This is a genomic window from Mesorhizobium sp. P2_E6 (genome assembly GCF_056403835.1).
The window spans coordinates 1-55,277 of sequence record NZ_JBFUEQ010000018.1 but is presented as its reverse complement, the minus strand read 5'-3'; the positions used below and the strand labels follow the sequence as shown (position 1 = coordinate 55,277).

General features: G+C 61.7%; 58 protein-coding genes. 44 read left to right on the top strand and 14 right to left on the bottom strand.

All coding sequences use genetic code 11. The features are described from left to right. Positions 1-113: 113 nt before the first annotated feature. The 10 genes from rplR to rplQ all read left to right on the top strand — a co-directional run bounded on the left by rplR (position 114) and on the right by rplQ (position 6,619). Positions 114-473 (top strand): 50S ribosomal protein L18, encoded by a 360-nt coding sequence (gene rplR, locus AC1D08_RS31725; protein WP_023757972.1) that lies wholly within the window; start codon positions 114-116, stop codon positions 471-473. 87 nt (positions 474-560) lie between these two features. Beyond that, positions 561-1,124, top strand: coding sequence for a 30S ribosomal protein S5 (rpsE, locus tag AC1D08_RS31720; protein WP_006333394.1), 564 nt, complete (start codon positions 561-563; stop codon positions 1,122-1,124). A gap of 24 nt (positions 1,125-1,148) precedes the next feature. Beyond that, positions 1,149-1,346, top strand: coding sequence for a 50S ribosomal protein L30 (gene rpmD, locus AC1D08_RS31715; RefSeq protein WP_023736690.1), 198 nt, complete (start codon positions 1,149-1,151; stop codon positions 1,344-1,346). 22 nt (positions 1,347-1,368) lie between these two features. Continuing rightward, positions 1,369-1,842, top strand: coding sequence for a 50S ribosomal protein L15 (rplO, locus tag AC1D08_RS31710; protein ID WP_027028844.1), 474 nt, complete (start codon positions 1,369-1,371; stop codon positions 1,840-1,842). A 183-nt stretch (positions 1,843-2,025) separates the two neighbouring features. Further along, positions 2,026-3,366 (top strand): preprotein translocase subunit SecY, encoded by a 1,341-nt coding sequence (gene secY / locus AC1D08_RS31705; RefSeq protein ID WP_379097713.1) that lies wholly within the window; start codon positions 2,026-2,028, stop codon positions 3,364-3,366. Continuing rightward, positions 3,363-3,959 carry an adenylate kinase gene (locus AC1D08_RS31700; protein ID WP_457155064.1) on the top strand — a complete coding sequence of 199 codons (597 nt, stop codon included), beginning with the start codon at positions 3,363-3,365 and terminating at the stop codon, positions 3,957-3,959. Before secY ends, AC1D08_RS31700 begins: the two co-directional genes overlap by 4 nt. A 192-nt stretch (positions 3,960-4,151) precedes the next feature. Beyond that, positions 4,152-4,520, top strand: a complete 369-nt coding sequence (rpsM, locus tag AC1D08_RS31695; protein ID WP_006205445.1) for a 30S ribosomal protein S13 — start codon at positions 4,152-4,154, stop codon at positions 4,518-4,520. A 125-nt stretch (positions 4,521-4,645) separates the two neighbouring features. After that, positions 4,646-5,035 carry a 30S ribosomal protein S11 gene (gene rpsK, locus AC1D08_RS31690; protein WP_006205444.1) on the top strand — a complete coding sequence of 130 codons (390 nt, stop codon included), beginning with the start codon at positions 4,646-4,648 and terminating at the stop codon, positions 5,033-5,035. 104 nt (positions 5,036-5,139) lie between these two features. Beyond that, on the top strand, positions 5,140-6,150 hold the full coding sequence (locus tag AC1D08_RS31685) for a DNA-directed RNA polymerase subunit alpha (RefSeq protein ID WP_013531438.1): 1,011 nt from the start codon (positions 5,140-5,142) through the stop codon (positions 6,148-6,150). 37 nt (positions 6,151-6,187) lie between these two features. Beyond that, positions 6,188-6,619: a 50S ribosomal protein L17 gene (gene rplQ, locus AC1D08_RS31680; RefSeq protein ID WP_477307623.1), complete on the top strand. Its 432-nt coding sequence runs from the start codon at positions 6,188-6,190 to the stop codon at positions 6,617-6,619. A 70-nt stretch (positions 6,620-6,689) separates the two neighbouring features. Here rplQ and AC1D08_RS31675 read toward each other — a convergent pair whose 3' ends face one another. Continuing rightward, a complete protein-coding gene (locus AC1D08_RS31675; RefSeq protein ID WP_477424997.1) occupies positions 6,690-7,226 on the bottom strand; it encodes a hypothetical protein in 537 nt (178 codons plus the stop codon). A 209-nt stretch (positions 7,227-7,435) separates the two neighbouring features. On the opposite strand from AC1D08_RS31675, the gene AC1D08_RS31670 reads away from it, so the two are divergent. The 10 genes from AC1D08_RS31670 to AC1D08_RS31625 all read left to right on the top strand — a co-directional run bounded on the left by AC1D08_RS31670 (position 7,436) and on the right by AC1D08_RS31625 (position 19,251). Further along, a complete protein-coding gene (locus AC1D08_RS31670; RefSeq protein ID WP_457153434.1) occupies positions 7,436-8,923 on the top strand; it encodes a DegQ family serine endoprotease in 1,488 nt (495 codons plus the stop codon). A gap of 42 nt (positions 8,924-8,965) precedes the next feature. Beyond that, the gene (locus AC1D08_RS31665) at positions 8,966-10,273 is read left to right on the top strand and encodes a replication-associated recombination protein A (protein ID WP_457153433.1); all 1,308 of its coding nucleotides are present in this window, start codon (positions 8,966-8,968) and stop codon (positions 10,271-10,273) included. 5 nt (positions 10,274-10,278) lie between these two features. After that, a complete protein-coding gene (locus tag AC1D08_RS31660) occupies positions 10,279-10,956 on the top strand; it encodes a DUF930 domain-containing protein (protein WP_457153432.1) in 678 nt (225 codons plus the stop codon). A 160-nt stretch (positions 10,957-11,116) separates the two neighbouring features. Next, the gene (locus AC1D08_RS31655; RefSeq protein ID WP_457153431.1) at positions 11,117-11,947 is read left to right on the top strand and encodes an aspartyl/asparaginyl beta-hydroxylase domain-containing protein; all 831 of its coding nucleotides are present in this window, start codon (positions 11,117-11,119) and stop codon (positions 11,945-11,947) included. Positions 11,948-12,230: 283 nt separating this feature from the next. Further along, a complete protein-coding gene (locus AC1D08_RS31650; protein ID WP_477424994.1) occupies positions 12,231-13,889 on the top strand; it encodes a hypothetical protein in 1,659 nt (552 codons plus the stop codon). 140 nt (positions 13,890-14,029) lie between these two features. Then, positions 14,030-14,404: a fluoride efflux transporter CrcB gene (crcB, locus tag AC1D08_RS31645; RefSeq protein ID WP_457155537.1), complete on the top strand. Its 375-nt coding sequence runs from the start codon at positions 14,030-14,032 to the stop codon at positions 14,402-14,404. A gap of 60 nt (positions 14,405-14,464) precedes the next feature. Beyond that, positions 14,465-15,445 (top strand): RluA family pseudouridine synthase, encoded by a 981-nt coding sequence (locus tag AC1D08_RS31640; RefSeq protein ID WP_256753646.1) that lies wholly within the window; start codon positions 14,465-14,467, stop codon positions 15,443-15,445. 47 nt (positions 15,446-15,492) lie between these two features. Then, entirely contained in the window at positions 15,493-16,365 is an 873-nt protein-coding gene (locus AC1D08_RS31635; protein ID WP_457154793.1) for a DMT family transporter, read from the top strand. 12 nt (positions 16,366-16,377) lie between these two features. Further along, positions 16,378-17,169: an ATP12 family chaperone protein gene (locus tag AC1D08_RS31630; RefSeq protein ID WP_457154791.1), complete on the top strand. Its 792-nt coding sequence runs from the start codon at positions 16,378-16,380 to the stop codon at positions 17,167-17,169. Between the two features lie 192 nt (positions 17,170-17,361). Next, entirely contained in the window at positions 17,362-19,251 is a 1,890-nt protein-coding gene (locus AC1D08_RS31625; protein ID WP_477227540.1) for an MFS transporter, read from the top strand. A 76-nt stretch (positions 19,252-19,327) separates the two neighbouring features. Here AC1D08_RS31625 and AC1D08_RS31620 read toward each other — a convergent pair whose 3' ends face one another. After that, positions 19,328-19,525 carry a DUF2735 domain-containing protein gene (locus AC1D08_RS31620; RefSeq protein ID WP_457155357.1) on the bottom strand — a complete coding sequence of 66 codons (198 nt, stop codon included), beginning with the start codon at positions 19,523-19,525 and terminating at the stop codon, positions 19,328-19,330. A gap of 316 nt (positions 19,526-19,841) precedes the next feature. Here AC1D08_RS31620 and AC1D08_RS31615 point away from each other — a divergent pair, with 316 nt between their 5' ends. Further along, on the top strand, positions 19,842-20,882 hold the full coding sequence (locus AC1D08_RS31615; RefSeq protein WP_477227099.1) for a glutamine synthetase beta-grasp domain-containing protein: 1,041 nt from the start codon (positions 19,842-19,844) through the stop codon (positions 20,880-20,882). 691 nt (positions 20,883-21,573) lie between these two features. On the opposite strand, the gene glnA is transcribed toward AC1D08_RS31615, so the two are convergent. Both glnA and AC1D08_RS31605 read right to left on the bottom strand, forming a co-directional pair. Then, positions 21,574-22,983 (bottom strand): type I glutamate--ammonia ligase, encoded by a 1,410-nt coding sequence (glnA, locus tag AC1D08_RS31610; protein ID WP_095091650.1) that lies wholly within the window; start codon positions 22,981-22,983, stop codon positions 21,574-21,576. 66 nt (positions 22,984-23,049) lie between these two features. After that, the gene (locus AC1D08_RS31605; RefSeq protein WP_006205430.1) at positions 23,050-23,388 is read right to left on the bottom strand and encodes a P-II family nitrogen regulator; all 339 of its coding nucleotides are present in this window, start codon (positions 23,386-23,388) and stop codon (positions 23,050-23,052) included. 358 nt (positions 23,389-23,746) lie between these two features. Between AC1D08_RS31605 and AC1D08_RS31600 the strand changes: the two genes are divergently transcribed. Next, entirely contained in the window at positions 23,747-25,279 is a 1,533-nt protein-coding gene (locus AC1D08_RS31600) for an NAD(P)H-hydrate dehydratase (protein WP_457153795.1), read from the top strand. After that, complete coding sequence (locus tag AC1D08_RS31595) at positions 25,276-27,279, top strand: hypothetical protein (protein ID WP_457153796.1); 2,004 nt, start codon at positions 25,276-25,278, stop codon at positions 27,277-27,279. The genes AC1D08_RS31600 and AC1D08_RS31595 overlap by 4 nt, the downstream gene beginning before the upstream one ends. A gap of 29 nt (positions 27,280-27,308) precedes the next feature. Here the strand turns inward: AC1D08_RS31595 and AC1D08_RS31590 are convergent, their stop codons facing one another. Both AC1D08_RS31590 and AC1D08_RS31585 read right to left on the bottom strand, forming a co-directional pair. After that, positions 27,309-28,379, bottom strand: coding sequence for a M48 family metallopeptidase (locus tag AC1D08_RS31590; RefSeq protein ID WP_477424991.1), 1,071 nt, complete (start codon positions 28,377-28,379; stop codon positions 27,309-27,311). Positions 28,380-28,386: 7 nt separating this feature from the next. Beyond that, positions 28,387-29,919, bottom strand: a complete 1,533-nt coding sequence (locus tag AC1D08_RS31585) for an acyl-CoA carboxylase subunit beta (protein ID WP_095091646.1) — start codon at positions 29,917-29,919, stop codon at positions 28,387-28,389. A gap of 409 nt (positions 29,920-30,328) precedes the next feature. Here AC1D08_RS31585 and AC1D08_RS31580 point away from each other — a divergent pair, with 409 nt between their 5' ends. Further along, positions 30,329-31,750, top strand: a complete 1,422-nt coding sequence (locus AC1D08_RS31580; RefSeq protein WP_457153882.1) for a DEAD/DEAH box helicase — start codon at positions 30,329-30,331, stop codon at positions 31,748-31,750. 106 nt (positions 31,751-31,856) lie between these two features. Here the strand turns inward: AC1D08_RS31580 and AC1D08_RS31575 are convergent, their stop codons facing one another. Beyond that, positions 31,857-32,831, bottom strand: a complete 975-nt coding sequence (locus tag AC1D08_RS31575; RefSeq protein WP_457153881.1) for an alpha/beta hydrolase — start codon at positions 32,829-32,831, stop codon at positions 31,857-31,859. A 96-nt stretch (positions 32,832-32,927) separates the two neighbouring features. Then, positions 32,928-33,749, bottom strand: coding sequence for an SDR family oxidoreductase (locus tag AC1D08_RS31570; RefSeq protein WP_095091643.1), 822 nt, complete (start codon positions 33,747-33,749; stop codon positions 32,928-32,930). Positions 33,750-33,976: 227 nt separating this feature from the next. Here AC1D08_RS31570 and AC1D08_RS31565 point away from each other — a divergent pair, with 227 nt between their 5' ends. The 6 genes from AC1D08_RS31565 (at position 33,977) to AC1D08_RS31540 (ending at position 38,101) form a co-directional block, all read left to right on the top strand. Continuing rightward, entirely contained in the window at positions 33,977-35,011 is a 1,035-nt protein-coding gene (locus tag AC1D08_RS31565) for a cysteine synthase A (protein WP_457153867.1), read from the top strand. Next, positions 35,011-35,754, top strand: a complete 744-nt coding sequence (locus AC1D08_RS31560; RefSeq protein WP_457153866.1) for an alanyl-tRNA editing protein — start codon at positions 35,011-35,013, stop codon at positions 35,752-35,754. The genes AC1D08_RS31565 and AC1D08_RS31560 overlap by 1 nt, the downstream gene beginning before the upstream one ends. A 142-nt stretch (positions 35,755-35,896) precedes the next feature. Beyond that, positions 35,897-36,748: a 3-mercaptopyruvate sulfurtransferase gene (gene sseA / locus AC1D08_RS31555; protein WP_457153865.1), complete on the top strand. Its 852-nt coding sequence runs from the start codon at positions 35,897-35,899 to the stop codon at positions 36,746-36,748. Between the two features lie 5 nt (positions 36,749-36,753). After that, the gene (locus AC1D08_RS31550; RefSeq protein ID WP_095091816.1) at positions 36,754-37,317 is read left to right on the top strand and encodes a GNAT family N-acetyltransferase; all 564 of its coding nucleotides are present in this window, start codon (positions 36,754-36,756) and stop codon (positions 37,315-37,317) included. A gap of 101 nt (positions 37,318-37,418) precedes the next feature. Then, positions 37,419-37,886, top strand: a complete 468-nt coding sequence (locus tag AC1D08_RS31545; RefSeq protein WP_457153864.1) for a DUF1203 domain-containing protein — start codon at positions 37,419-37,421, stop codon at positions 37,884-37,886. Between the two features lie 62 nt (positions 37,887-37,948). After that, the gene (locus tag AC1D08_RS31540; RefSeq protein WP_457153863.1) at positions 37,949-38,101 is read left to right on the top strand and encodes a hypothetical protein; all 153 of its coding nucleotides are present in this window, start codon (positions 37,949-37,951) and stop codon (positions 38,099-38,101) included. 21 nt (positions 38,102-38,122) lie between these two features. Here the strand turns inward: AC1D08_RS31540 and ald are convergent, their stop codons facing one another. After that, positions 38,123-39,238 (bottom strand): alanine dehydrogenase, encoded by a 1,116-nt coding sequence (gene ald / locus AC1D08_RS31535; RefSeq protein ID WP_457153862.1) that lies wholly within the window; start codon positions 39,236-39,238, stop codon positions 38,123-38,125. Positions 39,239-39,394: 156 nt separating this feature from the next. Here ald and AC1D08_RS31530 point away from each other — a divergent pair, with 156 nt between their 5' ends. After that, the gene (locus AC1D08_RS31530) at positions 39,395-39,868 is read left to right on the top strand and encodes an Lrp/AsnC family transcriptional regulator (protein ID WP_010909317.1); all 474 of its coding nucleotides are present in this window, start codon (positions 39,395-39,397) and stop codon (positions 39,866-39,868) included. On the opposite strand, the gene AC1D08_RS31525 is transcribed toward AC1D08_RS31530, so the two are convergent. Together AC1D08_RS31525 and AC1D08_RS31520 are read right to left on the bottom strand one after the other, a co-directional pair. Next, positions 39,865-40,278, bottom strand: coding sequence for a hypothetical protein (locus AC1D08_RS31525; RefSeq protein ID WP_143748960.1), 414 nt, complete (start codon positions 40,276-40,278; stop codon positions 39,865-39,867). The two genes, AC1D08_RS31530 and AC1D08_RS31525, sit on opposite strands and share 4 nt — an antisense overlap. A gap of 201 nt (positions 40,279-40,479) precedes the next feature. After that, on the bottom strand, positions 40,480-41,130 hold the full coding sequence (locus AC1D08_RS31520; protein ID WP_457154487.1) for a 5-formyltetrahydrofolate cyclo-ligase: 651 nt from the start codon (positions 41,128-41,130) through the stop codon (positions 40,480-40,482). Between the two features lie 165 nt (positions 41,131-41,295). Between AC1D08_RS31520 and AC1D08_RS31515 the strand changes: the two genes are divergently transcribed. Both AC1D08_RS31515 and AC1D08_RS31510 read left to right on the top strand, forming a co-directional pair. Continuing rightward, complete coding sequence (locus AC1D08_RS31515) at positions 41,296-42,561, top strand: NAD(P)/FAD-dependent oxidoreductase (protein ID WP_457154488.1); 1,266 nt, start codon at positions 41,296-41,298, stop codon at positions 42,559-42,561. A gap of 149 nt (positions 42,562-42,710) precedes the next feature. Continuing rightward, the gene (locus AC1D08_RS31510) at positions 42,711-44,690 is read left to right on the top strand and encodes a bifunctional 2',3'-cyclic-nucleotide 2'-phosphodiesterase/3'-nucleotidase (RefSeq protein ID WP_477227104.1); all 1,980 of its coding nucleotides are present in this window, start codon (positions 42,711-42,713) and stop codon (positions 44,688-44,690) included. 38 nt (positions 44,691-44,728) lie between these two features. Here AC1D08_RS31510 and AC1D08_RS31505 read toward each other — a convergent pair whose 3' ends face one another. After that, the gene (locus AC1D08_RS31505) at positions 44,729-45,985 is read right to left on the bottom strand and encodes a class I SAM-dependent methyltransferase (RefSeq protein ID WP_477424988.1); all 1,257 of its coding nucleotides are present in this window, start codon (positions 45,983-45,985) and stop codon (positions 44,729-44,731) included. 59 nt (positions 45,986-46,044) lie between these two features. Then, positions 46,045-46,218 carry a DUF1365 family protein gene (locus tag AC1D08_RS31500; RefSeq protein WP_457153999.1) on the bottom strand — a complete coding sequence of 58 codons (174 nt, stop codon included), beginning with the start codon at positions 46,216-46,218 and terminating at the stop codon, positions 46,045-46,047. Positions 46,219-46,309: 91 nt separating this feature from the next. Between AC1D08_RS31500 and AC1D08_RS31495 the strand changes: the two genes are divergently transcribed. The 6 genes from AC1D08_RS31495 to AC1D08_RS31470 all read left to right on the top strand — a co-directional run bounded on the left by AC1D08_RS31495 (position 46,310) and on the right by AC1D08_RS31470 (position 49,469). Next, complete coding sequence (locus AC1D08_RS31495; RefSeq protein ID WP_457153998.1) at positions 46,310-46,444, top strand: hypothetical protein; 135 nt, start codon at positions 46,310-46,312, stop codon at positions 46,442-46,444. 184 nt (positions 46,445-46,628) lie between these two features. Beyond that, on the top strand, positions 46,629-46,919 hold the full coding sequence (locus tag AC1D08_RS31490) for a Dabb family protein (protein WP_457153997.1): 291 nt from the start codon (positions 46,629-46,631) through the stop codon (positions 46,917-46,919). Positions 46,920-46,963: 44 nt separating this feature from the next. Next, a complete protein-coding gene (locus AC1D08_RS31485) occupies positions 46,964-47,854 on the top strand; it encodes a VOC family protein (protein WP_457153996.1) in 891 nt (296 codons plus the stop codon). Then, positions 47,851-48,696 (top strand): 3-deoxy-8-phosphooctulonate synthase, encoded by an 846-nt coding sequence (kdsA, locus tag AC1D08_RS31480; RefSeq protein ID WP_457153995.1) that lies wholly within the window; start codon positions 47,851-47,853, stop codon positions 48,694-48,696. Before AC1D08_RS31485 ends, kdsA begins: the two co-directional genes overlap by 4 nt. 120 nt (positions 48,697-48,816) lie before the next feature. Further along, positions 48,817-49,020: a dodecin family protein gene (locus tag AC1D08_RS31475; protein ID WP_019858016.1), complete on the top strand. Its 204-nt coding sequence runs from the start codon at positions 48,817-48,819 to the stop codon at positions 49,018-49,020. Positions 49,021-49,103: 83 nt separating this feature from the next. Further along, positions 49,104-49,469 (top strand): PRC-barrel domain-containing protein, encoded by a 366-nt coding sequence (locus tag AC1D08_RS31470; RefSeq protein ID WP_095091630.1) that lies wholly within the window; start codon positions 49,104-49,106, stop codon positions 49,467-49,469. A 54-nt stretch (positions 49,470-49,523) separates the two neighbouring features. Here the strand turns inward: AC1D08_RS31470 and AC1D08_RS31465 are convergent, their stop codons facing one another. Next, on the bottom strand, positions 49,524-49,649 hold the full coding sequence (locus tag AC1D08_RS31465) for a hypothetical protein (protein ID WP_095091814.1): 126 nt from the start codon (positions 49,647-49,649) through the stop codon (positions 49,524-49,526). Positions 49,650-49,936: 287 nt separating this feature from the next. Between AC1D08_RS31465 and eno the strand changes: the two genes are divergently transcribed. From eno to AC1D08_RS31440, 5 genes are all read left to right on the top strand, one after another. After that, positions 49,937-51,211 (top strand): phosphopyruvate hydratase, encoded by a 1,275-nt coding sequence (gene eno, locus AC1D08_RS31460; protein ID WP_184874324.1) that lies wholly within the window; start codon positions 49,937-49,939, stop codon positions 51,209-51,211. Positions 51,212-51,373: 162 nt separating this feature from the next. After that, entirely contained in the window at positions 51,374-51,697 is a 324-nt protein-coding gene (locus tag AC1D08_RS31455) for an FtsB family cell division protein (RefSeq protein WP_477424986.1), read from the top strand. A 194-nt stretch (positions 51,698-51,891) separates the two neighbouring features. Next, complete coding sequence (pdhA, locus tag AC1D08_RS31450) at positions 51,892-52,929, top strand: pyruvate dehydrogenase (acetyl-transferring) E1 component subunit alpha (RefSeq protein WP_477227108.1); 1,038 nt, start codon at positions 51,892-51,894, stop codon at positions 52,927-52,929. 15 nt (positions 52,930-52,944) lie between these two features. Continuing rightward, positions 52,945-54,330 carry a pyruvate dehydrogenase complex E1 component subunit beta gene (locus AC1D08_RS31445; RefSeq protein ID WP_457155030.1) on the top strand — a complete coding sequence of 462 codons (1,386 nt, stop codon included), beginning with the start codon at positions 52,945-52,947 and terminating at the stop codon, positions 54,328-54,330. Between the two features lie 18 nt (positions 54,331-54,348). After that, positions 54,349-55,277: biotin/lipoyl-containing protein (locus tag AC1D08_RS31440; protein ID WP_477424984.1), on the top strand; the 929-nt coding region annotated here is incomplete at its 3' end.

Here is a 55,277-nt window from a genome sequence, read left to right as displayed (position 1 = left end):
TTTTCGGAAAGGGCCAAGCCAAAGAAGTGTAACGCCGCGGGGAGCGGTCGCGGGAGGCGCTTTCGCCTACCGCATATGGCGGCCCCCGTTTTTTGAAGGCAAGGAAGACTATCATGGGTACCAAGGAATCCACGCAGCGCCGTGCGCAGCGCGTCCGTCGCCAGATCAAGAAGGTCGCCGGCGAGCGTCCGCGTCTGTCGGTTCACCGCACGTCGAAGAACATCTATGTGCAGGTCATCGACGACGCCAAGGGCCACACCATCGTCGCTGCCTCGACGCTTGAGAAGGACCTCAAGGGTTCGCTCAAGACCGGCGCCGACACTGCCGCTGCCGCCGCGATCGGCAAGCTGATCGCCGAGCGCGCCACCAAGGCCGGTGTCAAGGAAGTCGTCTTCGACCGCGGCGCCTACATCTATCACGGCCGCGTCAAGGCGCTCGCCGAGGCCGCCCGTGAAGGTGGTCTGAGCTTCTAAATCTAAGGAATTTCGCCCCCGGTGACTCCACAGCGGCGCCGGATCTTATCAGCAACCGTGCTTCCGGAAAAAAACAAGGAACAGGATATGGCACAGGAACGTAGGGATGGCGGCCGCGGCCGCGATCGTGAAGAACGCGATGACGGCATGGTGGACAAGCTCGTCCACATCAACCGCGTCGCGAAGGTCGTCAAGGGCGGCCGTCGCTTTGGTTTTGCAGCACTCGTCGTCGTCGGCGACCAGAAGGGCCGTGTCGGCTTTGGTCACGGCAAGGCGCGCGAAGTGCCGGAAGCTATCCGCAAGGCAACTGAATCGGCCAAGCGCGACATGATCTTCGTGCCGCTGCGCTCGGGTCGTACGCTGCACCACGACGTCGAAGGCCGCTGGGGCGCTGGACGCGTTCTGCTGCGCGCTGCCAAGCAAGGTACCGGCATCATCGCCGGTGGCCCGATGCGCGCCGTCTTCGAGACGCTCGGCATGCATGACGTGGTCGCCAAGTCGATGGGTTCGTCGAACCCCTACAACATGGTTCGCGCCACCTTCGACGCGCTGAAGAGCCAGATGCATCCCAAGGATGTAGCTGCTGCTCGTGGCATCAAGTATTCGACCCTTCAGGCCCGCCGCGGCACCGCCGTTGCGGCTGAAGAATAGTCGATCTGACCAGGGATTTTGACCATGGCCAAGAAAGCAACAAAGACCGTCACCGTTGAGCAGATCGGCTCGCCGATCCGCCGCCCGAAGGAACAGCGCGCGACGCTGGTCGGGCTCGGCCTCAACAAGATGCACAAGCAGCGCACGCTGGAAGATACACCCTCCGTGCGCGGCATGATCGCTGCCGTCCAGCATCTCGTCCGCGTCGTGGACGAGGGCTGAGCCAGAGCGCAGGAGAACCCAGATGAAACTCAACGATCTGCGTGACAAGGACGGCGCGACGCACTCCAAGAAGCGTCTCGGCCGTGGCATCGGCTCCGGCTCCGGCAAGACCGGCGGTCGCGGCGTCAAGGGCCAGAAGGCGCGCTCCGGTGTCGCCATCAACGGCTTCGAGGGTGGCCAGATGCCGCTCTACAGGCGTCTGCCGAAGCGTGGCTTCAACAACATCTTCGCCAAGAGCTTCACCGTCGTCTCGCTGGCCCGTATCCAGGTGGCCATCGACGCCAAGAAGCTCGACGCCAAGGCAACCGTGACGGCTGAATCGCTGGTCGCTGCCGGCGTAATCCGCCGCGTCAAGGACGGCGTGCGCATCCTCTCGGACGGCGAGATCAAGGCGAAGCTCGCCTTTGACGTCGCCGGCGCCTCCAAGGCCGCGATCGAGAAGATCGAGAAGGCCGGCGGCTCGGTCAAGTTGCCGGAAAAGGCAGCTGCCGAGTAACGGCAATTTGAAGCGCGAGCGGGATCCGTTTTGCTCACGATCGTGCTTTGATCTGCTCAATTAGGCGGCCGCGTCAACGCGGCCGCTTGCATGTTTAGAGCCCGGAGCTTATCTCGTGAGCTTCGGTGAAACGCGCCGCCTGAGCTCAAGGGCCATCAAGCGTTACCAAGCGGAGAATCAGGCATGGCTTCGGCTGCTGAACAACTAGCCTCGAATCTGAATTTCTCGGCCTTCGCCAAAGCGGAGGACCTGAAGAAACGCATCTGGTTCACCATCGGCGCGTTGCTTGTCTATCGCCTCGGCACCTATATTCCGCTTCCCGGCATCAATCCCGACGCCTTCGCTCAGGCCTTCTCATCGCAGAGCAAGGGCGTGCTCGGCATGTTCAACATGTTCGCCGGCGGCGCCGTGCAGCGCATGGCGATCTTTGCGCTCGGCATCATGCCTTACATCTCCGCCTCCATCATCATGCAGCTGATGACGTCGGTTATCCCGTCGCTGGAAGCGCTGAAGAAGGAAGGCGAACAGGGCCGCAAGGTCATCAACCAATACACGCGCTACGGCACCGTGCTGCTTGCGCTGGTTCAGGCCTATGGCATTTCGGTCGGCCTGGAGGGCGGCAACGGCATCGTCAGCGATCCCGGCATGTTCTTCCGTATCTCGACCGTCGTCACCCTGGTCGGCGGCACCATGTTCCTGATGTGGCTGGGCGAACAGATCACCGCCCGCGGCATCGGCAACGGCATCTCGCTGATCATCTTCTCCGGGATCGTCGCCGGCCTGCCGCATGCCATCTCCGGCACGCTGGAGCTTGGCCGTACCGGCGCGCTGTCGACCGGCCTGATCCTGGCGATCATCGTGCTGGCCGTTGTCGTCATCGCCTTGATCGTGTTCTTCGAGCGCGCCCAGCGCCGCTTGCTGATCCAGTATCCGAAGCGCCAGGTCGGCAACCGCATGTTCCAGGGCGATACCTCGCATCTGCCGCTGAAGCTCAACACGTCAGGCGTCATTCCGCCGATCTTCGCGTCGTCGCTGCTGTTGCTGCCGGCCACCGTCGCCGGCTTCTCGCAGACGACCAACATGCCGGCCTGGGCCAGCACCGTGCTGGCGTCGCTCGGCCACGGCCAGCCGCTCTACATGGCATTCTACGCGGCGATGATTGTGTTCTTCGCCTTCTTCTACACTGCGATTGTCTTCAACCCGAAGGACACCGCCGACCAGCTCAAGAAGCATTCGGGGTTCATCCCGGGCTATCGTCCGGGCGAGCGCACCGCCGATTACATCGACTACGTTCTCACCCGCATCACCGTCGTCGGCGCCATCTATCTGGTGCTGGTGTGCTTGCTGCCGGAGTTCCTGATCTCGGCGACTGGCGTACCATTCTACCTTGGTGGCACATCGCTTCTGATCGTGGTCAGTGTCACGCTCGATACGGTTGCGCAGATTCAAGGCCACCTGATCGCGCACCAGTATGAAGGCCTGATCAAGAAGTCGAAGCTGCGCGGGGGGAAGAAAGCCAGATGAGGTTGATATTGCTTGGGCCGCCAGGGGCGGGCAAGGGGACACAAGCACAAAGACTGGTAGAAAAACACGGCATACCCCAGCTCTCGACGGGCGACATGCTGCGTGCTGCAGTCCAGGCTGGCACCGAAGTCGGCAAACGCGCCAAGGCGGTGATGGATGCCGGTGAACTGGTTTCCGACGCCATCGTCAACGCCATCGTCGCCGAACGTATCGATCAGCCGGATTGCGCGAAGGGTTTCATCCTCGACGGATATCCGCGGACCCTGGTGCAGGCGGACGCGGTTGAGCAGATGCTTTCGGATCGCTCGCAGGGCCTCGATGCGGTCATTGAACTTGTCGTCGACGACAAGGCGCTGGTTGGTCGTATCGTCAAGCGGGCCAACGAAGCACAAGCCGCCGGCCAGCCCGTGCGCAAGGACGACAATCCGACCGTGTTCGAGGAGCGTTTGAGGGAATACTACAAGAAGACGGCGCCGCTGATTGGCTACTATTATGCCAAGGGCAAGCTCCGCAGCGTCGACGGCATGGCCGATATCGACGCCGTGACGGGACAGATCGAAGCGGTGCTAAGGGACGCAACGCGGGGAATTTAAACGATTGCACTTGACGGGAGCGGTTCGCTGCGGTATGGCGGCCCGTCTTCCTATCAGGCATCGGCTTTGCTTGTCCGCAAGGGCAAGGCAGCCGCTTTGAACTGGAAACTCCCGCATGGGCCGGCCTCCACCGGACGCGGGGCAACTTAAGATAGCGCCGGTTCGTCCGGCCCACATGGAGAAGAGAAGAATATGGCTCGTATAGCCGGCGTCAACATTCCGACCAACAAGCGCGTCGTCATCGCGCTTCAGTACATTCACGGCATTGGCAAGAAGTTCGCCCAGGAGATCGTCGACAAGGTCGGCATCCCGGCCGAGCGTCGCGTCAACCAGCTCACCGACGCGGAAGTGCTGCAGATCCGCGAAACCATCGACCGCGACTACCAGGTCGAGGGCGACCTGCGCCGCGAAGTCTCGATGAACATCAAGCGGCTCATGGACCTCGGCTGCTATCGCGGCCTGCGTCACCGTCGCTCGCTGCCGGTTCGCGGCCAGCGCACGCATACCAATGCGCGCACCCGCAAGGGCCCGGCCAAGTCAATCGCCGGCAAGAAGAAGTAATTGAGCAAATAGCGATTGGGTCGTGGCGAATAGGTTTCTACCCACTATTCGCTACGCCCTACTCGCTTTTGCAAGGTGGAGCCGCTGGCATTACGGCGGTGTAGAGATCAACTGAAAGGACTATCATGGCCAAGGAAGCCGCTCGTGTTCGCCGTCGCGAACGCAAGAACATCTCGTCGGGCGTTGCCCACGTCAATTCGACCTTCAACAACACGATGATCACCATCACTGACGCACAGGGCAATTCGATTGCCTGGTCGTCGGCCGGTGCCCAGGGCTTCAAGGGTTCGCGCAAGTCGACCCCGTTCGCTGCCCAGATGGCTGCCGAGGACGTTGCCAAGAAGGCCCAGGAACACGGCATGCGCATGCTCGAAGTCGAGGTCTGCGGACCCGGCTCCGGTCGTGAATCGGCACTGCGCGCCCTGCAGGCGGCCGGCTTCACCATCACCTCGATCCGTGATGTGACGCCGATCCCGCACAATGGCTGCCGCCCGCGCAAGAAGCGTCGCGTCTAAAAAATTACCGAACGCCGCGCGAGCGCCCTTTGTGGCGCTCCTCCACGGCATTCCAGGTCGCCCGCCACGATTGGATGGTGGCGGGTCAACGGAAGGAAAGCATCATGATCCAGAAAAATTGGCAGGAACTGATCAAGCCGAACAAGATCGAGTTCTCGTCGAAGAAGAAGACGCTGACCACGCTGGTCGCCGAGCCGCTCGAGCGTGGCTTTGGCCTGACGCTCGGCAACGCGCTGCGCCGCGTGCTTCTGTCTTCGCTGCGCGGTGCGGCTGTTACCGCCGTGCAGATCGACGGCGTTCTGCATGAATTCTCGTCCATCGCCGGCGTGCGCGAGGACGTGACCGACATCGTCTTGAACATCAAGGAAATCGCCATCCGCATGGAAGGCGATGGCCCCAAGCGCATGGTCGTGCGCAAGCAGGGACCGGGTGCGGTTCTCGCCGGCGACATCCAGACGGTTGGCGACGTCGAAATTCTCAACCCCGACCACGTCATCTGCACGCTGGACGAGGGCGCTGAAATCCGCATGGAATTCACCGTCGACACCGGCAAGGGTTATGTGCCGGCCGACCGCAACCGCGCCGAAGACGCGCCGATCGGCCTGATCCCGGTCGACAGCCTGTATTCGCCGGTCAAGAAGGTCTCTTACAAGGTCGAGAACACCCGCGAGGGCCAGGTTCTCGATTATGACAAGCTAACCATGACGATCGAGACCGACGGTTCGATCACCGGCGAGGACGCGGTGGCTTTCGCCGCCCGCATCCTGCAGGACCAGCTCGGCCTGTTCGTGAACTTCGACGAGCCGCAGAAGGAAGTCGCCGCCGAAGCCGTCACCGAGCTCGCCTTCAACCCGGCGCTGCTCAAGAAGGTCGACGAGCTCGAGCTTTCGGTGCGTTCGGCCAACTGCCTGAAGAACGACAACATCGTCTATATCGGCGACCTGATCCAGAAGACCGAAGCCGAGATGCTGCGCACCCCGAACTTTGGCCGCAAGTCGCTGAACGAGATCAAGGAAGTTCTGGCGGCAATGGGCCTGCACCTCGGCATGGAAGTGCCGGACTGGCCGCCGGAAAACATCGAAGACCTCGCCAAGCGTTACGAAGATCAATATTGAGGCGTTGCCTCTGAACCCGCAATGAAGGAGAAGAGCCATGCGCCACGGATTTAAGGGCCGCCGGTTCGCCCGCAGCATAAGCCACCGCAAGTCGATGTTCGCCAACCTGGCCGTGTCGCTGCTCGAGCACGAGCAGATCGTCACGACCCTGCCGAAGGCGAAGGATCTGCGTCCGATCGTCGAGAAGCTGGTGACGCTCGGCAAGCGCGGCGACCTGCACGCCCGCCGCCAGGTGATCGCGCAGATCGGCAATGAAGGCGTCGTCAAGCGCCTGTTCGACACCATCGCCCCGCGCTACGCCACCCGCAACGGGGGCTATCTGCGCATCATGAAGGCGGGCTTCCGTCACGGCGACAATGCCGCGATGGCTGTCATCGAGTTCGTCGATCGCGACACCTCGGCCAAGGGCGCCGGCGACCGCGCCCGCATCGAAGCCGAAGGCACCGACACGGACGCCGCAGCCGCATAAGGCTTGGTTTTCCGGAGTGAATGCAAAGGGGCCCACGGGCCCCTTTTTTATTGTTGAAGGGCTCTGTCCCTTACCGGGCAAGATCGAGATAGTCTCGACCGCCAATCGGCTTCCAATCGATCGCTTGTGTAATCTGTTCAACTGCCGGATGCGGGTAGGAGTAGATGCTGTCTACCGCCGTTCGATGGTCGATATCGCTGATCAATTGGGAAGCCGTAACGCTGTTCAGATATTTTCCGATGTCCTGATCTTCGATGAAATCTGCATCAACCCGGAAATGAATCTGGATGGGACCGGCACATATGTTCAGCTCGATATCGCCGCCTGCCGCGGTATAGAAGACCATGACCTCTTCTGGCGGCCACAAGGCCGCAGCCAGGAATTCCGATGGCTTCGTGTTTCCATTGAAGCCATCTAGCGAAAGCGCAAGGGTCTCGGTAAGAACCTCGAAATCGCCTTCGAGGTAACCGGCTTCTTCGATTTGAAACCAGTTCATCTGGCACGGCGTCTCGTCATCAAAGGAAATTTCGAGCTTTCCGAAAGTCCAATAATCTGGATCGGCGTGATCAGGTGTCCCGAGCACTTCGGCGATCTCGATCACTTTCATGCCATGGAAGACCGGGCCTAGTTTGCCGGTCCTCAAAAAGTCACGGAATGAAACGAACTGTCTTTTCATGAGGGCCGACGAAGGTTTTCAGGCTCAGGTCGAGCTATAGCTGCTTTGCTGCGTAAAATAATCGGATTTCAGCGGCTTAGCCTTTCATTTTGCACAATCGTCGGGACAATGCCCCCGAACTTGCCTTGGAGGATTCGTGAATGCGCGCCAACCGACTGTCCCTTGTCCTGCTCTTCGCCATGATGGCGTTCGTAGCCGCACCGGTGGCCAGGCAGGCATTGGCCGAGGAGACCAAGACCGATCCCGGCCTGTCCGACGTGCTGACGGACCTTTTGCATGGCGTCGAAGGCGAGAACTCGACGTCCGGTCCCGACAAGCGCGTGCCGTTCGGCCGTGAAGAGGTGCAACTGTCGTTCGCCCCGCTGGTCAAGCAGACGGCGCCGGCCGTGGTCAATGTCTATGCCTCGCAGACCGCCAAGGTGACGTCGCCCTTCGACGGCGATCCGTTCTTCGAGGAGTTCTTTGGCCGTTCGCAGCCGCGCGCGCAGTCTTCCCTGGGCTCCGGTGTGCTGGTCGACCCGACCGGCATCGTGGTCACCAATTACCACGTCATCAAGGACGCCGACCAGGTCAAGGTGGCGACCGCGGACGGGCGTGAGTTCGACAGCAAGGTGATGCTGAAGGACGAGACACTCGACCTTGCAGTGCTCAAGATAACCTCGGACAAACCGTTTCCGGTCATCGCCATCGGCGATTCCGATGCGCTCGAGGTCGGCGATCTGGTGCTGGCCATCGGCAATCCCTTCGGTGTCGGCCAGACCACCACTAGCGGCATCGTTTCGGCACTTGCCCGCAGCCATATTGGCGTCGCCGATTCAAGCTTCTTCATCCAGACCGACGCCGCCATCAATCCCGGCAATTCGGGAGGTGCGTTGATCAACATGGGCGGCCAATTGGTCGGCATCAACACGGCGATCTACAGCCGCAGCGGCGGCTCGATCGGCATCGGTTTTGCCATCCCCGCAAACATGGTGCGCGCCTTCGCCGATGCGGCCAAGGCCGGGCTCGACTTCTTCGAACGGCCCTATATCGGCGCCGAGTTTGAAGCGGTAACGCCGCAGATTGCCGAATCGCTGGGCATGGAGAAGCCGGCCGGTGCTTTGGTCTCGTCGGTCGAGGCGACCGGCCCGGCCGCCAAGGCGGGGCTCAAGCCCGGCGACGTCGTGATGCAGCTCAACGGCAAGCCGGTCGAGAGCATCGAAGCGCTGGACTACCGGATGGCGACGCTGTCGATCGGCACCAACGCCAATTTCGCGGTTCTGACCAAAGGCCAGCAGGCGGTGATGGACATCGCGCTGGAGCGCGCTCCGGAAGGCATGAAGGCGGCTGAAGTGACGCTGCACGGCCGCAGCCCGTTCTCGGGCGCCAAGGTCGCCGAACTGTCGCCCCGGCTTGCCCAGAAGCTTGGCCTGCGCACCGACATAAAGGGTGTCACCGTGGTCGACATCAACCGTGACTCGCCGGCCGCCGATTTCGGCTTCCAGCCGGGCGATATCGTGCGCGAGGTGAACGGCACCACCATCGATACCGCGGCGACACTGGAGCAGGCCGCCCAGGCGGATACGCGCTGGTGGCGCTTTACCGTCGAGCGCGGCGGGCAGATACTGCGTCAGGTATTGCGTTATTAAAGCACGTCCCTTCGGGTTCATGCTCCAACCAAAAAGAAGTGCATGGCCGATCTGTTCAGCGTCGATGAACCGGAAAAGGCGTCGCCCGGGCGGCCGCTCGCCGACAGGCTGCGGCCGAAAAACCTCGGTGAGGTCGTCGGCCAGGAGCATCTGACCGGCCCTGATGGCGCGCTGACCCGGCTGATTGGTTCCGGCTCACTCGGCTCGATGATCTTCTGGGGACCGCCCGGCACCGGCAAGACCACTGTGGCGCGGTTGCTTGCCGGCGAAACCAGCCTTGCTTTCGAGCAGATATCGGCGGTGTTTTCCGGCGTCGCCGACCTGAAAAAAGTGTTCGAAGCCGCCAAGCTGCGCCGTACCAACGGTCGCCAGACCTTGTTGTTCGTTGACGAGATCCATCGCTTCAACCGCGCCCAGCAGGATTCCTTTCTCCCAGTCATGGAGGACGGCACGGTCGTGCTCGTCGGTGCCACCACCGAAAACCCGTCCTTCGAACTGAACGCGGCCCTGTTGTCGCGCGCGCGTGTGCTGGTCTTCCACTCATTGGGCGAGGAAAGCATCGCCAAGCTGATGGCGCGAGCCGAGGAGACCGAGGGCAGGGCGTTGCCGCTCGACGACGAGGCGAGGGCGATGCTCATCCGCATGAGCGATGGCGACGGCCGCGCCTCGCTGACGCTTGCTGAAGAGGTGTGGCGCGCCGCCAAGCCAGGCGAGGTCTTCAACCCCGAGGGCTTGCAGCGCATCGTCCAGCGGCGCGCGCCGATCTACGACAAGGGCCAGGACGGCCACTACAATCTGATCTCGGCGCTGCACAAATCGGTGCGCGGTTCGGATCCCGACGCCGCGCTCTATTATCTGGCGCGCATGTTCGATGCCGGCGAGGACCCGCTCTATCTCGGCCGTCGGCTGGTGCGCATGGCCATGGAAGACATCGGCCTTGCCGACCCGCAGGCGCTTGTCGTGGCCAACGCCGCCAAGGACGCCTACGACTATCTCGGCTCGCCCGAGGGCGAGCTCGCCTTTGCCGAGGCCACCGTTTATCTCGCCACCGCGCCAAAATCCAATGCCGTCTACACCGCCTTCAAGGCAGCCACGCGTGCGGCGAAGGAACATGGCTCGCTGCTGCCGCCGAAACACATCCTCAACGCGCCAACCAAGCTGATGAAAGAGGAGGATTACGGGGCCGGCTACCGCTACGACCATGACGAGCCGGATGCCTTTTCGGGCCAGGACTATTTTCCCGAGAAGATGGGGCGGCAGACCTTTTATGATCCGCCTGAACGCGGCTTCGAGCGCGACATCAGAAAGCGGCTCGACTATTGGGCGAAGCTGCGCAAAGAGCGGGAATAGCAGGCTTGCGTGCCCCGGTCGTCGTCACGCTTCCAAACCAGGCTTCGCCTTGGGGCATCTCCGCTTCGGTCGTTCTCCACACGCTGCTGGCTGCGACGCTGGCCCTGATGCCGTTGCCGAAGCGGCCCAAGCGGCTCGAGGAGGACCGGGTGTCGGTCGACATCCTGACGCCGCAACAATTCGAAGCGGCGACCAGGCCACCGCCTGCTCCAGTGACGCCGGCACTGACTGAAGCGCCTGCAGCGGCGCCGCCGCCTGCTTCGACCCCGCCCGAACCGCAACCGCCCGCCGCGCCGGCCATGATCCGGCCGACCGAAATGCTGTCGGCCAAGACACTGGCCGATCCGCGCAGCCGGCAGGCGCGCGCCGATCTCGCCACCTTCGCTTCCGACGAGCGCATGGTTCAGCTGTGCAACCTCGAAGCCATGGATCAGATCCGCAAATGGCGTACGGATTTCAAGCCGGAGCGGGTCGTGCCCTACGCAATGGCGGAGGAAAAAATCACTGGAACCACCATCGCCGCGAATGGCGCGGCTTTCCGTAGTCGCAGAAACTGGTATAGCCTGAAGTTCAGATGCCAACTGGCTGGGGACGGCGAAAGCGTCGTCGGCTTTGAGTTCCTGGTTGGCGATCTGGTCCCCAGGGAAAAATGGGACGAGCTTGGCCTGCCGGCGGTGCATTGACCGAAATCCGGCAGGCTTCACAAGGCAGCCAGCCGGCCGTGATACCGCGGCCGTTGTGTGGTGACCCAAAAAACCTTATCAAGGCGCACGGCCGGGCGGTGGTCGTTACCATGATTTTGGCACCTCATTCGCAACAGGATCGCGCTTCGCGCGTGGAAAAATGACAAGAACCCTTCGCAAAACCCTTCGCAAATTCGCCATCGCCATCCCGCTTCTCGCCCTTGGCTTTTACTTCATCCCGATCCTGACATCGGTCTTTATCGTCCTCGGCCTCATCGATGTCCTGCGCAACGACCGCAAGGACCTGTCGCTGTTCTCGGGCTATTTCCTCGGCAACGGCCTCTTCACCTGGCTGCTTTCGCCTTTCAATCTGCTGGTCGATCTCTTGTGCTACCGCAATCCCGGCGTCTGGAAACTGGACCAGTTCCCCGCCGACTATCAGCGCGAGGTCAATGAGGTCCTGGACATCTTCAAGGCGCGCAAGGACGAGATCATCGCCGACATCGACGCCAATTTCGGCGCCGGCCGGCGCGGCATGTATGTCTATCAGTGGTACGGCAAGCACAAGATCGACAACGTCGCCGAGTTCAACAAGGACTTCAAATACATCAAGACCATCGCCGTTTCCGTCTTCAGCAAGCGCGAATCGACCTCATGGCACTTCGGTCCGCTGCGGCTCAGCCTGCGCATTCTCTACAATCTGATCCCGGTGAAGTCGGAGATTTTCGTCGAATGCGGCAACGTCAAGAACTACTGGTATGACAATCCGCTGTTCATCTTCGACGACACGCTGCTGCATCGCTCGGTCAACGAATATGATGGCCGCCGCTACTGCGTGTTCATGGACATTATCAGACCATCCCCGGTTCCCGGGCTGATCGCGGGCATGCTTGCCGTCGTCTCGGTGAGTGTCGAGCGCATCAACTCGATGTTCTACAAGAACTGGAAGATGATCGGTTCGACCAAGCCGAAGAAGGTCGGGACGACCTGAGCCCGAAATCGTCAATGCTGCCGGCCCTGCCGGCGGCATTGAGGCGCTTTTAACGCGCCACTCATCCCACCGCCCCGTGCTCGCTGTTCCGCCCCGTGTCTTTTGAGGGCGTTCTGAATGCTTGCGATGGCCACGCGTTCAAGTATACATCCCGCCAAGCTCTGAACAGTTCCTGATACGAATCGCGTGGGGTTCCTGTTTGCCGGAACGGCTCCTGGCTGCATCGGCGGGAGTCTCGGTTTGCCCAGACAGTCCTGCCTCTTCCCTTCCTTGGCGGCCTCAAGTGACGAAGAACGAAACCCTCGGATTCTGGCTAAAAATCTACATATGTACGGCGTTGCTGGGCGTTGCTTTCGCCGCGATATACGTAAGGCTTGAGGAGCCCGTCTACTATTGGGATTTTGCCGCTTACTTCAATGGGTTTGACCAGTATGGCTCACTCCTGGCCGAGAGCCCGCTCCAGTGGCTGAGCCAATTGCGGGCTTCTGTCGCGAGGGATGACTACAGCGCCGCAATTCTGGTGCCGCTTATGCCGTTTCACATGTTTTTCGGCGGTTCAAGGCTTTCCTATATCGCTGGAATAGTCATCGTTTACCTGGTCCCGACCGCTCTTTTCATAGGACGAATGAGCTACCTGGAGGCGGTCTCCGACACTCCTTCGCCCCGAAGCTGGTTTGTCGTGTGGATCGCGGCCTTTCTCTACACGCCGTTCTGGTCGGCGACGCTTCGTGGATTGCCGGATATTGCCGGCTGCCTCGCGCTTTCTGCGGCAACTTATTTTCTCTGGAAATCGAGGTTCCTGACACGCCAACCGGTGATCAACGGGATACGCATCGGCATATGCCTGTGGTTGGCGTTCATGCTGCGCCGTTGGTATGCATTTGCCGTCATAGGGATCGCACTTTCTGCAGCCTTCTTTTGTTCGTTGCAGGTCGCAAAAGACCGCGACTTCGCGGCATTCCGGAACGCGGCGTTAGGGGGCGTGTGCACGCTTTTTGTGATTGCCGGAGCCGCATTGGCCTTCCAGCAACCGCTGATCCTCAAGATTCTGGGAACGAGCTACGGTGACCTTTACAGCGGATACAAAACCAACTTCGTTTCGCAGATCGACCAGGTGGAATCGCGGCTGAGCTATGTGAACTGGCTGTTGATCGTCGTGGGCCTTTATATCTCCTTCATACGCCGCAACAGTTTCGCTTTGTTCTGTGCTCTCGCCTCGGCACTGACCTTCTTCCTCTTCACCCGGACGCAGGATCCGGACCGTCATCATTCGATGCCGATGTTTCTTTGGCTCTTTCCTGCATATGCGCAGGCCATCGTCTCGATCGTTTCGATGCCGGCGCTGAAATCTCGATGGTCAACCGTCGTCATAGCCGTCGTCGCCGGGTTTGCGTATTTGGGTACCTTCTTCCCAATCGGCCGCCAGTTGCTGTCACCGATCGGCTATGTTTTTGCCAGGGAAGATACGCTTCCTCTTCACCTCGACAATCTTCCCGAATACAGACGCCTCATCGACGATCTTGTCAGCGAAATGCGGCCTGAGGACCGCTTCTCGGTGTTTGCCTCAGGCGCGGTCATGAATAGCTCGCTGTTGTTTGAAATGAATATGGACCTTTTCCCTCGTGTCGGATGGTCTTGCCAGGTTGACAGTCGCGATCAATTCGCACCGGAGGCATTGAAATCGAGATATGTCGTCGTAACCGATCCTCCTGTTACCCATTTGCAATCGGGTGCGCAGATCTGCGTCACGATACCGGACCAGGATATTGTCGAAGGGAAGAGTATCGGCGCCGCCTATAAGCGCATTGCGACATATCAGCTGTCCGGCGGCGTCACGGGCTATCTCTACGAACAGGTGCGCCCGGTCAGCAAAACGGAACTCGATGCCCTTTATAGCGAGTTCAGGAAAAAATACCCGGGCTGGACAACGCCTGAGTGGTGACGATCAGGTTGACACGCTCCGAGCAACTCGACGATGGCCGCGAAAGGCGGCTCGCGCCCGATTGTCTGCGCGGTCCCAACCGCATCGTAGTCAGGTTCAGGGGATTGACCATGTCGCCCTTGTGGAGGCAGTAAACGGTCATGTTCAATCTGCTTCTCGTTGTGGTAGGCGGCGGCATCGGCGCCGGCATTCGTCACCTCACCAACATCGGCGCGCTGCGCCTTGTCGGCCCCAACTATCCCTGGGGGACGATGGCAATCAACATCGTCGGCTCGTTCGCCATGGGCCTGTTCATAGCCACCCTGGCGCGCCGCGGCGGATCGAACGAACTCAGACTGTTCGTCGCCACCGGCATCTTTGGCGGCTTCACCACCTTTTCCGCGTTTTCGCTCGATTTCGCGACTTTGTGGGAGCGGGGAGCCACGCTGCCGGCGCTTGGATATGCCCTTGCCAGCGTCATTGGCGCCATTATCGCCCTGTTTCTGGGACTTTGGCTCGCAAGAACCGTTTCATAGTGTTATTGCCGCGCCAAGAGCGGGCCGAACCCTGCTCGGGAAACGGATAAGCGAAAAAATATGGCAGGCGTTGAACAGATCACAGTGGAGGCCGGCGAGGCGGGCATGCGGCTCGATCGCTGGTTCAAGACCCATTTCCCGGGCCTGGGCTTCGGCCATCTGCAAAAGCTGCTGCGCTCCGGCCAGATCCGCGTCGATGGCGGCCGGGTCAAGGCCGACACCCGCGTCGAACCCGGCCAGATGGTGCGCGTTCCGCCGCTCGAGGTGGACAAGAAGGGCGAGAGCGCGCTGACCGGTCACTCGATCCGCAACCAGGGCGATGCCGACGTCCTGGCGAAAATGCTGATCCATGAAGATCCCAAGGTCTTCGTCTTCAACAAGCCGGCGGGCCTCGCGGTGCAAGGCGGCTCGGGCGTCACCCGCAATGTCGACGACATGCTGGAAGCCTGGCGCAACCAGAAGGGCGAGAAGCCGCGGCTGGTCCATCGCCTCGACCGCGACACTTCGGGCGTACTGGTCGTCGCCCGCACCAGGCTTGCCGCAATGAAGCTGTCGGAAGCGTTTCGCGCCCGCGAGACCAAGAAGACCTATTGGGCGCTGGTCAAGGGCGTACCGCCCAAGCGTGAGGACAAGATCTCGACCTGGCTGATCAAGGAGCCGACGCCCGATGGCGATCGGGTGCGCGTCGCCGCGCATGGCGAAAAGGGCGCCGACCACGCCGTGTCCTACTACCGCATCATCGAGCAGGCGGCGCAGACGATGACCTGGCTGGAAATGGAGCCCTACACCGGCCGCACGCACCAGCTTCGTGTTCATGCTGCCTATATCGGCTGCCCGATCATCGGCGACCCGAAATATTTCGAGGCCGACACCAATTGGGATTTCCCTGGTGGCATTCAAAACCGCCTGCATTTGCATGCGCGCCGCATCATCATTCCGCACCCGGACAAGGGCGTCATCGATGTCACCGCGCCGATGCCACCGCATATGCGCCAGAGCTGGAACCTGATCGGCTTCGACGACGCCAGCGCGGAGGACTGATTGTGAGCGGCGCGACCGATACGCTCGACCGGCGCGACACGGTCGACATGGCCGCCGCCGCAATCATGGTCGGCCTGACCTTTTCCTGGGGGCTGAACTACGTCGCCGCCAAGATTTCCTACGCCGGTTACGATCCAGTCTTCCTGTCGATCGCGCGCTCGGTCATCGGCGGCCTGTGTGTCTTCGCGTGGTGCCGCTGGCGCGGCATCGCGCTTTTCACGCGCGACGGGACATTGCTCGCCGGCATCGCGGTTGGCGCGTTGTTCGGCATCGAGTTCCTCTGCCTCTATGTCGGCCTGGAGCACACGACCGTCGCCCGCAACACGCTGCTGGTCAACACAATGCCGTTCTGGATGCTGATCGGCGGCCATTTCCTGCTTGGCGAGCAGATCACCTTGCGCAAGTTCCTTGGCCTGCTGCTGGCCTTTGGCGGCCTTGCCGCGGTGTTTTCCGACAAGCTTGGCGGCGGCGGGGACATGCTGTTCGGCGATCTCTTGAGCCTTGGCTCTGGATTTTTCTGGGCCTTGACCAACATCCTCATCAAGCGGTCGAAGCTGGTCGAGGCGAGTGCCGAGAAGCTGCTGCTCTATCAACTCGCCGGTGCGGCAATCGTCGGAATACTGGTGTTGCCTCTCGCCGGTGCGCCCATCCGCGACCCTGCCGTGCTGCCGACATTGGCGCTGCTTTTCCAGGCAGTCTACATCGTTGCCTTCACCTATGTGCTTTGGTTCTGGCTGCTGAGGCGCTATCCGGCTTCAGGCCTGTCCAGCTTCACCTTCCTGTCACCGGTTTTCGGCGTGCTGTGCGGCGCCATGTTCTTGAATGAGCCGCTGACCATGCGCATCTTCCTGGCACTTGGCCTGATTGCCGCCGGCCTCGTCATCGTCAACCGGCCGTCGCGCAAGCTCGTGCCGGTTTGAGAGAGCCTTTCAATGCGTGATATCCTCAACGACCTCGAAGCGGGCAAGCAGCTTTCCGATCCGGATCCGGTGCGCCGTGCCCAGATCCAGATGAAGACGCCTTTGCCGAAGCGTTTCTACAAGACCGTCGCGGTTGCGCCGGTGGAAGACGGCTTTGCCGTGCATCTCGACGGCAAGCCGGTGCGCACGCCGGGCAAGGCGCTGCTGGCGCTGCCGACCGAGGCGGCGGCTGCACTCGTCGCCGACGAGTTTGCAGCGCAGAGCGAAACCATCAACCCGGTGGCGATGCCGGTGATGCGCCTCGTCAACACTGCTATCGACGGCGTCGCCAGCGATCCGCAGGCGGTGCTGGAAGACATTCTGCGCTTCGCTTCGTCCGATCTGCTCTGCTACCGCGCCGATGCGCCGCAAGGCTTGGTGGAGCGGCAGAACGAACATTGGGACCCGGTCCTTGATTGGGTGCGCGGCAGCCTCGGGGCTCGCTTCAATCTCGCCGAAGGCATCATCCATGTCGAGCAGCCGCGTGAGACGATCGCCGTGCTGGGAAGTCATCTTGCCCAGCGTGCCGAACCGCTGCGGCTCGCTGCCATCCATGTGATGACCTCGCTGACCGGTTCGGCGCTGCTGGCGCTGGCTGTCGATTTCGGCGAACTCGACGCCGAGGCGGCCTGGGCGGCCGGCCATGTCGACGAGGACTGGCAGATCGAGCATTGGGGACAGGACGCCGAAGCAGTCGCGCGCCGCTCGGCCCGCAAGCGCGACATGATGGCTGCCGCCGGGCTATTGGAAGCGCTCAAGGGCTGACGGCTCCGCCGCTGGCTCCGCTTCATCCCGCAGCGCACCTAATACCAAAGTCATAATCCCAAAGACGCCCTGACGTTGGCGCACGCTTTCTGTCATTTTTTCCGTGATCGCAGTGCATGAGTCCATGTTCGGAGGAGAACGCGGACAATGAGGCACAGCATCGAGGACAAGGTCTCACGGGAGGACAATTCTATGGCAATGGCATCGACTGCCGGCGGAGCAAGCCGCGGCATGACGCGGGAGGAAAAGAAGGTCATCTTCGCTTCCTCGCTGGGCACCGTTTTCGAATGGTATGATTTCTATCTCTACGGCTCGCTCGCGGTGTTCATTGGTTCGACCTTCTTCAGTCCAACCATTCCTGAAGCGACGCGCAATATCTTCGCGCTGCTGGCGTTCGCCGCCGGCTTCCTGGTACGACCGTTCGGCGCGCTGCTGTTCGGCCGCATCGGCGACCTTGTCGGCCGCAAGTATACGTTCCTTGTCACCATGACGATCATGGGCCTTTCGACCTTCCTGGTCGGCCTGCTGCCTGGATATGCGACTTTGGGCATCGCGGCTCCCGTGATCCTGATTGTCCTGCGCATGCTGCAAGGCCTGGCGCTGGGCGGCGAATATGGCGGCGCGGCCACCTATGTCGCCGAGCATGCACCCGACAACCGGCGCGGCTACTACACCTCGTGGATCCAGACGACGGCGACGCTCGGCCTGTTCCTGTCGCTGGTCGTCATCCTGATTGTCCAGGGTTCGATGAGCAAGGAAACCTACGCCTCATGGGGCTGGCGCATTCCGTTCATTGTCTCCTTCCTGCTGCTCGGCATCTCGATCTGGATCCGGCTTTCGCTCTCCGAATCGCCGACCTTCCAGCGTATGAAGGATGAGGGCAAGGGCTCCAAAGCGCCGCTTTCGGAAGCATTTGGTCAATGGAAGAATGCCCGAATCGCGCTGCTGGCGCTGCTCGGCCTCACCGCCGGTCAGGCCGTGGTCTGGTACAATGGCCAGTTCTACGCGCTGTTCTTCCTGCAGAACGTGCTCAAGGTCGACGCGCAGTCGGTCAACATCATGATCGCCATAGCGCTCGCCCTCGGCTCGATCTTCTTCGTCGTCTTCGGCTGGCTCTCCGACAAGATCGGGCGCAAGCCGATCATCATGGCGGGCCTTGCCTTGGCGATCGTCTGCACCTTCCCGCTGTTCAAGGCATTGACCTGGGCCGCCAATCCGGCGCTCGCCACGGCCCAGCAGAACACACGTGCTACGGTGACGGCGGCACCCGGCGACTGCAAGTTCCAGTTCAATCCGGTCGGCACGGCGAAGTTCACGACGTCTTGTGACATCGCGACCTCGTTCCTGACCAAGAACTCGGTTCCCTATGACGTGGTGTCGACGGCCGCGGCCGGGACGGCCGCGTCGGTCAAGATCGGCAACGAGACGGTGGAATCCTACGATGCCATCGCCGCTGGCGATCAGGCGAAAGCCAAGGACGCCGCCTTCATCAAAGCCGTCAACATGTCGCTGCGGGACGGCGGCTATCCGCTGAAGCGCGCGGCGATCAAGATCCCGGACCAGAAGCTTGACGCGTTTGTCGCCGCCAACCCGGAACTGAAGCTCGATGCCGCCGCCATTCGCGCCGGCGAGAAGGCGACGGTCCCGACCGATCAGGCGATCAAGGACAAGCTGCTGACCGCCGACGAGGCCGCGGGTGCGCCCGAGGTCACCGTCTACAATATACCGGGCGGCGGCGCTTTCGCCATGTTCGCCGATCCGGCGGGAATCAACTGGCCGATGACGATCGGCATCCTGTTCATCCTGGTCCTGTTCGTGACCATGGTCTACGGCCCGATTGCCGCGATCCTGGTCGAGATGTTCCCGACCCGCATCCGCTACACCGGCATGTCGTTGCCCTATCACATTGGCAATGGCTGGTTCGGTGGCCTGCTGCCGGCGACGGTGTTCGCACTCAGTGCCTACAGGGGCGATATCTACTTTGGTCTGTGGTACCCGGTGGTGATCGCCGCGATGTCGCTGGTCATCGGCATGATCTTCGTCAGGGACACGCTGGGAACCGATCTGAACACCAAGCAGTAACGACTGCTCGGTAGTCAACGAAAACCCGGCGCGAGCGATCGCGCCGGGTTTTTCAATGATAGTCATGCGATGGGGCTTAGCTTTGACGGTCCTGCTTCGCGTCCTCTATCGCCGCATCGTGATACCAGCCGTCGCCGAAATCCGCCCGAACACCGCGCAGTGAGGCAAGCTCTGCCGCAAACTTAGCCTTGCCGCTCAAATTTGAGGCAGAGACGCGCGCTGCCGCCGGGAACATCAGAATTTTTGCCGACGGACGCGTGGAAATGATTTCCATTGTCGGGCTCCTTTCTTATGCCGAACCTTGTCGATTCAACCTACCTCGAAGATAAGGTCTGCAATCAAGTTAGGCAATATGCCTATGAAAAGATCATTATTTGCCTATTATTTGTGCGAATTGCGATTGTGATTGATCTCGACGCATTGCTTAGGCGGCTTGCCAACTTCAATCGAATGCGGCGTCAATTTTGCCGCACCCTGCAGCTCAAGAGTGGCACACGAATTGCATTTTAGTGATCCGGCAGGCCGGCTGCTGGTGGCAGACGCATGTCGACGCCGTCCAGTGTTCGGTGATCAAGCAACGAGAGGCTAGAATGACGAAATACAAGCTCGAGTACATTTGGCTCGATGGATACACCCCGGTCCCCAACCTTCGCGGCAAGACGCAGGTCAAGGAATACGCCGAATTCCCGACGCTCGAGCAGCTTCCGCTGTGGGGCTTTGACGGTTCGTCGACACAGCAGGCCGAAGGCCACAGCTCCGATTGCGTGCTGAAGCCGGTCGCTGTCTATCCGGATCCGGCCCGCAGCAACGGCGTGCTTGTCATGTGCGAAGTCATGATGCCTGACGGCGTCACGCCGCATGCCTCCAACAAGCGCGCCACCATTCTCGACGACGAGGGCGCCTGGTTCGGTTTCGAGCAGGAGTATTTCTTCTACAAGGACGGCCGTCCGCTGGGCTTCCCGGAAAGCGGCTATCCGGCACCGCAGGGCCCGTACTACACCGGCGTCGGCTATTCCAATGTCGGCTCCGTCGCGCGCCAGATCGTCGAAGAGCATCTCGATCTCTGCCTTGCAGCCGGCATCAACCACGAAGGCATCAACGCCGAAGTGGCCAAGGGCCAGTGGGAATTCCAGATTTTCGGCAAGGGCTCCAAGAAGGCCGCCGACCAGATGTGGATGGCCCGCTATTTGATGCAGCGCCTGACCGAGAAATACGGCATCGACATCGAGTACCATTGCAAGCCGCTCGGCGACACCGACTGGAACGGCTCGGGCATGCACGCCAACTTCTCGACCGCCTATATGCGCGAAGTCGGCGGCAAGGCTTATTTCGAAGCGCTGATGGCGGCCTTCGACAAGAACCTGATGGATCACATCGCCGTCTATGGCCCGGACAACGACAAGCGCCTGACTGGCAAGCATGAGACCGCGCCGTGGAACAGGTTCAGCTATGGCATCGCCGATCGTGGTGCTTCGATCCGCGTCCCGCATTCCTTCATCAAGAACGACTACAAGGGCTATCTGGAAGATCGCCGTCCGAATTCCCAGGGCGACCCCTACCAGATCGCCTCGCAGATTCTGAAGACGATCGCCTCGGTGCCGGCGAGCGCTGAGGTTTCGGCAGCCGCATAGTCATTCGAATCGGGACTTCACGTCCATGCCGTGACAGTCTGAGATTCATCCAAGTCCATCCAAGAACCCCGGCGAAAGCTGGGGTTCTTTTTTGCCGTTGCCCGGCGGATCGGGCCTCGGGCAAAACATACCCAGAAAAAGTCAGGCAATGCAGGCGGTCGCGAATCCGGTCGAGCCCTTGGCTGCCACTGTTCCAGTTTCCGGCGGCAGCCCGCCAGAAAGCCCGGAAAACTGGCATTTTGAGCACTATCCGTGACCTCGCACCCTTCCATAACCATCTGTTCATGTTGCGGAATCGGCTGTCCGCAGCCGGTTTGGCGGCGTTGACAGATCGCAGTGCAGCATGCGTATTCGAAGCGCTTGGGGTTACGTCACGCGATGCTGTTCGGACGGGCGGGGTTTACTTGAACGGCAGCATAGGCGTGGGCGCCGGACGAGCGGTCACTGTAGCCTGAGGCAGTGCGCCGCTCGCTCCTGGCTTTCATGTTCACCATCGACCGAACTGTTTCTGCCAGCCCATGAAACGCGGGCTCAGCAACCCAGGCATTCACACACGCCGAAAAGCTCAAAGGCAAAGGTGCGTCCATCGCGATGGGCGCGGACCTGTCGGTACAGGCGGGGCCCATCGGAGCGCAGCAAAAAGCCCTTGAAAGAGGGAACTCTTTCAAGGGCTTGAATAGTCTGTCGAATCTTAGACCGAGTAGTACATGTCGTACTCGACTGGATGCGGGGTCATTTCGAAGCGCATCACCTCAGCCATCTTCAGCTCGATGTAGCTGTCGATCTGATCGTCGTCGAAGACGCCGCCGGCTTTCAGGAAGCCGCGATCCTTGTCGAGGCTCTGCAGCGCTTCGCGCAGCGAACCGCAGACGGTCGGGATCTTCTTCAGCTCCTTCGGCGGCAGGTCGTAGAGATCCTTGTCCATCGGCTGGCCGGGATGGATCTTGTTCTTGATGCCGTCGAGACCGGCCATCAGCATGGCGGCGAAAGCGAGGTAGGGGTTCGCGCCCGGATCGGGGAAGCGGACCTCGACGCGTTTGGACTTGGGCGAGGAGCCGAACGGGATGCGGCAGGATGCCGAGCGGTTGCGCGCCGAATAGGCGAGCAGCACCGGCGCTTCGTAGCCCGGCACCAGACGCTTGTAGGAGTTGGTTAGCGGGTTGGTGAACGCGTTGATCGCCTTGGCATGCTTGATGATGCCACCAATGTAGAACAGGCAGCTTTCCGACAGGCCGGCATATTCATTGCCGGCGAAGGTCGGCTTGCCGTTCTTCCAGATCGACTGGTGGACGTGCATGCCCGAGCCATTGTCGCCGAAGATCGGCTTCGGCATGAAGGTGGCCGTCTTGCCGTAGGCGTTGGCGACCTGGTGCACGACATACTTGTAGATCAGCATCTTGTCGGCGTTGCGCACGAGCGTATCGAACTTGATGCCGAGTTCGTGCTGGGCGGCCGCCACCTCGTGGTGGTGCTTTTCGACCCGCACGCCCATTTCGGCGAGCACAGTCAGCATTTCCGAGCGCATATCCTGCGCGGAATCGATCGGCGGCACCGGGAAATAGCCGCCCTTGATGCGCGGACGGTGGCCGAGATTGCCGGTCTCGTAGTCGGTGTCGTCGTTCGAGGGCAGTTCGGTGGAATCAAGCTTGAAGCCGGTGTTGTAAGGGTCGGCCTTGTATTTCACATCGTCGAAGACGAAGAATTCGGCTTCGGGGCCGACGAAGATCTGGTCGCCGATGCCTTCCGACTTCATGTAGGCCTCGGCCTTCTTGGCCGTGCCACGCGGATCGCGGTTGTAGGATTCACCCGAAACCGGATCGAGGATGTCGCACAGGATGACCATGGTCGACTGCGCGAAGAACGGGTCCATGTGGACCGTGTCCGCATCGGGCATCAGCACCATGTCGGACTCGTTGATGGCCTTCCAGCCGGCAATCGAGGAGCCGTCGAACATGACGCCATCAGCGAACATGTCTTCCTCGACCTCGATGACATCCATCGTCACGTGTTGCAGCTTGCCCTTCGGATCGGTGAAGCGCAGGTCGACGAATTTCACGTCGTTGTCCTTGATCTGCTTCATGATGTCTTTGGCTGTCGTCATGTCATGTATCCCTGTTTGATGACGTTTTTTGATGATGACGGTTTTCAGGCGGATGGCGGGGTCGGATCAGACCGCGTCCATGCCGGTTTCGCCAGTGCGGATTCGCACGACTTCCTCGATGTTGGAGACGAAGATCTTGCCGTCGCCGATACGGCCTGTCTGGGCCGCCTTGCGGATGGCTTCGATCGCGCCTTCGACCGCGTCGTCGCCAAGCACGACCTCGATCTTCACCTTGGGCAGAAAATCGACGACATATTCGGCGCCGCGGTAGAGTTCGGTATGGCCTTTCTGACGCCCGAAGCCTTTGGCCTCGGTGACGGTGATGCCTTGCAGTCCGGCCTCCTGAAGCGCTTCCTTCACTTCGTCCAGCTTGAATGGCTTGATGATCGCTTCGATCTTTTTCATGTAAAAAGTGGCCTCCACTGCCAAAAAAACGGGTTGTGAACCCCCGCTTGCGCCTCCATCAAGCACGAACTGTGCCAATTGGACAGATTTGAAGCGGTCTCATACGATTTCAAAGCCGCGCCGCGCCGGGAAGCAAATTCGCGTCATTCACTGCATCAGGTGCGCCATGGGCCGCTGGAGCCACGAAGGAGCCAGCAAGTGCATCCGCACAACAATTAGGCATATCGCCTATTCAGCGGGCAGTTTTGTGCCTGCGACGCCCTCATTCCAACGATATGGCCGCAAATTTCGCCACTCCCCTTCGTTTGCTTCGGATCGAAAAGTGGACAATGCTTGATCGAATGCAGATCGGCAATCCATGAGCAACGAACTTCTTTCCCCGGCCGAAATGAGCGAGGCCGATCGGCTGGCGATTGCCGCTGGTCCGCTCGATGGCTTCGGGCTGATGCGCCGTGCCGGCGAAGCGGTCGCGGCCGTGGTCCTGGCGCGTTATCCCGCAGCGACGCGTGTCCATGTGCTGTGCGGCCCCGGCAACAATGGCGGCGATGGCTATGTCGTTGCCCGGTTGCTGGCCGGCAGCGGCGTAAGCACAACGATCTGGGCGAGCGGCACGCCGAGGCCGCAAAGCGATGCGGCGCTCGCCGCCGCGCAATGCCCGGTGAAACCTCGGCCACTGTCGGATTTTGCCGCCGTGGCCGGCTCGATTGTCGTCGACGCGCTTTACGGAGCAGGGCTGTCCAAGCCGCTGGCCGGCGATGCCGTGAAAGCCGTCGACACTGCAACAGCTCTGCGCCTGCCTGTGGTCGCGGTCGACCTGCCGTCGGGTGTCTCAGGAGCCAGCGGCGCAATATTGGGCAGGGCGTTTCACGCCGAGGTCACCGTCACCTTCGCGCGGCAAAAGCCCGGCCACTTGCTGCTCCCGGGACGAGAGCAATGTGGTGAAATCGTGCTCGCTGATATCGGCATAGGCGACGGCATCATCGCCCAACTCGCCGTGTCGACTTTTGAGAATGTGCCAGACCTGTGGTTGCGGGAATTTCCCGTGCCGGCGGTGGACGCGCACAAATACAAGCGCGGCCATGTCGGCGTCTTTTCCGGCGGTCCGAGCGCCACCGGCGCGGCGCGGCTGTCGGCACTTGCCGCCGCGAGAAGCGGGGCAGGGGCAGTCACCGTGCTGTCGCCGGCCAATGCCATGCAGGTAAACGCTGCGCATCTCACCTCAATCATGCTGCGCAAGGCCGATGACAGCGTCGACATCGCCTCGTTCATCGACGAACGCCGGCCGTCGGCTTTTGTTCTCGGGCCCGGTTTCGGCATTGGCGAAAAGACCCGGCAATTTGCACTCGCGCTGCTCAGCCCTGCCCAGCCTAGCGGCACGTCAACCCGGATTGACGGCCTCGTGTTCGATGCCGACGCGATCACCTCTTTTCGTGAGGCGCCGGACGTCCTGTTCGAAGCTTCTCGCCAACCGGGCGCGCCGGCCCTGGTGATGACCCCGCACGAAGGGGAGTTCGCCAGGCTGTTTCCCGATATCGCCGATGACGTTGCGTCCTCCAAGCTCGACAAGGCCCGCGCAGCCGCCGTGCGTGCCAATGCCGTCATCGTCTACAAGGGCGCCGACACCGTCATCGCCGCTCCTGACGGCAGGGCGGCGATCAACGCCAACGGCGCGCCGTGGCTGGCCACCGCAGGATCGGGCGACGTGCTGTCAGGCGTCATCGCCGGGCTGCTGGCGCAAGGCATGCCCGCCTTCGAAGCGGCCTGCGCCGCGGTGTGGATTCATGCTGAAGCCGGCAGCCGGTTCGGACCGGGGCTGATCGCCGAGGATCTGCCGCCGGCGCTGGTGCCGGTGCTGCGCGACCTTGTCGAAGCACGTTCGGCCGCTCGATGAGCCGCGCCCTGGCTCTGCTGCTCGCCACCCTCCTTGCTGTCTTCGTGGCGTCGGCAGCGCGCGCCGAAGGTCCTGTGACGATCGTCGATGATCCGGCGGTACTCGCCGCACTTGATGCCAAGGGCTACGGCTTTGCCGATATTTTTGGCGCGGCGGGCGCGGGCGACCTGAAAGCTCTCTACGACAAGGCGCCGGCCTATCACGCTGTCGTCGACACTGTGGCGGCCGATGTCGCCGCGCTGCGCGCCGACATGAAGGCCGGCGGGCGGCCGCTCTACGAGGTCACCGACGGCAATGTCGGCCGCATCATGGACATGCGCTGGCTGAAGACCGATGCCGCGCGCTTCCGGCTGGTCGGCGTCGTCAACCGGCTCGACCGTCGCGACTTCGCGGCCCTGCTGGGTGACAAGAGCTGCGGCGAGGTGCGTTTCATCTACCGCCTTGCCTACAGTTTTCGCAAAAATGGCAAGCTGTTGGCGTCGCGTCTGCCGTTCAATTTCAACGCCGTCTACAGCGCGGCGCCCGATGCCGACGGCGGCTGTGTCGGCGTTGCCGGACGCTGGACGCCACAGCTTGACGAGACCGTCGATGCTGGCTGGCTGACTGGCGGTCCGCTGGAGAAAGCCGGGCTGACCTTCAAGCAGCTGGAACTCAACGCCCAGGTGGTGCGCTTTCCCTCTGGCCAGGAAACCGAGTTCGGCGGCCAGGCCGCCTATCTCATGCGGATATTCGGCATCGATGGCGGCGCCGTCAGCGAGAAGCCGCTGGAGAACACGCCTGACTCCGCACGGCTTTCGCAAGACGCGGCCCTGAAAGCAAGGCTCGCCGCCTATGTCAGCGCCAATCTGCCGGCCGTCGACGAAGGCGTCTACGAAATCCCCGACGAATTCCTGGCCAGGAAGGTCATCTCGTGGTCGACCTTCGGCAGCGCGCGGCAGGCCAACCACCCGTTCACGCCACTGCTTAAGCCCGGGGAATTCGCATCGCTCGACTATTCCGGGCTCAAACTGCTGCGCACACCGGAAGCTCTCATCGAACGGCTGGACAATGGCGCCTGCCAGGGTTGCCATCAGGCTGGTTCCACCGCCGGTTTCCATTTCATCGGCCTCGACGACAAGACGACCTCGCCGCTCAACCGCATCGAGGTCGGCATTTCGCCGCATCTTCACGCCGAGATACCGCGCCGCCAGGCCTGGCTGCGCGCCATGGCGCAAGGCAAGGAGCCGAACCGCTTCCGCCCGCTCTCCATTGCACCACCGGCTGCCTGGACGGACGCCGGCGCGATCGACTACGCGCCGGCTGAGATGGCAATGCCGTGCCTGATGCCGGACGATGCCGCACGCTTCGGCAAGACCTGGCAGTGCGGCGGCGGCACCATCTGCACGCCGCTGGCCAGCGCTTCGGGTGTGCGGACGAAGCTGGCGCAATGCCTGCTGCCCAAGGACAGTCCCGACATGTTTTCCGGCCATCCCTGCCTGACCGGATCGATCGCCAGCAACGCAACGCAGCCTTTCAACGATCGCTTCAAAATATCAGGCCAGTTCGCGGCCTTTGCGCAGGATGTCTCGCGCACTGGCTACACCTGCCGTCCGCCGAAGATCGGCGTGCCTGGCGGCATCGCTTATCGCGGCTGCGACGACAAGGACCGCGCCTTCGCGGGCTTCAAATCCGGCAAGCCGATGCCGAACGAGATCTGCGGGCTGGTCGGCGGCAAGAAATTCGACATCTGCGTGGCCACCAACAATTTCGACCAATGCCTTGGCGGCGCCGTCAACCGCGGCAACCGGCCGGCCTGTTCGGCCGATCATTTCTGCCGCGAGGACTATATGTGCCAATCGCTGCCGCCCGATACCCCTGGCATCGGCAAGATCAAGGGTATCGGCTTCTGCTCGCCGACCTATTTCATCTTCCAGATGCGCATCGACAACCACGCGACGCCCTGGGGCAGTTCCGTCCGTGCCACCATGGGGGCAGGATTTGGCGCGGCGGAAGAGGAGTAGCCGCTCCCAGAAACAATCCGGGTGGCTACCTATCGATCAAGATGGTCGGCGACCTTCGATGTCCATTCACCATCGAAATGATGAACGCGCTCGGTAACAACTTCATTGCTCAAAAGGCTGGAAAGGGCTGAAACCAAAACCGGCTCCATCGCAGGGACCGAGCTGTATCCGAGCGCAGCCAGACGTTCGGACCATGGCGGATGATCGGCACTTTCGTTGTCTGGGGCATCCCAGGCCTTTTGAGCATACTCTTGCAGGATGGAGTGGCTCGTCAGTTCCTTGGCTGCCCTCAAAACTCTATCGAGCGGTGGAGGAGGTGGAACCATCGTGCCAAGCAATTCACGCTTGAGTGGATCATAAACCCGATGCTCGAAGAACGCGTCGGCTGCGCCGATCAGCAGCAGTGCACGCGCTGCCTGGTATGCATCGCCGGACGTCGCTGCATGACGATCGGCATCGATCTCCGCCCGTCGTGACAACCGTATTCCTTCGCGTTCCATCGCGGATGACAGTGGACTGAGCAACCAGTAAAACAAACTGCCGGAAAGGGTCCTCCCCGGAGGGGCGTAGTCGAAGATCAAGTCGAAGCTTTTGTCGAGTTCGGCAAGATTGAGTCCGCCGTTTGTATCTCTGTTTCTCAGATGCGCGTCCTCATGGGCCAAGATCGCCGCAAACGCCTTGTCGTCGGTCACCGCAAGCAACGGAATACCGACCGTCAAGATCACCCGACGACCAAGCAGGCCGAGAAACGGACGCTCTTCCCCTATACTGGCGTTGAGGTTGTCGCTCAGCACAATCGTTGTTCGACCGGCACGATATTTGCCAGCAACACCTTCCCACACAGCCCATAATTTGGGGGCCGAATGCTGGGAGATGCCTTGTACCTGGCTGGACCGAAAGCCGGCGAACAATGCTCCGATCAACAGAACAAAAGCCAGCATTGCGGCCGGTATGGCGACAACACCGCCTGCGACAACCGCGAGCGGATTTCGGTCAAGCAACAACAGCCACAGCAGCACAGGGCAGAAAAGCGGTAGGGCAAAAAGCAGGATGGCAAACCTGCCGAAGCTCGTTCCCATAGAAAGGACCAGACGCGACATCAGCGCCTCACAGCGGGATGTTGTCGTGCTTCTTCCAGGGGTTTTGCATGTCCTTGTTGCGCAGCATCCGGAGCGCGCGCGCGATGCGGCGACGGGTCGAGTGCGGCATGATCACCTCATCGACATAGCCGCGCTCGGCGGCGACGAAGGGCGACAGGAAGCGATCTTCGTAAGCCTTTGTATGGGCTGCGATCTTTTCTGCATCACCGATGTCCTTGCGGTAGATGATCTCGACCGCGCCCCTGGCGCCCATCACGGCGATCTGCGCCGTCGGCCAGGCATAGTTCATGTCGCCGCGCAGATGCTTTGACGCCATCACGTCATAGGCGCCGCCATACGCCTTGCGGGTGATGACGGTGATCTTCGGCACGGTGGCCTCGGCATAAGCGAACAGGAGTTTCGCCCCATGCTTGATCAGCCCGCCATATTCCTGCGCCGTGCCGGGCAGGAAGCCCGGAACATCGACGAAGGTGACGATCGGGATTGAGAAGCAATCGCAGAAGCGCACGAAACGCGCCGCCTTGCGGCTGGCGTCTGAATCGAGCACGCCGGCCAGCACCATCGGCTGGTTGGCGACGAAGCCGACGGTGCGGCCCTCGACCCGTCCGAACCCGGTGACGATGTTCTTGGCGAAATTCTGCTGGATCTCGAAGAAGTCGCCTTCGTCGGCAACTTTAAGGATCAACTCCTTGATGTCGTACGGCTTGTTGGCGTTGTCGGGAATCAGCCGGTCGAGCGACTGATCATGGTCGGTCACCGACTGATAGCATTCGATCTCCGGAAGCTCCGATGTGTTGGAGGCGGGCAGCAGGTCGACCAGCCGGCGCATCTGCAGCAGCGCCTCGACGTCATTGTCATAGGCGCCGTCGGCGATCGAGGATTTCGTCGTGTGCACCGAGGCACCGCCAAGGCTCTCGGCGGTCACCGTCTCGTTGGTGACGGTCTTCACCACATCCGGTCCGGTGACGAACATGTAGGAGGTGTCGCGCACCATGAAGATGAAGTCGGTCATCGCCGGCGAATAGACGTCGCCGCCGGCGCAGGGGCCCATGATCAGCGAAATCTGCGGAATGACACCGGAGGCGAGCACGTTGCGCTGAAAGATCTCGGCATAGCCGCCCAGTGCGGCCACGCCTTCCTGGATACGCGCTCCGCCGGCATCGTAGAGGCCGATGATCGGCGCGCGGTTGCGCAGCGCCATCTCCTGCACCTTGATGACCTTTTCGGCATGCGCTTCCGACAGCGAACCGCCAAACACGGTGAAGTCCTTGGCGAAGAGATAGACCGGGCGGCCGTTGACGGTGCCCCAGCCGGTGACCACACCGTCGCCGGCGATCTTGGTCTTCTCCATGCCGAAATCGGTCGAGCGGTGTTCGACATACATGTCGAACTCCTCGAACGAGCCCTCGTCGAGAAACACCTCGATGCGTTCGCGCGCGGTGAGTTTGCCCTTCTTGTGCTGTGCATCGATGCGGGCCTGGCCGCCGCCCATGCGGGCGATGTCACGGCGGCGCTCGAGTTCTTTCAGCACGTCCTTCATCGGTTACCTCCCAAGCCAGCGGCATTTCGTGGTAATCGTGCGGGCGGGCGAGCGCAAGGACCGCTTGCGCCGTGGTTTTGTTGCGCTGCAGCATGACGGCCCTTGCATTTGACCGCGAACTGGGCCATATGCGGCGACATAGGCGCTTGGGCCGGGAACAATCCGGCCTTCTCGACAAATGAGACTGGTTGCGTCTGTTTTCCCTCTTTCCGGTATATCGGCCCCTCTTTCCGGTAAATCACAAAGTGGCGAAAAAGCCCCGTGGCATGATGCCTGCGGGCACGACAGCGCAGCCGAGTGGACGAAACCGTCCGCCCGCCTTGTCGTTCCATGACAATTTATCCGACGGCAGGTTGCGCCCTGCCGCCATTGATGTTTGCGGCCAGAGGCCGCGTGAAAGAAGAATATTTTGACCAACGAAAACACTTTGCTTGCTGATAAAACTGGGGAACTCTCCGGTTTCGCAGCACTGGGAATTACGGGTGCGCTGCTCAAGGCGACCCATGCCGCCGGCTTTACCGATCCGAAGCCGATCCAGGCGCAGGCGATCCCGCCGCAGATGGAAGGCCGTGACATTTTCGGCATCGCCCAGACTGGTTCCGGCAAGACGGCTGCCTTCGCGCTGCCCATCCTGTCGAAGATCATCGCTCTCGGCACCAAGCGCCGGCCGAAGACGGCGCGTGCGCTGATCCTGGCGCCGACGCGCGAACTTGCCGTGCAGATCGAGGACACCATCAAGATCCTCGCCAAGGGCGCGCATGTCTCGACCGCACTTGTGCTGGGTGGCGTCTCGCGCTTCAGCCAGGTGAAGAAGGTCGCGCCCGGCGTCGACATCCTGATCGCAACGCCCGGTCGCCTGACCGATCTGGTGCGCGAAGGCGACCTCATGCTTGCCGACACCAAGTGGCTGGTGCTGGACGAGGGCGACCGCATGCTCGACATGGGCTTCATCAACGACGTCAAGCGCATCGCCAAGGCGACCGCGCCCGACCGTCAGACGGTGCTGTTCTCCGCGACGATGCCCAATGAAATCGCCGACCTGGCCAAGGGTCTGCTGAAGAACCCGATCCGCGTCGAAGTCGCGCCGCAAAGCACCGCGGCCGCCGAGATCGTGCAGGGCGTCGTCTTTGCCCGCACCAAGCAGAAGCGCCAGGTGCTGTCGACGATGCTCGCCGACGAGGCGATGAAGTCCGTCATCATCTTTTCGCGCACCAAGCACGGTGCCGACAGGGTGACCAAGGACCTCGAGCGCGACGGCTTCAAGGCCGCCGTCATCCACGGCAACAAGTCGCAGAACGCCCGTCAGAAGGCGCTGAACGATTTCCGTGAGGGCTCGGTGCGCATTCTGGTGGCGACCGACATTGCGGCGCGCGGCATCGATGTGCCCGGCATCAGCCATGTCGTGAATTTCGACCTGCCGGACGAAGCCGAAAGCTATGTCCATCGCATCGGCCGGACCGGCCGCAACGGCATGGACGGCATTGCCATCACGCTTTGCGATCCTTCGGAGAACAGCAAGCTGCGTCAGGTCGAGCGCATCATCCGCACCAAGCTGCCGATCGTTGCCGACCATCTCGGCAGCCCTGATCCGCTGCGCAATCCGGCTGAAAAGAACGAGCGCTTCGAGCCCGCCAATGACCGCAACGACCGCAATGGTCGTCGTGACGGCAGGCGGCCGGGTGGTGAGAACAAGGGCAACGGCTTCGGCAAGAAGCGCTTCGGCGACAAGCCGGCCTTCGCTGGCGAGCGTAAGCCGGAAGGCGCCAAGCCTTTCAAGGGCAACAACAAGCGCCGCTTCGGCGGCAAGCGTCCGGCGGCGCGGGCTGCGTAAGCCAGACCGCGTTGTAATCGGTCAAGCCTGGGCTGGCTGATTGCCGTGACTGACAAGGAAAGGGCGGCCGAAGCGATACTTCGGTCGCCCTTTTTTCGTCAGGAGCCTATTTGGCCACCGCCTCGACCCAGACGGCAATCCTTTGCGCGAGATAGGCCGTGGTCGAAGGCGACAGCGCGTCGCCGGCGATGACGTGGTGGTCGGGATCGCCAGTGTCGTCGACCGGCACTAGTTCATGCGGCGCGCCCCAGCGCCCGGCGATTTCGCGGGTGCGGTCCTCGCGCACCACCCTGTCGGAATCGGAAAAGATGAACAGGGCAGGGATGGTCGCCTTTTCCACCGGCGCTGCGTAGGCGAGCTCCGTCAGCGCCGCCATCGGCAGTGTCGCGGCCATCGGATATTTGTGCGTCCAGAATTTTTCGTGCAGGGCGTTACGGGTCGGAAAGCTGCGTTCCTTGCCGCCGACAAGCTCGGCAATCTGCTTGCCCCAGGGCATGGTCAGCAGTTCGGCGCCGGACGCCCTGACGCCGAAATTCGGCGAGATGAACGCGATCGCCGCCACCCCGTCCGATGCGCCCGGCTGCGTTGCAGCCCATGTCGCCAGCGAGCCGCCTGTCGAGGTCGAGATGACGATCACCTTGTCGCCAATCGCCCTGCCGATGGCGAGCGCCTCCTCATAGTCGTTGATCCAGGCATTGACGCTGCCTTGCGTCATCGCCGCGCCGTCCTGCCCGTGACCGGTAAGGCGGGTGTAGAACAGATTGGCGTCGAGCTGGTCGGCCACCTCGTCCGACAGCGGGCGGACCTCGCCCTTCGATGCGGAAAAGCCGTGGATATAGACAATCGACAGCGGCGTCCTGGCATGCACCATCGGATTGGCCCAGACGATCTCTTTCTCCAGCCCGTCACGGATTCCGGGTATGGCGCCCTCTGTCTTCGCCACATAGGCCTGCGGATCGTCGCCGATGACCGAGGGATCGAAACGGATCGTGGTGTCGACGGGTACGCGCGGGCCAAGCACGAAAGCCAGTGCGAGGACAACGACAAGGCCAAGCACAGCAAGCACGATCCGTCGCCCCATCGCAGACTCCAAAGAACAATTTCTCAACCTATGGCGGCGGTCACTATCGGGCAACGCCATGCCCCGGAGAGGGAGCCTGCCAATCTCGATGGCGTTCTATTCGCTTTGGGGCTTCCGGTCGTAGTGCAGCGGCCGCGCCTTCCAGTTGGTCATCAGGCCGATCACCCCTCTGCACAGCGGCCTCGGCAGCAGGCTGAGCACTTTCAGGGGCCAGCTCAGCCGGCGCGGGAAGGTGACTTCGAAGCCGCCGGACTTGATGCCCCGCGCCATGCGGCGCGTCGCGCGGCTGACTGGCATCAGCCCCGGCATCGGCAGCATGTTCTTCTCTGTAAGAGCGGTGTCGATGAAGCCCGGGTTGATCACCTGGACACGCACATTCATCTTGTCGAAGTCGTATTTCAGCGACTCGGCCAGGATGTTGATCGCCGCCTTGGTGCCGCCATAGGCGGCCGTGGTCGGCCAGCCGAAATAGGCGGTGACCGAGCCGACCAGCACGACATGGCCGCGTGCCCGCACACGCATGCGCTGGATGACCGGCACCAGGCCGTTGATGATGCCGAAATAGTTGACATCGAAGGACCGGCGAAAGTCGTTGACGACAAGATTCTCACCCGGCGTCGAAATGTAGTTCCCGGCATTGAAGACGGCGAGCACGATAGGCCCGAGTTCCTTCTCGATCGTGGCGACCGTCCTTGCCATGCGCGGCTCGTCGGTGACATCACAGGGAAAGGCCGTGACACTGCCCGGCATCTGCGCGGTCTCGACGACAAGCGTGTCGATCGGATCGTCGTCGAGCGCCGTCACCGCGACGGTATAGCCTTGGGCCGCAAGATCCCTGGCCAGCGAACGGCCAATGCCGCTGCTGCCGCCCGTGATCCAGGCGACGCCGTGCTTCGGATTGGCCCGATAGAGTGTCATGCTGCGCCCTGTCGACTTGCTCGTACCTTGCTCTAGCGATGAAGAAATCGAATGAAAAGAGTGCTTTCATCACAGTGAGGAAATGAACTGTGGCGCATGAAGGCGATATTGAGAAGCGTTGGCCGCGATAACAATGCCGCAAATGCGACTGGTCCAGACAAATTCTTGCCTTGAAACCGAAGCTTCGGGTTTCTACGGTTTCGGCACAGCTGCACAAGGAATCCTGAATGCCCCGTTCTGTGATCGACGCGATCGGCAACACGCCTCTGATCCGCCTCAACAAAGCGTCTGAACAAACCGGCTGCGAGATCCTGGGCAAGGCCGAGTTCATGAATCCAGGCCAGTCGGTCAAGGATCGCGCCGGCCTGTTCATCATCCGCGACGCCGAGCAGCGCGGGCTGCTGAGGCCCGGCGGTGTGATCGTCGAGGGAACGGCCGGCAACACCGGTATCGGGCTGACGCTGGTCGCCAAGGCGCTGGGATACCGCACGGTCATCGTCATTCCAGACACACAGAGCCAGGAAAAGAAGGACACCATCAGACTGCTCGGCGCCGAGCTGATCGAGGTGCCCGCGGTACCTTACAAGAATCCCAACAATTACGTGAAATTGTCGGGGCGGCTGGCCGAGCAGATGGCGCGGACGGAGCCGAACGGCGCCATCTGGGCCAACCAGTTCGACAATGTCGCCAACCGTGACGGCCATATCCGCACCACCGCGGAGGAAATCTGGAACCAGACCGGCGGCAAGGTCGACGGTTTTGTCTCGGCGGTCGGTTCGGGTGGAACGCTGGCCGGCGTCGCCTTCGGATTGAGGGCCAGGCGCAAGGACGTCAAGATCGCGCTGGCCGATCCGCTGGGAGCCGCGCTCTACAGTTTCTACACCAGCGGTGAGTTGAAGTCCGATGGCAGCTCGATCACCGAAGGCATCGGGCAGGGGCGCATCACCGCCAATCTCGATGGCTTCACGCCGGATTTTTCGTTCCAGATCCCGGACGAAGATGCGCTGCCGATTGTCTTCGACCTGATCCAGGAAGAAGGACTGTGCGTCGGCGGTTCGACCGGCATCAACATTGCCGGCGCGATCCGGCTGGCGCGCGAACTGGGCCCCGGCCACACCATCGTGACTGTTCTTTGCGACTATGGCACGCGCTATCAATCGAAGCTGTTCAACCCGGAATTCCTGCGCGAGAAGAACCTGCCGATACCGGGCTGGATGGAGCAGCGGAGCACGATTTCTGTGCCGTTCGAAAAGGTCGCGTGATGGCGCACAGGACCGAAGCGCTGTTTCGCGACGACGCCTATCTGCGGACAGCGGACGCCACAATCATTGCCGTCAACGATCGCGGCGGCATCATTTTCGACAGGACGATCTTCTACGCCACATCGGGCGGCCAGCCGGGCGATATCGGTCATCTGGAGCGCGCCGACGGCAGCCGCATCGCCATCGCCGCCACCATTACGGGCGAGACCAAGGACGAGATCATCCATGTCCCGGCGTTGGAGCAGAGGGTTCCCGAGGTCGGTGAACGCTTGAGCCTGGCGATCGACTGGGAGCGCCGGCATCTTTTGATGCGCATGCACGCGGCCTGCCACCTGCTCACTGTGGTCTGCCCGTTCCCGATCACCGGTGCGTCCGTTTCCGAGGATGACAGCCGCGTCGATTTCGATATTCCCGACGCCAGCTTCACCAGGGAAGACGTAACGGCGAGCCTGATGGATCTGGTGCGGGCCGATCACCCGATCTTCACCAGGCTGATCAGCGACGAGGAGCTGGCCGCCAACCCGGGCCTGGTGAAATCCAAGAACGTCCGGCCGCCTGTTGGCACCGGTAAGATCCGCCTGGTCTGCATCGGTGATAACGCTTCGGTCGATAGCCAGCCCTGCGGCGGCACCCATGTCAAAAGCACTGGTGAGGTCGGCGAAATCCATATCGGCAAGATCGAGAAGAAGGGCCGTGAAAACAGACGCTTCCGCATCCGCTTCGGCACGATGCCGGCGACCTGATGCATGTCGCCCAAGAAAGTGGCCTCGATGTTGGGTCAACGACTTGCATGAGAACAAAGACTTAAAGCGCGTCGCTTGAATCCGCTTCAACGCGACGCACTTTAATCGGACAATCACCGCCAAACGGCGAGCAGGAGAAAAAATGGCCGAGGACAGTCCTTTCACCGTCGACGCGGATTGGCTGCAGCAGCGCCTCGGCGAGCCGGGCCTGACGATCATCGACGCATCCTGGTATCTGCCGGCGCAAAAGCGCGATGCGCGCGGCGAATACGGCGCGGCCCACATTCCGGGCGCACGATTTCTGGATCAGGACGCGGTTTCGGACCCGGATTCGCCGCTGCCGCATACGCTGCCGTCACCGCAGCATTTTGCCCAGTATGTCGGATCGATGGGCGTTTCGGCCGACGACACCATCATCATCTATGATGGTCCGGGCTTCTTCTCGGCGCCTCGGGCGTGGTGGATGTTCCGAGTGATGGGCGTCTTCCAGACCTATATTCTGGACGGCGGCTTCGATGGCTGGAAAGCGGCCGGCCGGCCGGTGACGGCCGAACCGACCAGGATCGCGCCAAGTGTGTTTCATGCCGATTTCGACGCCGGTCGCGTTGCCAGCCTCGCCGACATGCGCCGGATCGTCGATACCGGGGAAAGCCAGATCGCCGACGCCCGTGGACCGGGCCGCTTTGCCGGCACGGAGCCAGAACCGCGCGCCGGTATCCGCTCCGGCCATATGCCTGGCGCGCGCAATCTGCCCTACTCGGCGCTGTCGGAAAATGGCAAGCTCTTGTCGAAGGACCGCTTGCGCAAGGTGATCGAGGCGGCCGGCATCGATCTGTCGAAACCCGTCATCACCTCGTGTGGTTCCGGCATTACAGCCGCGGTGGCGACGCTGGCGCTGGAAACGCTTGGCCATACCGACAACAGACTTTACGACGGCTCATGGACGGAGTGGGGTGGGCTCTCCGACACGCCGGTCGTGACCGGCAAGGAATGAAGACGATGGAAAACGGTGCGCTGGAAGACATCGATGTCACGGTCACGTTCCTCGAAATGCATGTGCCTCCAGCCTATTCGCCGCCGGTGCCCTACAACCGTCAGGTCGCCCTGCTGAAGACCAAGGACATTCCCCTGCATTTCTACCGCTATTTGATGGATAGGGTGGGACGCAAATGGCACTGGGTCAACGTGCTGAGGCTGGATGACGAGGAGCTTTCGGCCGGCATCCACCGCGAGGACCGCGACATCAGAGTGCTCTACCTCGACGGCGCGCCGGCCGGCTTCTTCGACCTCAAGCCGCATCTGCCGGAAGAAGTCGAGCTCGCCTATTTCGGCATGATGGAACATGCGACCGGGCAAGGCATCGGCCGCTGGTTCCTGGGGGCGGCGATCGCAGCAGCGTGGTCGTACGGGCCGAAGCGGGTGACAGTGCAGACCTGCACACTCGATCATCCGGCGGCTTTGCCGCTCTACCAGAAGCTCGGCTTTGCGCCGGTGGCGCAAAAGAAGGAAATCGTGCATCCGCTGCCTTTCGGAGAACGCTCGGCCAGCGTCATGAGGCCGTGACATCAGCCAAAAATCCGAAGCATCCGCCACTGCGCAGGAATCGGGTGGGAAGCGTCAACTTGAGGGCATAATTTCCGGTGGACTACACCGGAGATCCCACCATGACCATTCAGTTCAAAGCGCTGCCGACCGAAAATGTCAGGGCATTGCAGCACGGCGGCTCGGATGCCTACGGCCAAACGCCCGAACGAAAGATTTCCGACGGCGATGGCATGCCTTGTCGGCACTGTCTGAGGAACATCGCCGCTGGCGACGTTTACCTCGTTCTGGCCTATCGGCCATTCCCGGAGCTTCAGCCTTATGCCGAAACCGGGCCGATCTTCCTGCATGCCGAAGAATGCGACCGCGCCGCCGAGAGCGAGGTGCTACCTGAGATTCTCGAAAGCCCTGACTACATCGTGCGCGGCTACGGCAGGGATAATCGTATCGTCTACGGCAGCGGCGGTGTCATCCCGACCGGAAGAATTGCAGCGCGAGCCGAGGCCCTCTTCGAGCGCGACGATATCGCCTACGTTCATGTCCGCTCGGCACGCAACAATTGCTACCAGTGTCGCATCGAGCGCGTCTGAGGCATTGGAACGCTGGGCGAGGGCCTGTCGTACTCCCGTCGCACAATCGCGCTAGAAAGCCATTGTCGATCGATTTGCCGACCGCGGATGAACCGGCGGCAAATCTCGATATCGAGGAAGCGGGGCTTTGGCTCCGCTTTTTTGTTGCCCGGCCTCGCGCTCAAGAAAACCTTCGCGCCCAAGAAAAAACCCGCCGGCAAGAACCGGCGGGCTGACGGAGGAATTCTGAAGGAGAATCAGGCCGCGAGAACGGCTTTCGGCTCAACCAGTTCGTAGCCGAGCGCCTCGGCGACCGCGCGGTTGGTGATCTTGCCCTTGTGGACATTGAGGCCATTGCGCAGATGGTGGTCATCGACCAGCGCCTTCAGGCCCTTGTCGGCAAGCTGCAGGCCATAATGGAGCGTCGCGTTGTTGAGCGCGTGGGCCGACGTCACCGGTACCGCGCCGGGCATGTTGGCGACGCAGTAATGGATGACACCGTCGACCTCGTACGTCGGCTCGGCATGGGTAGTGGCGTGCGAGGTCTCGAAGCAGCCGCCCTGGTCGATGGCAACGTCGACCAGCACGGAACCCTTCTTCATGCCGGACAGCATTTCGCGCGTGACGAGCTTCGGCGCCGCGGCGCCGGGGATCAGCACCGCGCCGACGACGATGTCGGCCGAGAAGCACTCTTCCTCGAGCGCCTCGACGGTCGAGTAACGGGTGTGCACGCGGCCGGTGAAGAGGTCGTCGAGCTGGCGCAGGCGCGGGATCGAGCGATCGATGATGGTGACGTCAGCGCCAAGCCCCACCGCCATCCTGGCAGCATGCAGGCCGACGACGCCGCCGCCGAGCACAGTGACCTTGCCGGGCAGCACGCCGGGCACGCCGCCGAGCAGCACGCCGCGGCCGCCATTGGCCTTCTGCAGCGCCGTGGCGCCGGCCTGGATCGACAACCGACCGGCAACTTCCGACATCGGCGCCAGCAACGGCAGGCCGCCACGGTCGTCGGTGACGGTTTCGTAGGCGATTGCGGTGACACCGGAAGCGAGCAGGCCCTTGGTCTGCTCCGGGTCCGGAGCCAGGTGGAGATAGGTGTAGAGAATTTGGCCTTCGCGAAGCTGCGCCCATTCGTTGGGCTGCGGCTCCTTGACCTTGACGATCATGTCCGACTTGGCGAACACATCGGCAGCCGTCTTGGCGATTGTCGCACCGGCGGCGCGATAGGCATTGTCATCGGCGCTGATGCCGGCGCCGGCGCCGGTCTCGACCAGCACTTCATGGCCGTGGGCGACATATTCGCGGACGGAGCCGGGCGTGAGGCCGACGCGATATTCGTGGTTCTTGATTTCCTTGGGGCAGCCGACGCGCATTTTCTTCTCCTGATCCGGCCCTTTTGGGCTCGTTCCCTGTATAGGTGGAGTGAACCACAAATCGCTGCGCAGGTGTTTGCGAATGCGCTTGCGCCAACGGGCGGTTTTCGATAATCGTTGCGCAAAATGGTGAGATATTCGCAGGATTCACGGAAAATGCCGCTCGACAGGATTGATATCGCCATTCTCGAGACTTTGCAGAAGGATGGCAGGATACCGAATGCTGCACTGGCCGAGAAGGTTGGCCTGTCGCAGTCGGCCTGTTCGCGCAGGCTCGACAATCTGGAGAAATCCGGAACCATCCGCGGCTACCATGCCCGGCTTTCCAATGCCGCCCTTGGCCATCAGATGACGGCGATCGTGCATATTTCGCTGTCAGGACAGTTCGAGAAGACGCTGTCGGATTTCGAGGCGGCAATCAAGCGCTGCCCGAATGTGCTGTCCTGCCACCTGATGTCGGGCGAATACGACTATATCCTGCGCATCGCGGCCAAGGATCTCGTCGACTACGAACGCATCCACAAGGAATGGCTGTCGGCGATGCCGCATGTGACCAAGATCAACTCGTCATTCGCCTTGCGTGAGATCGTCGACCGCACGGCGATGGGCATGAAGCCGGAAATGGCTTAACGCCAAAGGCATACCCGGACGTCCTTCCCAACATAGCATGCCCCTTCGCGGCGAAGGTCTTCCCAGCGTTCGTCACCGTGAGTTTCGGAAACGTCCGAGTTGCTATAGCCTTCCCAAAGATCACCGTCCTTGTAAACAACTGCCCAGTAGTCTTTGGACATTTCACCAGCCCCACTATGCGTATCAGGATAGTCGATACCTGCAAAAACTTGCCGAGGCCCCTGGATATTAAAATCGCCGCCCTTCTCGATTTGATAGTAGCATCTTCCGGATATGCGAGTCTGACCGTCAACAGTAAGCAGGCAGCGGCCCCATTTATAGCCGCTCGGTAAACGATGCTGTGGTTGCGCCTGCGAAGGCGAAACGGAAAACGCAATTGCAAGGGCAGCCGCTGTGGTTCGTCCGATCATCTTATCATCCGTTGTGACGCAGCCAATCCTAGGAGTTACCGGACACTGTTGGATCCGCCCGGAGCGCATGTCGAAACGCCGCGGCATGGTTCCCTTGAAGATCAGACTATTTATCGACCAAGTCGGATTTTTGTCACATGACATTTGCGCTGCTTCGCAGCGGAACAGAAATCCAGCCGGTCTCATTTTCCAAACAGGGTGTTAGGCCTCGGTGACGATCCGATCCATCGGGATGTCGTGCGGCTGCGGGTAGATGGTGGCGATACGCTGCAACTCATAGCCGACGCCGATCACCAGCGGCTTGAACGGCATCGCCGCCAGCGTGCGATCGAAGAACCCGCCGCCATAGCCCAGGCGGTAGTTTCGAGGATCGATGCCGACGATTGGCGCAATGACGATGTCGGGCAGCACCGGATCGCCCTCGGCCGGGATCGGGATGTTCCAGACACCTTTTTCCAGCCGGTCGCCCGGCGCGTAGGGGCGAAAGATCAGCGGCTGACCTTTCTCGATGACAACGGGCAGGGCGGTGCGGCCGCCGCGCGCATTGACGGACGCCATCCATGGGCGCAGGTCCGGCTCGCCGCGAAACGGCCAGTAGAGACTGACCATGCGGCCGACGATCTCGCCGACGATTGCGTCGAGACCTTGCGCAATGCGCTGCGACATCACCGTTCGCGCGTCGGCCGAAACGGCGAGACGCGCGGCGATCAGGCGTTCGCGCTCGGCCTTGCGCCAGCGCCGGACGTCGGTCCAGTCGGCTAGTGGTGTCTGAAACGCGGGATCGAGTTCATGCATGAAGCAGGGAGGAGAGGCATATTGCGCCGGACCTTGGTCGTCATGATTGCTAGCCATGCTTTACCTCATCGCGTATTTGATCACGCTATACCTCGTGACACGATACGACATGTGCGTTCACGACATAGAACGACGAGTCTCAGGCACCTCCCCCGCGTTGCTGCGATGCACAAAAGTACCTACATCTAGCCTAGGCAATCTTGCCCGTTAGCGGTGAATGAGATGAACCACGCCAGCCATCATGTCGTTGTTGTCGGCGCAGGTTTCGGCGGTCTCGAATTCACCCGAGCGCTTGGCGGTGCGCCGGTCCGCATCACCATGATCGACAAGCGTAATCATCACCTCTTCCAGCCGCTGCTCTACCAGGTGGCGACCACGGCGCTGGCGACGTCCGAAATTGCATGGCCGGTCCGCCACCTCCTGCGCAAGCGCAAGGATGTGACGACGCTGCTTGCCAATGTCGTCGGCGTCGATCGCGCCGGCAAGCGCGTGCTGCTCGATGATGGCAGTGCGGTCGCCTATGACACGCTGCTGCTCGCCACCGGCGCGCGCCACGCCTATTTCGGCCACGATGAATGGGAACCTTTCGCGCCCGGCCTGAAGACGCTGGAGGATGCCACCACGGTTCGGCGGCGCATTCTGCTGGCCTTCGAGCAGGCCGAGCGGGAGGCCGATCCCGTCAAGCGCGAGGCGCTGCTGACCATTGCGATCGTCGGTGGCGGGCCGACCGGCGTCGAGCTTGCCGGCACCATCGTCGAACTGGCGCATGACACGCTGCGCGGTGAATTCCGCAACATCGATACACGACAAACGCGTGTCGTGCTCATCGAGGCCGGCGATCGTATTCTGGCCAATTTTGCACCGAGGCTTTCCAACTACGCGGTGAAGGCGCTCGAGCGGCTCGGTGTGACAATCGAACTCGGCCGGGCTGTTACACGGTGCGACGCAGAGGGCGTAGTCTTCGGCGACAGGCACTTGTCGGCAGGCACAATCCTGTGGGCAGCGGGCGTTGCCGCCTCGCCGGCCGCCGAATGGCTAGGCGCGGCGGCGGACCGGGCGGGCAGGGTGCTCGTCGAGCCTGACTTGAGCGTGCCGGGCAGCCCGGAGATTTTCGTCGTCGGCGATGCCGCGCATGTGCTGCGGCCGGACGGGCGGCCCGTTCCCGGCGTGGCTCCGGCCGCCAAGCAGCAGGGCCGCCATGTCGCCGCCACGCTGAAGGCGCGGCTTGCCGGCGACACCGGCCCACGGCCGTTCCGCTACAGGCATGACGGCGACCTCGCCACGATCGGCAAGCGCGCCGCCGTGATTGATTTCGGCTGGATCAAGCTGACCGGCTGGGCGGCATGGTGGCTGTGGGGCATAGCCCACATCTATTTCCTGATCGGCTTTCGCAACCGGCTTGCGGTTTCACTGAGCTGGCTATGGATCTACGCGACGGGCCAGCGCAGCGCGCGGCTGATCACCCAGGGCGACGACGACAAGGGCTGATTTCTTCTCCCCAGACCCGTTCATCCGCACGTCATCTGTTGCTGATCGAGTGGCGTTCCGATGCGCGCAATTTCTTGAATGGACTCGGATGGGTTTCAGCGCAAAGTTCGCTTCGGGGCAGGGCTTGTCACGTCGTCGAAGGAGAAAACATGTCTCGACTGCTCCATCCCGTCTCCCGCCGCGATCTCCTTGGCGGTGCCGCCGCCGCAGGAGCGTTGATCATGCTGCATCCGTTCTCCGCCCGCGCCCAGGCCAACCAGGCCCATCTTCGGATCATGGAAACCACCGACATCCATGTGAACGTGCTGCCTTACGATTACTACGCCGACAAAGCGAACGACACGATGGGCCTGTCGCGCACGGCTTCCCTGATCGACGCAGTGCGCAAGGAAGCCGTCAATTCGATGCTGATCGACAATGGCGACCTGCTGCAGGGCAATCCGATGGGCGACTACATCGCCTATGAGAGGGGCATGAAGGATGGCGACCTGCATCCGATCATGAAGGCCATGAACCTGCTCGGCTACGAATGCTCGACGCTGGGCAACCACGAGTTCAATTACGGCCTGTCGTTCATGGACAAGGTGCTGGCTGGCGCCAATTTCCCCTTTGTCTGCGCCAATTTGATCCGCGGCACCGAGCTTGCTGCGAACCCGCGTGACGACAAGCTTTATCTCAAGCCCTATGTCATCCTCGACAAGAAGATCAGGGACGGGTCAGGCGCCGAGCAGCCGATCAGGATCGGCATCATCGGCTTCGTGCCGCCGCAGATCATGGTCTGGGATCTCAAGAATCTGGAGGGCAACGTCAAGACACGCGACATCGTCGAGGCGGCCAACGCCTGGGTGCCACAGATTAAGGAGGAAGGCGCCGACATCGTGATTGCGCTCTCACATTCCGGCATCGACGTGAAGCAGGGCGACATGATGGAGAATGCGTCGTTCTTCGTCGCCGGTGTCGACGGCATCGATGCGGTATTCACCGGCCACCAGCATCTGGTCTTTCCCGGCAAGAAGGACTTCCAGTCGCTGGACGGCGTCGACACGCAAAAAGGCACGCTGCAGGGCAAGCCGGCCGTGATGGGCGGCTTCTGGGGCTCGCATATGGGGCTGATCGACCTGATGCTGGAGCGCGACGGGTCGAACTGGAAGGTCGTTTCCGCCACCTCCGAGGCGCGGCCGATCTTCGAACGCGTCGACAACAAGGCCAAGTCGATCGTCCCCGACGACAAGCGCATCATCGCGGCACTCGAACAGGACCACCAGGCAACTCTGGCCTATGTGCGCCGTCCCGTCGGCAAGACCTCGGCGCCGCTGTATTCCTATTTCGCGCTAGTCGCCGACGATCCGTCGGTGCAGGTCGTCAGCCAGGCGCAGACCTGGTACCTGAAGGATATTCTCAAGAACACGCAATGGAAGGACGTGCCGCTGCTGTCGGCCGCCGCACCCTTCAAGGCCGGTGGACGCAGCGGCGCCGACTACTATACAGACGTGCCGGCAGGCGACATCGCCATCAAAAACGTCGCCGATCTCTACCTCTACCCGAACACCGTGCGAGCCGTGGAAATCACCGGCGCGCAGGTCAAGGAATGGCTGGAAATGTCGGCCGGCATCTTCAACCGGATCGAACCGGGCAAGGCCGACCAGGCCCTCATCAACACCGACTTCCCGTCCTACAATTTCGACGTCATCGACGGCGTGACCTACAAGATAGACCTGTCGCAGCCGCCGAAATACGATGCCAAGGGGGGACTGGCGAACGCCGGCGCCAATCGCATCGTCGACTTGATGTTTGACGGCAAGCCAATTGATCCCAAACAGAAATTCGTCGTTGCGACCAACAACTACCGGGCCGGCGGTGGCGGCAATTTCCCCGACATCAATGCCTCGAAGATCATCTACGAGGCGCCGGACACCAATCGCGACGTGATCGTTCGCTACATCGTCAGCGAGGGCACGATCAATCCGTCGGCGGACGGCAACTGGTCGTTCGCGCCGCTGCCTGGAACCAGCGTCGTGTTCGAGACCGGCGCCAAGGCCAAGGATTTCATTGCCGAGGTGAAGTCGCTGAAGATCGAGCCGGTAGGAGAGGGCGAAGCGGGATTTGCGAAATACCGAATCCTTCTCTGACCGTCGGCATAGGTCCGCGCCGGTACGGCAGCGTGGACCTATGCCTTGTAGACCACCTGGCGCACGTCGATATAGCTGGCGCGGAAGCCGGCCTCGCAATAATGCAGGTAGAATTCCCAGAGCTTCTTGAAGCGGTCGTCGAAGCCGAGCGGGACGATCTTTTCCCATGACGCCCAGAACCGCTGGCGCCATTCGGCGAGCGTGCGCGCATAGTCGTCCGGAAACACGCGCTCGCGCAGATGGGCAAGGCCGTGATCGTTGCCGAGTGCCTTCAGGATCGACGGCGTCGGCAGCATGCCACCCGGAAAAACATAGCGCTGGATGAAATCCGGCCTTGCGCGATACGTGTCGTAGGCGGCTTCGTTGATGGTGATGATCTGCAGGCCCGCAGTGCCGCCAGGCCTCAGGCAGGCTTTCATCTTGCCGAAGAACACCGGCCAGTACTTCTCGCCGACCGCCTCGAACATCTCTATCGAGGCGATGCGGTCGTAGGTGCCGGTTTCGTCGCGATAGTCCTGCAGCTTGATGTCGACCTTGTCGGCAAGCCCGGCCTTGGCGAGGCGCGCCTTGGCGAAGTCGTGCTGCTCGCGGCTGATCGTCAGCCCGGTCACACGGCAGCCGATCTCGCGTGCCGCGAATTCGGCGAAGCCGCCCCAGCCGCAGCCGATCTCCAGTACGTGATCCTTCGGACCGATCCCCGTATCCTTGGCCAGTGCGCGATATTTGGCGGCCTGGGCGCTTTCGAGGTCGTTGGCGCCGTTGGCATAGAGGGCCGAGGAATAGGTCATGCTCGGATCGAGCCATTCCTTGTAGAAGGCGTTGCCAAGATCGTAATGCGCCGAAATGTTGCGCTTCGAGCCGGTGCGCGTGTTCTCGTTGAACCAGTGCCGGATGCGCTGGACGGTGTTGATGAGCCAGCTGGCGCCACCAGCAACGCGTTCGCCGATGGCCGAATTGACCACGAACAGCTCCAGGAAGCTGGTGACGTCAGGGCTTTCCCAATCGCCGTCCATGTAGGATTCGGCAAGGCCGATCGTGCCGCCGGAAAAGGCACGGCCGGGCAAGCGCCAGTTCTTGAGCACCAGTTCGGCGTCCGGGCCCGGTCCCTTGCCGCCGACCAGGACGGCGCGTCCGTCCGGCATCCTGACCTTCAGCGATCCGCGCGGCAGGTTCATGGCCGCCGACAGCACCATGCGCGCCTTCGCCGGCAAACCCTTGACGATCTCGGCGAAATTGAATTCGTCCAGCCTGACCGCTTCGCTCAACGCCAGACCATGATGTTCCTTGTTTGTCATCTCACGCCCCTGCGCTTCCGCGGTGTCGGCGCAAATTGCCGAGCCTCGGTTCTCGCGGTTCATTCGCCGGGTTCGAACGCCATTGCCTGATCCCGGCAGTTGATCGAACGAAAGCGCGTGCCCTTTAGCCAGAGCTTCAGCGCTGCCCAGTGAATCCCTGCGATAATCTTCCACGTCATGAGGGGGAACATCAAGAGGCAGGCTGCAAGCCAGGCTGTGCCAAGTGGAGGCACTCGCAGTCGTGGATCCGGCTTTTAAACAGCAAAGGCCGAACACGCCTAAAACGCCTATGGTTGTAACCGTGCTTGTGCGATAGTTTTAGCCATGCGTTATGTGATCGTCATTGCCGCCATCGCCTTTTTCCTGATCTGGGACGGCCTCTACAATCAGGGCCGGTATCTCGACACGGCGGTAAGGGGTGTCACGCACGTCGTGCGATCCATCACCGGCAAAACCTAGCGCCCATCCGCATGAGGCGCTGCCGCGACATCCTTGTCGATTGACGCGGCCGTCCTGTCGTCACAAAAGACCCCGGCACTTAATGCATGTCGTCCAAAAGTGGCCCCGGTCTTGGGCAACGACATGCATAAAGACAAAGACGTGAAGCGCGTCGCCCGACGCGCTTTCGATCGAGGAGGCGGCGTTGATCCGGCATATCGTTTTCTTCAGCGCGCGGCGCAAAGAGGATGTGGAGGCCGTTCGCACCGGCCTGCAGGCGCTCGGCAACATTCCCCATTCCAGCCTCTTCGAGGTGACCATCAACACAAAGGTCGACCCGCTGTCGGACGAGATCGATGTGGTCGTCTATGCCGAGTTCGCCGATGACGCGGCGTTGGCCGCCTACAAGGCGCACCCGCTCTATGGGCAGACAACCAGCAAGGTCAAACCATTGCGCGAGCTGCGTTATTCCGCCGATGTCGTGGCCGGTGCCTGATTGAGACTTGAACCGGTTTGCGGAATGATGCACATCGCGCCTGCATGAACCGAACAACAGCCGCCGGCACTCATCCGCTCGATCATCTGGTGCTGCCGACACAGAACCTCAATGTGGCACGAGCCCGGCTCACCGCGCTTGGCTTCGTGGTTGCCCCGACCGGCATTCATCCCTTCGGGACCGAAAACTGTTGTGTTTTCCTCACCGACGGCACCTATCTCGAGCCGCTCGCGGTCGGCGACGAACAGGCCGCGACGGCGGCCATTGCCGAGGGCAATGTTTTCGTCGCGCGCGACCGTATCTATCGCAACAGGCACGGTGACGAGGGGTTTTCCGCAGTGGTCCTGGGGACCAGCAACGCAGATGCCGACCAGGCACGCTATGTCGAAGCCGGCATCTCCGCGGGAGACATGCTGAGCTTTTCGCGCGCGTTCACCGACACGGCGGGTAAAAGCGACATTGCATCGTTCAAGCTCGCCTTTGCATCCGATAGCAACGCTACGGATGCTTTCCTGTTTGCCTGCGAACGGGTCAACGCGCCGAACGTGGATCGGACAGCCTTGCAGGCGCACGCCAACGGCGCCACGGGAATTGTCGAGATCGTGGCGGTCAGCGACCGGCCCGCCGAGCAGCGCCGGCTGATCTCCTTGGCGGTGGACGATCCGGCCGCCAGCGGGCAAGGCGGCGCGTTTCACTTGCCGAACGCAACCTTGAGTGTGCTTGCCCCGACGTCTTTCACCGCACGCTTTGGCTTGCCTGCCGGCGCGCCGACGGACCTACGCTTCGCCGCCGTGGTCTTTTCGGTTCCCAGCGCCGATATCACCTCGAGGCTGCTTGCAGCCAACTCCGTCAAACACGATATAGCGGGCAATGATATTGTCGTGCAGCCGGCATCCGGACAGGGCGCGGCTTTCATCTTCCGGGAGATCCAATGAGCAAGCCCCTGGCGCCCAATTCGTCGGTAACCGTCGGCAATGTCGTCTTCGACAACAACGCGGCCTTGTCGCTGATCGCTGGTCCTTGCCAGTTTGAATCGCGCCAGCATGCCTTCGACATGGCCGGCGCGTTGAAGGAACTGACCGGCAAGCTTGGAATAGGCCTCGTCTACAAGACCAGCTACGACAAGGCCAACCGCACCTCGCTGTCGGCGACGCGCGGTGCGGGCATGGAAGCGGCACTTCCCGTCTTCGACGAACTGCGCAAGGAATTTTCGCTGCCGGTGCTGACCGATGTCCACACCGAGGAGCAGTGCGCGATCGTCGCGCCGCATGTCGATGTCCTGCAGATTCCGGCCTTCCTGTCGCGCCAGACCGACATGCTGGTCGCCGCTGCGAGGACCGGCAAGGTGATCAACGTGAAGAAGGGGCAGTTCCTGGCTCCCTGGGACATGAAGAACGTGGTTGCCAAGATCACCGGTTCCGGCAACGCCAATGTCTTGACCACGGAGCGCGGCGCGTCGTTCGGCTACAACACGCTGGTGTCCGACATGCGCGCTCTGCCTATCATGGCCGAGATCGGAGCGCCGGTGATCTTCGACGCCACGCATTCGGTTCAGCAGCCAGGCGGGCAGGGCGGCTCCTCTGGCGGCGAGCGCCGCTTTGTCGAGACGCTGGCCCGGGCGGCTGTCGCCGTTGGTGTGGCCGGCGTGTTCATCGAGACCCATCAGGATCCGGACAATTCGACCTCTTCCGATGGCCCGAATATGGTGCCGCTGAAGGATATGCCGGCACTGCTGGAAAGACTGATGGCGTTCGATCGTATCGCCAAGGGTCACTGAAGCGTCCCACGGACGTTCCAGCGTCGGCAACTGACAATGGCCCCATGGCCCGGCGCTTGTGGAAGACATAAGCCGGCTGTACGCTCGCCTCGCAAATGAGCGTTTTGGCAGGAGGAAGCCATGTCTGTCGCCCGCGTCACCGAAATCACCTCATCGTCGAAGAAGAGCTTTCAGGACGCCATCGAGAAGGGGATTGCGCGTGCCGCAAAGACCTTGAAGAACGTCGAAGGCGCCTGGATCCAGGACCAGAAGATCGTCGTCGAGGACGGCAAGATCGCTGCCTATCGCGTCAACATGAAGGTCACCTTCATCCTCGCGGAGTAACCGGCTGCCGCCGAAAAAGTCGGGAACTTTCGCCCGCGCCCCTCATTGTCAAAGCATGGATCAACGACAATGAGGAGCACATCATGACAACCCAGACAGGCCACACCGAAGCCATTGCCGCTTCGCGCGTCATCGGCACGTCCGTCTACAACACCGAGGGTAGGAGCATCGGCAGCATCGAGGACATCATGCTCGATAAGACCTCGAACGGCATCATGTTCGCGGTGATAGGTTTCGGCGGTTTTCTCGGCATCGGCGAGAAGTACCACGCCATTCCGTGGGCCAGCCTCGACTATGACGAGGACAAGGGGGGCTATGTCGTTCCGTTCTCCAAGGAACAGCTGAAGGCCGCACCCGCTTATTCGATCAACGAACTGGCCGGCGCGGATGGCGAGACGGCGCGCGACGCGTCCTATGATTATTACAAGGTCACGCCTTACTGGCATTGACGCCCGGAAACAAAAGGCCCCGTTCAGACGGGGCCTTTTGGATTCGATGTGCGCCTATTCGCTGACATGCAAGGCCGGTAGCGGCCCTGCTGCCTTGGGTGGCGATTGCTGATTGTCGCACGACGTCAGAAACGCCGCCGCGATCAGGAACAGACTCACGATACCACTCAACTGGGACATGGCGAAACTCCTCCTGTTTCGCCCCGCGCACCCGCACCATAGCCGGAAGTACATCCGCCGCACATGACTTATGATGACAGCGATTTGCGCTTCGTGAACCGCCTGATGCATATCGCCACAAAGTAGTCCCCGGTTTTGAGAGAACGGCATGCGGCGCCTGAATCCGTTCAGGCGCGACGCGCTTTAGGCTGACGCCACGGCAATAATTGCGACCGGGCCGATTGCCTTTTGCGGCACTTTGGCTAAGACGTGCGCGACCCTTCTTCAGATCAATCGAGGACATCGCAATGACCGCCATCATCGACATTGTCGGGCGTGAAATCCTGGACAGCCGTGGAAATCCGACCGTCGAGGTCGATGTCGTTCTCGAAGATGGCTCGATGGGCCGCGCTGCGGTGCCGTCGGGCGCCTCGACCGGTGCCCACGAGGCCGTCGAACTGCGCGACGGCGGCGCCCGCTATCTCGGCAAGGGCGTGCTCAAGGCTGTCGAAGCGGTGAACGGCGAGCTGTTCGAGGCTATCGGCGGCATGGAAGCCGAAAATCAGATCCACATCGACCAGACCATGATCGAGCTCGATGGCACCCCCAACAAGAGCCGGCTCGGCGCCAACGCCATCCTCGGCGTCTCGCTGGCCGTGGCCAAAGCCGCAGCCGATGCCGCCGGCCTGCCGCTCTACCGTTATGTCGGCGGCACCAAGGCGCATGTCCTGCCAGTGCCGATGATGAACATCATCAATGGCGGCGCCCATGCCGACAACCCGATCGACTTCCAGGAATTCATGATCCTGCCGATCGGCGCGCCGACACTGCGCGAGGGTGTTCGCTGGGGTTCGGAGATCTTCCACACGCTGCGCAAGAAGCTGAAGGATGCCGGCCACAACACCAATGTCGGCGATGAGGGCGGCTTTGCCCCGAACCTGAAGAGCGCGCCTGTGGCGCTCGACTTCATCATGGAATCGATCGAGAAAGCCGGCTTCAAGCCCGGCGAAGAGATCGCGCTCGGCCTGGACTGCGCGGCCACCGAGTTCTTCAAGGACGGCAACTACGTCTACGAGGGCGAGAAGAAGACCCGCGATCCCAAGGCCCAGGCCAAATACCTGGCCAAGCTCGCAGCCGACTATCCGATCATCTCGATCGAGGACGGCCTTGCCGAGGACGACTGGGAAGGCTGGAAGTATCTGACCGACTTGATCGGGAAGAAGACCCAGCTGGTCGGCGACGACCTGTTCGTCACCAACACGGCACGGCTGCGTGACGGCATCCGCATGGGCGTCGCCAATTCGATCCTGGTCAAGGTCAACCAGATCGGTTCGTTGACGGAAACGCTCGACGCCGTCGAAACCGCGCACAAGGCCGGCTACACCGCCGTCATGTCGCACCGCTCGGGCGAAACCGAGGATTCGACCATAGCCGATCTCGCCGTTGCCACCAATTGCGGACAGATCAAGACCGGCTCGCTGTCGCGCTCGGACCGCATGGCCAAGTACAACCAGCTGATCCGCATCGAGGAAGAGCTCGGCAAGCAGGCGAGCTACGCCGGCAAGTCGGTGGTCAAGGGCTGATCCGGAAACACCCAGGCATGGGATATCGATGAAAGGGCGGGAGCATTCCCGCCCTTTTTCATTTCGGGTCTCGAGCAGCCGGTCATCCGTAACCGTCCGTTAAGCACAATCGGGCGAAAAAGATGGGGAGCCGTAGGAGTTCGCGGCCGCGAGGATTTGGATATGTGGACGCGTCAGCACAAGCAGAGAAACACCGGCCGGCTGATCATTCCCTCGCTCTGCGTGGCGTTCCTCGCCTATTTCGGCTTTCATGCCTACCACGGCGAATTCGGCATCAACTCGAAATATCAGCTGGAAGCCCAGACGGTTGCGCTGCAAGGTCAGCTCGACGCGATTAAGGCGCGCCGGATGGAGCTCGAACGGCGCGTTCGGCTCATGCATGAAGGGTCGATCGAGAAGGACATGCTCGACGAGCAGGCGCGCAAGGCGCTCAATCTGTCCCAGGCTGACGAAATCACCATCATGTTGCCGGTCTCGGTGAAGTAACCGGTTTTCAGTTAATAGCCAATATTTTCAATGATTTTAATCGCTTAGACGCATGTGAGCTATGCAATTTCGGCATGGCATAACGCTCTAGCGCGTGTTAGCCTCTCCAAAATCGGTGGGGAGGAGCTGATCTCCCCAGGGCGGATTTGATCCTGCCCTAATGTCCGCAAAGAGACGCCAACAGGGAGTGATGCATGGCCACCGCAGCCAGAAAAGCGCCTGCCAAATCCAAATCCGACGGCAAGATGGGGCTTTCGGCCCCCAAGCCTGCAGAATTCACCAAGGATGAAGAGCTTGCCGCCTATCGGCACATGCTGCTTATCCGCCGTTTCGAGGAAAAGGCCGGCCAGCTTTACGGCATGGGCTTCATCGGTGGTTTCTGCCACCTCTATATCGGCCAGGAAGCGGTCGTCACCGGCATGAAGATGGCGCTGATCCAGGGCGACCAGATGATCACCGCCTATCGCGACCACGGCCACATGCTGGCGATGGAGCTTTCACCGCGTGGCGTCATGGCTGAGCTGACCGGACGTCGTGGCGGCCTGTCCAGGGGCAAGGGCGGCTCCATGCACATGTTCTCCAAGGAGAAGCATTTCTACGGCGGCCACGGCATCGTCGGCGCGCAGGTGTCGCTCGGCACTGGTCTGGCCTTCGCCAATCGCTACCGCGACAACAACAATGTGTCGCTGACCTATTTCGGCGATGGTGCGGCCAACCAGGGCCAGGTCTATGAAAGCTTCAACATGGCCTCGCTGTGGAAGCTGCCGGTTATCTACATCATCGAGAACAACCGCTATGCCATGGGCACTTCTGTCTCGCGCTCGTCGGCGGAGACGGACTTTTCGCATCGCGGCGCCTCGTTCAAGATTCCCGGGCTGCAGGTCGACGGCATGGATGTCCGCGCCGTCAAGGCTGCGGGCGATCTGGCCACCGAATGGTGCCGTGCCGGCAACGGCCCGCTGATCCTCGAAATGCAGACCTATCGCTATCGCGGCCACTCGATGTCCGACCCGGCGAAGTACCGATCCAAGGAAGAAGTGCAGAAGATGCGCTCCGAGCATGACCCGATCGAGCAGGTCAAGGCGCGGCTGATCGAGAAGAAATGGGCGACCGAGGACGAACTGAAGACCGTCGACAAGGAGGTTCGCGATGTCGTCGCGGATGCCGCCGAATTTGCCCAGAACGACGCGGAGCCGGATCCGTCCGAGCTCTGGACCGATATCGTATTGTAACGGGAGGGCAAGGACATGCCGATCGAAATTCTCATGCCCGCTCTCTCGCCGACCATGGAAGAGGGCAATCTTTCCAAGTGGTTGAAGAACGAGGGCGACAAGGTCGTCGCCGGTGACGTCATCGCCGAGATCGAAACCGACAAGGCGACGATGGAAGTCGAAGCCGTCGATGAAGGCACGCTTGCCAAGATCGTGGTTCCTGCCGGCACCGAAGGCGTCAAGGTCAATGCAGTGATCGCCGTACTCGCGGTTGACGGCGAAGATGTCGACAAGGCCGGCGAAGGCATCGGCGAAGAACCCCCGAAGGCTGAAACAGCGGCGCCTGCGCCGGCGGCAGCCAAAAGCGAGGCCTCAGCACCGGTCGCAGCCGCCCCGAGGACGGAAATCGCCGCCGATCCGGATATTCCGGCCGGGACGGAAATGGTCTCGACCACGGTGCGCGAAGCGCTGCGTGATGCGATGGCCGAGGAAATGCGCCGCGACGGCGATGTCTTCGTCATGGGCGAGGAAGTTGCCGAATACCAGGGCGCCTACAAGATCACGCAGGGACTGCTGCAGGAGTTCGGGCCGCGGCGCGTCGTCGACACGCCGATCACCGAGCATGGCTTTGCCGGCGTCGGCGTCGGCGCGGCGATGGCCGGTTTGAAGCCGATCGTCGAGTTCATGACCTTCAACTTCGCCATGCAGGCGATCGACCAGATCATCAACTCGGCTGCCAAGACGCTCTATATGTCGGGCGGCCAGATGGGCGCGCCGATCGTGTTCCGTGGACCGAACGGCGCCGCCGCTCGCGTCGCAGCCCAGCATTCGCAGTGCTATGCCGCCTGGTACAGCCACATTCCCGGCCTCAAGGTCGTGATGCCCTACACCGCTGCCGATGCCAAGGGCCTGCTCAAGGCGGCGATCCGCGATCCTAACCCGGTTATCTTCCTCGAGAACGAAATCCTCTACGGTCATTCCTTCGACGTGCCGAAGCTGGATGATTTCGTGCTGCCGATCGGCAAGGCGCGCATCCACAAGACCGGCAAGGACGTCACCATCGTCTCCTTCGGCATCGGCATGACCTATGCGGTCAAGGCTGAAGCCGAGTTGCGCGGCATGGGCATCGACGCCGAGATCATCGACCTCAGGACCATCCGCCCGCTCGACCTCGACACGGTCGTCGCCTCGGTCAAGAAGACCAACCGGCTGATCGTCGTGGAAGAGGGATATCCGCAGAGCTCGGTCGGCGATCACATCGCCAACCAGGTGTCGCAGCGTGCCTTCGATTTCCTTGACGCCCCGGTCATCACCATTGCCGGCAAAGACGTGCCGATGCCGTATGCGGCGAACCTCGAAAAGCTGGCGTTGCCGAATGTCGGCGAGGTCATCGAGGCGGTCAAAGCCGTCACGTATCGCTGAACCGGGCGGGAGGACAAAATGCCAATCAACATCACCATGCCGGCCCTGTCGCCCACGATGGAAGAGGGCAATCTGTCAAAGTGGCTGGTCAAGGAGGGCGACAAGGTTTCGCCCGGCGATGTCATTGCTGAGATCGAGACCGACAAGGCAACGATGGAAGTCGAGGCTGTCGACGAGGGCACGGTTGCGAAGCTCGTCGTTCCTGCCGGCACCGAGGGCGTCAAGGTCAATGCGCTGATCGCCGTGCTCGCTGCCGAAGGCGAAGACGCCGGCGCCGCCGCGAACAGCGGTGGCCCTGCTGCGCCAGCGAAAGCGGAAGCGCCGAAAACGGAGGCTCCGAAGGCGGAAGCACCAAAGGCTGAGGCGCCAAAGGCCGAGCCTGCGCCCGCATCCAAGGCAGTAGCGGCTCCGGCCGCCAACGGCCATGCCGCTGGCGAGCGCACCTTTGCATCGCCGCTCGCGCGCCGCATCGCCAGGGAAGCCGGGGTCGATGTGTCTGCCGTGACCGGCACCGGCCCGCATGGCCGCGTGGTGAAAGCCGATGTCGATGCGGCGATTGCCGGTGGCGGCATCAAACCTGCCGCCAAGGCAGCGCCCGCAGGGGCACCGGCGGCTCCGGCTGCTGCTGCCGCCCCGGTGAAGGCGATGTCGGACGAGCAGGTGCTGAAACTGTTCGAGCAAGGCTCCTACGAACTCGTCCCGCATGACAATATGCGCAAGACCATCGCGCGCCGCCTGGTCGAGGCCAAGACCACCATCCCGCATTTCTACCTGACACTCGACTGCGAACTCGACGCGCTCTTGGCATTGCGCACGCAGATCAATGCGGCAGCGCCGATCAAGAAGACCGAAAAGGGTGACGTGCCGGCCTACAAGCTGTCGGTCAACGACATGGTGATCAAGGCAATGGCGCTGGCGCTGAAGGCGGTGCCGGATGCCAATGCATC

Excerpts from the sequence above, each read along its gene's own strand:
- rplR (WP_023757972.1), top strand. The coding sequence starts at position 114 with ATGGGTACCAAGGAATCCACGCAGCGCCGTGCGCAGCGCGTCCGTCGC.
- rpsE (WP_006333394.1), top strand. The coding sequence starts at position 561 with ATGGCACAGGAACGTAGGGATGGCGGCCGCGGCCGCGATCGTGAAGAA.
- rpmD (WP_023736690.1), top strand. The coding sequence starts at position 1,149 with ATGGCCAAGAAAGCAACAAAGACCGTCACCGTTGAGCAGATCGGCTCG.
- rplO (WP_027028844.1), top strand. The coding sequence starts at position 1,369 with ATGAAACTCAACGATCTGCGTGACAAGGACGGCGCGACGCACTCCAAG.
- secY (WP_379097713.1), top strand. The coding sequence starts at position 2,026 with ATGGCTTCGGCTGCTGAACAACTAGCCTCGAATCTGAATTTCTCGGCC.
- AC1D08_RS31700 (WP_457155064.1), top strand. The coding sequence starts at position 3,363 with ATGAGGTTGATATTGCTTGGGCCGCCAGGGGCGGGCAAGGGGACACAA.
- rpsM (WP_006205445.1), top strand. The coding sequence starts at position 4,152 with ATGGCTCGTATAGCCGGCGTCAACATTCCGACCAACAAGCGCGTCGTC.
- rpsK (WP_006205444.1), top strand. The coding sequence starts at position 4,646 with ATGGCCAAGGAAGCCGCTCGTGTTCGCCGTCGCGAACGCAAGAACATC.
- AC1D08_RS31685 (WP_013531438.1), top strand. The coding sequence starts at position 5,140 with ATGATCCAGAAAAATTGGCAGGAACTGATCAAGCCGAACAAGATCGAG.
- rplQ (WP_477307623.1), top strand. The coding sequence starts at position 6,188 with ATGCGCCACGGATTTAAGGGCCGCCGGTTCGCCCGCAGCATAAGCCAC.
- AC1D08_RS31675 (WP_477424997.1), bottom strand. The coding sequence starts at position 7,226 with ATGAAAGTGATCGAGATCGCCGAAGTGCTCGGGACACCTGATCACGCC.
- AC1D08_RS31670 (WP_457153434.1), top strand. The coding sequence starts at position 7,436 with ATGCGCGCCAACCGACTGTCCCTTGTCCTGCTCTTCGCCATGATGGCG.
- AC1D08_RS31665 (WP_457153433.1), top strand. The coding sequence starts at position 8,966 with ATGGCCGATCTGTTCAGCGTCGATGAACCGGAAAAGGCGTCGCCCGGG.
- AC1D08_RS31655 (WP_457153431.1), top strand. The coding sequence starts at position 11,117 with ATGACAAGAACCCTTCGCAAAACCCTTCGCAAATTCGCCATCGCCATC.
- crcB (WP_457155537.1), top strand. The coding sequence starts at position 14,030 with ATGTTCAATCTGCTTCTCGTTGTGGTAGGCGGCGGCATCGGCGCCGGC.
- AC1D08_RS31640 (WP_256753646.1), top strand. The coding sequence starts at position 14,465 with ATGGCAGGCGTTGAACAGATCACAGTGGAGGCCGGCGAGGCGGGCATG.
- AC1D08_RS31635 (WP_457154793.1), top strand. The coding sequence starts at position 15,493 with ATGGCCGCCGCCGCAATCATGGTCGGCCTGACCTTTTCCTGGGGGCTG.
- AC1D08_RS31630 (WP_457154791.1), top strand. The coding sequence starts at position 16,378 with ATGCGTGATATCCTCAACGACCTCGAAGCGGGCAAGCAGCTTTCCGAT.
- AC1D08_RS31625 (WP_477227540.1), top strand. The coding sequence starts at position 17,362 with ATGGCAATGGCATCGACTGCCGGCGGAGCAAGCCGCGGCATGACGCGG.
- AC1D08_RS31620 (WP_457155357.1), bottom strand. The coding sequence starts at position 19,525 with ATGGAAATCATTTCCACGCGTCCGTCGGCAAAAATTCTGATGTTCCCG.
- AC1D08_RS31615 (WP_477227099.1), top strand. The coding sequence starts at position 19,842 with ATGACGAAATACAAGCTCGAGTACATTTGGCTCGATGGATACACCCCG.
- glnA (WP_095091650.1), bottom strand. The coding sequence starts at position 22,983 with ATGACGACAGCCAAAGACATCATGAAGCAGATCAAGGACAACGACGTG.
- AC1D08_RS31605 (WP_006205430.1), bottom strand. The coding sequence starts at position 23,388 with ATGAAAAAGATCGAAGCGATCATCAAGCCATTCAAGCTGGACGAAGTG.
- AC1D08_RS31600 (WP_457153795.1), top strand. The coding sequence starts at position 23,747 with ATGAGCAACGAACTTCTTTCCCCGGCCGAAATGAGCGAGGCCGATCGG.
- AC1D08_RS31595 (WP_457153796.1), top strand. The coding sequence starts at position 25,276 with ATGAGCCGCGCCCTGGCTCTGCTGCTCGCCACCCTCCTTGCTGTCTTC.
- AC1D08_RS31590 (WP_477424991.1), bottom strand. The coding sequence starts at position 28,379 with ATGTCGCGTCTGGTCCTTTCTATGGGAACGAGCTTCGGCAGGTTTGCC.
- AC1D08_RS31585 (WP_095091646.1), bottom strand. The coding sequence starts at position 29,919 with ATGAAGGACGTGCTGAAAGAACTCGAGCGCCGCCGTGACATCGCCCGC.
- AC1D08_RS31575 (WP_457153881.1), bottom strand. The coding sequence starts at position 32,831 with ATGGGGCGACGGATCGTGCTTGCTGTGCTTGGCCTTGTCGTTGTCCTC.
- AC1D08_RS31570 (WP_095091643.1), bottom strand. The coding sequence starts at position 33,749 with ATGACACTCTATCGGGCCAATCCGAAGCACGGCGTCGCCTGGATCACG.
- AC1D08_RS31565 (WP_457153867.1), top strand. The coding sequence starts at position 33,977 with ATGCCCCGTTCTGTGATCGACGCGATCGGCAACACGCCTCTGATCCGC.
- AC1D08_RS31560 (WP_457153866.1), top strand. The coding sequence starts at position 35,011 with ATGGCGCACAGGACCGAAGCGCTGTTTCGCGACGACGCCTATCTGCGG.
- sseA (WP_457153865.1), top strand. The coding sequence starts at position 35,897 with ATGGCCGAGGACAGTCCTTTCACCGTCGACGCGGATTGGCTGCAGCAG.
- AC1D08_RS31550 (WP_095091816.1), top strand. The coding sequence starts at position 36,754 with ATGGAAAACGGTGCGCTGGAAGACATCGATGTCACGGTCACGTTCCTC.
- AC1D08_RS31545 (WP_457153864.1), top strand. The coding sequence starts at position 37,419 with ATGACCATTCAGTTCAAAGCGCTGCCGACCGAAAATGTCAGGGCATTG.
- ald (WP_457153862.1), bottom strand. The coding sequence starts at position 39,238 with ATGCGCGTCGGCTGCCCCAAGGAAATCAAGAACCACGAATATCGCGTC.
- AC1D08_RS31530 (WP_010909317.1), top strand. The coding sequence starts at position 39,395 with ATGCCGCTCGACAGGATTGATATCGCCATTCTCGAGACTTTGCAGAAG.
- AC1D08_RS31525 (WP_143748960.1), bottom strand. The coding sequence starts at position 40,278 with ATGATCGGACGAACCACAGCGGCTGCCCTTGCAATTGCGTTTTCCGTT.
- AC1D08_RS31520 (WP_457154487.1), bottom strand. The coding sequence starts at position 41,130 with ATGGCTAGCAATCATGACGACCAAGGTCCGGCGCAATATGCCTCTCCT.
- AC1D08_RS31515 (WP_457154488.1), top strand. The coding sequence starts at position 41,296 with ATGAACCACGCCAGCCATCATGTCGTTGTTGTCGGCGCAGGTTTCGGC.
- AC1D08_RS31510 (WP_477227104.1), top strand. The coding sequence starts at position 42,711 with ATGTCTCGACTGCTCCATCCCGTCTCCCGCCGCGATCTCCTTGGCGGT.
- AC1D08_RS31505 (WP_477424988.1), bottom strand. The coding sequence starts at position 45,985 with ATGACAAACAAGGAACATCATGGTCTGGCGTTGAGCGAAGCGGTCAGG.
- AC1D08_RS31495 (WP_457153998.1), top strand. The coding sequence starts at position 46,310 with ATGCGTTATGTGATCGTCATTGCCGCCATCGCCTTTTTCCTGATCTGG.
- AC1D08_RS31485 (WP_457153996.1), top strand. The coding sequence starts at position 46,964 with ATGAACCGAACAACAGCCGCCGGCACTCATCCGCTCGATCATCTGGTG.
- kdsA (WP_457153995.1), top strand. The coding sequence starts at position 47,851 with ATGAGCAAGCCCCTGGCGCCCAATTCGTCGGTAACCGTCGGCAATGTC.
- AC1D08_RS31475 (WP_019858016.1), top strand. The coding sequence starts at position 48,817 with ATGTCTGTCGCCCGCGTCACCGAAATCACCTCATCGTCGAAGAAGAGC.
- AC1D08_RS31470 (WP_095091630.1), top strand. The coding sequence starts at position 49,104 with ATGACAACCCAGACAGGCCACACCGAAGCCATTGCCGCTTCGCGCGTC.
- AC1D08_RS31465 (WP_095091814.1), bottom strand. The coding sequence starts at position 49,649 with ATGTCCCAGTTGAGTGGTATCGTGAGTCTGTTCCTGATCGCGGCGGCG.
- eno (WP_184874324.1), top strand. The coding sequence starts at position 49,937 with ATGACCGCCATCATCGACATTGTCGGGCGTGAAATCCTGGACAGCCGT.
- AC1D08_RS31455 (WP_477424986.1), top strand. The coding sequence starts at position 51,374 with ATGTGGACGCGTCAGCACAAGCAGAGAAACACCGGCCGGCTGATCATT.
- pdhA (WP_477227108.1), top strand. The coding sequence starts at position 51,892 with ATGGCCACCGCAGCCAGAAAAGCGCCTGCCAAATCCAAATCCGACGGC.
- AC1D08_RS31445 (WP_457155030.1), top strand. The coding sequence starts at position 52,945 with ATGCCGATCGAAATTCTCATGCCCGCTCTCTCGCCGACCATGGAAGAG.